The 45,915-nt window shown below is 39.5% G+C and carries 48 protein-coding genes (1 of these 48 running past the window's edge); 4 read left to right on the top strand and 44 right to left on the bottom strand.

Annotation, left to right across the window (positions count from 1 at the left end):
• The 6 genes from NY607_RS03780 to panB form a co-directional block, all read right to left on the bottom strand.
• Positions 1-575, bottom strand: the 5' portion of a protein-coding gene (locus NY607_RS03780) for an isocitrate lyase/PEP mutase family protein (RefSeq protein WP_259419176.1). It extends 193 nt beyond the left edge of the window; 575 of the gene's 768 nt are visible here — the first part of the coding sequence; the start codon lies at positions 573-575; its stop codon lies off the left edge, out of view.
• 701 nt (positions 576-1,276) lie between these two features.
• Positions 1,277-4,048 (bottom strand): ATP-dependent DNA helicase DinG, encoded by a 2,772-nt coding sequence (gene dinG, locus NY607_RS03785; RefSeq protein ID WP_048389865.1) that lies wholly within the window; start codon positions 4,046-4,048, stop codon positions 1,277-1,279.
• 178 nt (positions 4,049-4,226) lie between these two features.
• Positions 4,227-6,359, bottom strand: coding sequence for a 5'-nucleotidase C-terminal domain-containing protein (locus tag NY607_RS03790; RefSeq protein WP_237900069.1), 2,133 nt, complete (start codon positions 6,357-6,359; stop codon positions 4,227-4,229).
• 228 nt (positions 6,360-6,587) lie between these two features.
• Complete coding sequence (panD, locus tag NY607_RS03795; protein WP_009370842.1) at positions 6,588-6,971, bottom strand: aspartate 1-decarboxylase; 384 nt, start codon at positions 6,969-6,971, stop codon at positions 6,588-6,590.
• Between the two features lies 1 nt (position 6,972).
• Positions 6,973-7,827, bottom strand: coding sequence for a pantoate--beta-alanine ligase (gene panC / locus NY607_RS03800; protein WP_054550960.1), 855 nt, complete (start codon positions 7,825-7,827; stop codon positions 6,973-6,975).
• A complete protein-coding gene (panB, locus tag NY607_RS03805; RefSeq protein WP_131519681.1) occupies positions 7,827-8,663 on the bottom strand; it encodes a 3-methyl-2-oxobutanoate hydroxymethyltransferase in 837 nt (278 codons plus the stop codon). Before panB ends, panC begins: the two co-directional genes overlap by 1 nt.
• 427 nt (positions 8,664-9,090) lie before the next feature.
• Here panB and NY607_RS03810 point away from each other — a divergent pair, with 427 nt between their 5' ends.
• The 3 genes from NY607_RS03810 to NY607_RS03820 are packed head-to-tail and all read left to right on the top strand — an operon-like array spanning position 9,091 to position 10,846.
• Positions 9,091-9,411 carry a PadR family transcriptional regulator gene (locus tag NY607_RS03810; protein ID WP_131519680.1) on the top strand — a complete coding sequence of 107 codons (321 nt, stop codon included), beginning with the start codon at positions 9,091-9,093 and terminating at the stop codon, positions 9,409-9,411.
• Positions 9,404-10,009: a DUF1700 domain-containing protein gene (locus tag NY607_RS03815; RefSeq protein WP_259419177.1), complete on the top strand. Its 606-nt coding sequence runs from the start codon at positions 9,404-9,406 to the stop codon at positions 10,007-10,009. Before NY607_RS03810 ends, NY607_RS03815 begins: the two co-directional genes overlap by 8 nt.
• Complete coding sequence (locus NY607_RS03820; protein ID WP_259419178.1) at positions 10,010-10,846, top strand: DUF4097 domain-containing protein; 837 nt, start codon at positions 10,010-10,012, stop codon at positions 10,844-10,846.
• Between the two features lie 607 nt (positions 10,847-11,453).
• Here NY607_RS03820 and NY607_RS03825 read toward each other — a convergent pair.
• The 6 genes from NY607_RS03825 to NY607_RS03850 form a co-directional block, all read right to left on the bottom strand.
• Positions 11,454-12,437: a biotin--[acetyl-CoA-carboxylase] ligase gene (locus tag NY607_RS03825; protein ID WP_131519677.1), complete on the bottom strand. Its 984-nt coding sequence runs from the start codon at positions 12,435-12,437 to the stop codon at positions 11,454-11,456.
• Between the two features lie 155 nt (positions 12,438-12,592).
• Positions 12,593-13,765: a CCA tRNA nucleotidyltransferase gene (locus NY607_RS03830; RefSeq protein WP_259419179.1), complete on the bottom strand. Its 1,173-nt coding sequence runs from the start codon at positions 13,763-13,765 to the stop codon at positions 12,593-12,595.
• Positions 13,752-14,897 (bottom strand): N-acetyl-alpha-D-glucosaminyl L-malate synthase BshA, encoded by a 1,146-nt coding sequence (gene bshA / locus NY607_RS03835; protein ID WP_004232695.1) that lies wholly within the window; start codon positions 14,895-14,897, stop codon positions 13,752-13,754. Before bshA ends, NY607_RS03830 begins: the two co-directional genes overlap by 14 nt.
• Positions 14,898-14,930: 33 nt before the next feature.
• On the bottom strand, positions 14,931-15,335 hold the full coding sequence (gene mgsA / locus NY607_RS03840; protein ID WP_131519675.1) for a methylglyoxal synthase: 405 nt from the start codon (positions 15,333-15,335) through the stop codon (positions 14,931-14,933).
• A 19-nt stretch (positions 15,336-15,354) separates the two neighbouring features.
• Entirely contained in the window at positions 15,355-16,152 is a 798-nt protein-coding gene (dapB, locus tag NY607_RS03845) for a 4-hydroxy-tetrahydrodipicolinate reductase (RefSeq protein ID WP_131519674.1), read from the bottom strand.
• On the bottom strand, positions 16,152-16,487 hold the full coding sequence (locus NY607_RS03850; protein ID WP_054550714.1) for a nucleotide pyrophosphohydrolase: 336 nt from the start codon (positions 16,485-16,487) through the stop codon (positions 16,152-16,154). Before NY607_RS03850 ends, dapB begins: the two co-directional genes overlap by 1 nt.
• 115 nt (positions 16,488-16,602) lie before the next feature.
• On the opposite strand from NY607_RS03850, the gene NY607_RS03855 reads away from it, so the two are divergent.
• Positions 16,603-17,472, top strand: coding sequence for a YitT family protein (locus tag NY607_RS03855; RefSeq protein WP_131519673.1), 870 nt, complete (start codon positions 16,603-16,605; stop codon positions 17,470-17,472).
• Positions 17,473-17,528: 56 nt separating this feature from the next.
• On the opposite strand, the gene NY607_RS03860 is transcribed toward NY607_RS03855, so the two are convergent.
• From NY607_RS03860 to NY607_RS04015, 32 genes are all read right to left on the bottom strand, one after another.
• Positions 17,529-18,203 (bottom strand): zinc metallopeptidase, encoded by a 675-nt coding sequence (locus NY607_RS03860; protein WP_036077718.1) that lies wholly within the window; start codon positions 18,201-18,203, stop codon positions 17,529-17,531.
• Positions 18,204-18,263: 60 nt separating this feature from the next.
• Entirely contained in the window at positions 18,264-18,860 is a 597-nt protein-coding gene (lhaT, locus tag NY607_RS03865; protein WP_131519672.1) for a lipoprotein heptaprenylglyceryl N-acetyltransferase LhaT, read from the bottom strand.
• A gap of 263 nt (positions 18,861-19,123) precedes the next feature.
• A complete protein-coding gene (locus NY607_RS03870) occupies positions 19,124-19,891 on the bottom strand; it encodes a menaquinol-cytochrome c reductase cytochrome b/c subunit (protein ID WP_004232669.1) in 768 nt (255 codons plus the stop codon).
• A gap of 41 nt (positions 19,892-19,932) precedes the next feature.
• Positions 19,933-20,607, bottom strand: a complete 675-nt coding sequence (qcrB, locus tag NY607_RS03875; RefSeq protein WP_004232663.1) for a menaquinol-cytochrome c reductase cytochrome b subunit — start codon at positions 20,605-20,607, stop codon at positions 19,933-19,935.
• Positions 20,608-20,626: 19 nt separating this feature from the next.
• The gene (locus NY607_RS03880) at positions 20,627-21,133 is read right to left on the bottom strand and encodes a QcrA and Rieske domain-containing protein (RefSeq protein WP_004232660.1); all 507 of its coding nucleotides are present in this window, start codon (positions 21,131-21,133) and stop codon (positions 20,627-20,629) included.
• 154 nt (positions 21,134-21,287) lie between these two features.
• A complete protein-coding gene (locus NY607_RS03885; RefSeq protein WP_048389840.1) occupies positions 21,288-21,737 on the bottom strand; it encodes a DUF2487 family protein in 450 nt (149 codons plus the stop codon).
• 141 nt (positions 21,738-21,878) lie between these two features.
• Positions 21,879-22,436 carry a ReoY family proteolytic degradation factor gene (locus tag NY607_RS03890; RefSeq protein ID WP_048389838.1) on the bottom strand — a complete coding sequence of 186 codons (558 nt, stop codon included), beginning with the start codon at positions 22,434-22,436 and terminating at the stop codon, positions 21,879-21,881.
• Positions 22,437-22,450: 14 nt separating this feature from the next.
• Positions 22,451-23,719, bottom strand: a complete 1,269-nt coding sequence (locus tag NY607_RS03895; protein WP_004232654.1) for a tetratricopeptide repeat protein — start codon at positions 23,717-23,719, stop codon at positions 22,451-22,453.
• 96 nt (positions 23,720-23,815) lie between these two features.
• The gene (gene aroA, locus NY607_RS03900; RefSeq protein ID WP_131519670.1) at positions 23,816-25,102 is read right to left on the bottom strand and encodes a 3-phosphoshikimate 1-carboxyvinyltransferase; all 1,287 of its coding nucleotides are present in this window, start codon (positions 25,100-25,102) and stop codon (positions 23,816-23,818) included.
• 59 nt (positions 25,103-25,161) lie between these two features.
• Entirely contained in the window at positions 25,162-26,259 is a 1,098-nt protein-coding gene (locus NY607_RS03905; protein WP_131519669.1) for a prephenate dehydrogenase, read from the bottom strand.
• On the bottom strand, positions 26,256-27,356 hold the full coding sequence (gene hisC / locus NY607_RS03910) for a histidinol-phosphate transaminase (protein WP_259419180.1): 1,101 nt from the start codon (positions 27,354-27,356) through the stop codon (positions 26,256-26,258). The genes NY607_RS03905 and hisC overlap by 4 nt, the downstream gene beginning before the upstream one ends.
• An 18-nt stretch (positions 27,357-27,374) precedes the next feature.
• Complete coding sequence (gene aroH / locus NY607_RS03915) at positions 27,375-27,743, bottom strand: chorismate mutase (protein WP_004232646.1); 369 nt, start codon at positions 27,741-27,743, stop codon at positions 27,375-27,377.
• Positions 27,740-28,831: a 3-dehydroquinate synthase gene (gene aroB, locus NY607_RS03920; protein WP_259419182.1), complete on the bottom strand. Its 1,092-nt coding sequence runs from the start codon at positions 28,829-28,831 to the stop codon at positions 27,740-27,742. The genes aroH and aroB overlap by 4 nt, the downstream gene beginning before the upstream one ends.
• A 3-nt stretch (positions 28,832-28,834) precedes the next feature.
• Positions 28,835-30,016, bottom strand: a complete 1,182-nt coding sequence (gene aroC, locus NY607_RS03925; RefSeq protein ID WP_259419183.1) for a chorismate synthase — start codon at positions 30,014-30,016, stop codon at positions 28,835-28,837.
• A 281-nt stretch (positions 30,017-30,297) separates the two neighbouring features.
• Positions 30,298-31,071, bottom strand: coding sequence for a CheR family methyltransferase (locus NY607_RS03930; protein ID WP_131519665.1), 774 nt, complete (start codon positions 31,069-31,071; stop codon positions 30,298-30,300).
• Between the two features lie 84 nt (positions 31,072-31,155).
• The gene (locus NY607_RS03935; RefSeq protein WP_131519664.1) at positions 31,156-31,386 is read right to left on the bottom strand and encodes a hypothetical protein; all 231 of its coding nucleotides are present in this window, start codon (positions 31,384-31,386) and stop codon (positions 31,156-31,158) included.
• Between the two features lie 125 nt (positions 31,387-31,511).
• Positions 31,512-33,137 (bottom strand): long-chain fatty acid--CoA ligase, encoded by a 1,626-nt coding sequence (locus NY607_RS03940; protein ID WP_259419184.1) that lies wholly within the window; start codon positions 33,135-33,137, stop codon positions 31,512-31,514.
• Positions 33,138-33,207: 70 nt separating this feature from the next.
• Positions 33,208-33,975 (bottom strand): 3-hydroxyacyl-CoA dehydrogenase, encoded by a 768-nt coding sequence (locus NY607_RS03945; RefSeq protein WP_237900055.1) that lies wholly within the window; start codon positions 33,973-33,975, stop codon positions 33,208-33,210.
• Positions 33,976-33,990: 15 nt separating this feature from the next.
• Positions 33,991-35,139, bottom strand: coding sequence for a thiolase family protein (locus NY607_RS03950; RefSeq protein ID WP_131519661.1), 1,149 nt, complete (start codon positions 35,137-35,139; stop codon positions 33,991-33,993).
• A gap of 228 nt (positions 35,140-35,367) precedes the next feature.
• The gene (ndk, locus tag NY607_RS03955) at positions 35,368-35,784 is read right to left on the bottom strand and encodes a nucleoside-diphosphate kinase (protein WP_004232627.1); all 417 of its coding nucleotides are present in this window, start codon (positions 35,782-35,784) and stop codon (positions 35,368-35,370) included.
• Positions 35,785-35,870: 86 nt separating this feature from the next.
• The gene (gene hepT, locus NY607_RS03960) at positions 35,871-36,845 is read right to left on the bottom strand and encodes a heptaprenyl diphosphate synthase component II (protein ID WP_054550708.1); all 975 of its coding nucleotides are present in this window, start codon (positions 36,843-36,845) and stop codon (positions 35,871-35,873) included.
• A gap of 19 nt (positions 36,846-36,864) precedes the next feature.
• A complete protein-coding gene (locus NY607_RS03965; protein ID WP_004232623.1) occupies positions 36,865-37,569 on the bottom strand; it encodes a demethylmenaquinone methyltransferase in 705 nt (234 codons plus the stop codon).
• Positions 37,570-37,584: 15 nt separating this feature from the next.
• Positions 37,585-38,352, bottom strand: a complete 768-nt coding sequence (locus tag NY607_RS03970) for a heptaprenyl diphosphate synthase component 1 (protein WP_131519659.1) — start codon at positions 38,350-38,352, stop codon at positions 37,585-37,587.
• Between the two features lie 256 nt (positions 38,353-38,608).
• On the bottom strand, positions 38,609-38,827 hold the full coding sequence (gene mtrB / locus NY607_RS03975; RefSeq protein ID WP_004232621.1) for a trp RNA-binding attenuation protein MtrB: 219 nt from the start codon (positions 38,825-38,827) through the stop codon (positions 38,609-38,611).
• A gap of 62 nt (positions 38,828-38,889) precedes the next feature.
• Complete coding sequence (gene folE, locus NY607_RS03980; RefSeq protein ID WP_009370809.1) at positions 38,890-39,459, bottom strand: GTP cyclohydrolase I FolE; 570 nt, start codon at positions 39,457-39,459, stop codon at positions 38,890-38,892.
• A 219-nt stretch (positions 39,460-39,678) separates the two neighbouring features.
• Positions 39,679-39,951 (bottom strand): HU family DNA-binding protein, encoded by a 273-nt coding sequence (locus NY607_RS03985; protein ID WP_004232618.1) that lies wholly within the window; start codon positions 39,949-39,951, stop codon positions 39,679-39,681.
• Between the two features lie 198 nt (positions 39,952-40,149).
• Positions 40,150-41,628 carry a stage IV sporulation protein A gene (gene spoIVA, locus NY607_RS03990; protein ID WP_016993351.1) on the bottom strand — a complete coding sequence of 493 codons (1,479 nt, stop codon included), beginning with the start codon at positions 41,626-41,628 and terminating at the stop codon, positions 40,150-40,152.
• 92 nt (positions 41,629-41,720) lie between these two features.
• Positions 41,721-42,503 carry a hypothetical protein gene (locus NY607_RS03995; RefSeq protein WP_237900053.1) on the bottom strand — a complete coding sequence of 261 codons (783 nt, stop codon included), beginning with the start codon at positions 42,501-42,503 and terminating at the stop codon, positions 41,721-41,723.
• 22 nt (positions 42,504-42,525) lie between these two features.
• Positions 42,526-42,738, bottom strand: coding sequence for a DUF2768 domain-containing protein (locus NY607_RS04000; protein WP_004232605.1), 213 nt, complete (start codon positions 42,736-42,738; stop codon positions 42,526-42,528).
• A gap of 223 nt (positions 42,739-42,961) precedes the next feature.
• Positions 42,962-43,978: an NAD(P)H-dependent glycerol-3-phosphate dehydrogenase gene (locus tag NY607_RS04005; RefSeq protein ID WP_237900051.1), complete on the bottom strand. Its 1,017-nt coding sequence runs from the start codon at positions 43,976-43,978 to the stop codon at positions 42,962-42,964.
• A 109-nt stretch (positions 43,979-44,087) separates the two neighbouring features.
• Complete coding sequence (der, locus tag NY607_RS04010; RefSeq protein WP_004232601.1) at positions 44,088-45,398, bottom strand: ribosome biogenesis GTPase Der; 1,311 nt, start codon at positions 45,396-45,398, stop codon at positions 44,088-44,090.
• A gap of 205 nt (positions 45,399-45,603) precedes the next feature.
• Positions 45,604-45,915 (bottom strand): hypothetical protein (locus NY607_RS04015; protein ID WP_259419186.1); only part of this gene is annotated, 312 nt, incomplete at its 5' end.

Raw genomic sequence — 45,915 nt, forward strand, 5'->3', positions numbered from 1 at the left:
GCGCTGATTTCATTGGCATCTGTTAAGCCTGGGATAAATATACCACTTGCTCCGCTCTCAATATAAGCTTTTGATCTTGTTATTGTTTCTTCAAATGGTTGCTCTAATTGAAAATACGTATCTGTTCGAGCATTAATAAAGAAATCTTTATAGCCATGATTATCTAATTCTTTCCTCATGTTTGTTAATAAATAACAGTGTTCAATTATGCTCCTTAAGCCTGTTTGATGTTTAAGGGAATCTTCAATGTTAATCCCTGCTACTCCCACATCTGCCGTTCTCAAAACATTGTCGATAATACTTTGTTCATCATGACCATACCCCGCTTCTATATCTGCTGATACGGGAATCTTGACTTGCTCTGTAATGGATTGAATAATTGTTAGATGTCGTTGAAAATCGATTTGTTCACCGTCTGCATAGCCAAGTGAGTTCGCGATTCCCCAGCTTGTTGTGCCGATTGCTTGAAAGCCTGCCTTTTCTAATGTTAATGCTGATAAAACATCCCAAGCATTCCCAATAAATAATAGCTCTTGTGAAAAATGTAAATCATAGAATTGCTTAATTTTTGACATAATATAAGCCTCCATATGGTTTGTTAGACCTTATATTATCAGGAACTATCCTTTTATTTCGTCCTCAATCTTGCTGTTATGGTCTATAATAATGTTTTAGCAAATATCTTGTAATAGGCTATTCGATTGTTTACATATAATCTAGTAACTATAGAATAGGAGCTATGACCCTTACATGGAAAATACAATAGTCAGAAGAATAAATTTATTCACACTTATTATCCTAGTTATGTTCGCTCTCATCCCCCCCTGTTAGCGCAATAGCCCAACAGATAAGCTGCTAGATCCTATTGTGTTAGGACAGCATTTAATTCCAAAATGGTCTCCATCGAAGATATATTGAGTGATGTCCATGATCATTCTTTTGTGGCTAGTAATCAATCGTATTATAATGAAAGAAGATAATTGAAATTGTTATGCTATAATAAGTTTAAATTAGCTACAATAAGGTAAATATATACATTTAATTAATGCCAAGGTATGTTTACAAACCTATTGAATAATCGCAAAAGTTATGATGCCAAACAAGCAACGGCAATCACTATGAACTATATTACAGAAATCGTTCGTAATGCTAATCTTTTTGATGAGCAAACTAAAAACAAGCAACGAGAATCATACTAGTAAGATAACATTGCTATTCTTTAATGGCTTCAACAATACGTAAAAACCCCTTCTAGCAATGCTAAAAGGGGTTTCTGCTATTTTTGCCAATGATTTAGTTCCTTTAACAATTCGGGTAGCTGCAATTTCTTTACATCGATAGGTGGTAATGCCTTAATAAACTCTTTCCCATATGACTTACTAGTAATTCGTCGGTCTAGGACAATAAAAGCTCCTTTATCCTGCGAAGAACGTATTAATCGACCAAAGCCTTGCTTAAACCTCATGATCGCTTCTGGTAAGGAAAGCTCCGTAAAGGAATTGCGGCCTAGAGTAGTTAGATGCTTTGCCCTCGCCTTAAAAACAGGCTCTTCTGGTGAAGAAAATGGTAATCGTACGACAATAACAGAGGCAAGTGCATCTCCTGGAACATCTACCCCCTCCCAAAAACTGTTTGTGCCAAATAGAACGGCATGACTAAATTTTTGGAAGGATTTTAGAATGCGCATACGGCTACCGCCTGTAACACCTTGTGCAAATAGCATGTAATCATCTAATAGTTCACTATCTTGGATAAGCTCAACTGTTTTTCGTAGCATATCCTGTGCTGTAAAGAGTACAAAGCAACGCCCTTCTGTCATTCGAACAGTCCGCGTAATTGCATGGGCAACAGCCTCAATGTATTCTTCTTGGCTGACATGCTGAATATCTGGCATATCGGTGACGATAAATGCCTTAGCCCCAGCATAGTAGGCTGGTGGAGCTTGTAGTTTCAAGACTTCAACATTATCAGAAATGCCTAGCTGGCGTGTAACAAAGCGCTCATTGCCTGGTACCGTTAATGTGCCTGATGTCCAAACAATACTCGCTTGCTGACGTAAAGGTGCTAATACTTTTTCAATTATCGGCGTCACATTGACAGGCTTCTTAAAAACATGGAGACTGCCAGGGACACTCCGTACATCAAATTCTAACCAAACAGAATTGCCTTCCTGTGGTGACAGAAAAATATCGTCCCATTCAGCAATTTTTATCTTCACTTCTCGAATCCAATATTGCCATTCAGATAATACATATTGATCGTTTTTATCTAGCTGCTCAATCGCATTTTCGAACGACTGTGTAATGCTAGTAGCGAGATCCAGCCATTGCTGGGTTAGTTTGCTTACTTGTGCAAACGTTTCTTTCGCAAATGAAACATCCTCTAAAAACAAGGTGCATTTACTACCTGCTTGTTTCCCTTTCATTTGCTGTTGCAATTTTTGAATAGTTCTCTGGATTGTTTCATCAAATGTCCGCTGCAAACGTATGAATTGTGCATCAAGATGCTGTAAATTTTGCATGGCTACTCGCTGTTTTCTCTTCGCTGCCTGGCAAAACTGTTGAAATAAAGCCGTGTCCTCCATCGTACCAATTTGTCCAAAAATATACTTCCATTGTGTATAGGAGAAGACTACTTCATCCTGCTGCATAGCTGCCTGAATAAATTGATGCGCCTCGTCAATAATCCAGCCATCTATTTCTGTAAAAAGTGGTGTTTGACGCACTAAATCACTTAAAACCATGGCATGATTCGTTACAATACAGTCAGCAACTGCACTGTTCTTTAAAGCTTGCTCATAGAAATCAAAGCCCTTTGAAGGCTTGTCATTCGGTATTTTTCGGATTTTCTCTAAAAACAGTTGTCCGCCACCAGAAACATTGAGCTCGCTCAACACACCAGTCTCTGTTTTGGTCAACCACACAAGTATTTGTAAAATAGTAAATGTATCATCATAGGATTCATCAGCATATGCCATACATTGCTCAAAGCGATCGAGATCAATATAATGCTGCATTCCCTTCAGCACACACAAATTCACCTTTGTCCCAAGGATTTTTTCGATCTTTGGTAGCTCTTCTTCTACAAGCTGTTCTTGTAAATAGGAAGTATACGTACTGATGGCAATCTTTTTATTAACAGCACGGGCAAATAAGATGGCTGGAAGTAAATAGCCAGCAGTTTTACCAATACCCGTAGAAGCTTCAATCACGCACTCCTGTTGTTCATGTAATGCCCGCCAAATCGTGTCCATCATGTCAAATTGTGCAGGACGTTCCTCAAAATTTGGCAGTGCCTTTGACATTAAAGTTATTTTCTCATCTACTGATTGAGGGTAGGCAATCGTTTCTGTCACATGCTCATGCTTATTTCGGCCATTGCCAATCGCAAAATTACGGTAATAGTGTACATTTTCGCGGCCCGTCGTATGCTGGCGCTTAATTTGCAACGCCTCAAAAAAAAGCTGAGAAATATTTGATTTTAAGCGAAAGGAACGCTTATGCATCTGTTCAAGTGTAAGCTGTGGTAAACTTAGTAGCTCCTTCCAGCAATGCTTGAATAGCTCCGCTGTCGCGCGAGCATCGTCATCCGCTCGATGAGCATTTGCTAACTCAATATTTAAATCGGCCGCTAAATCCCCTAGCTTAAAACCAAGGGACATAGGGAACAAAATTTTAGCTAGCTCCACCGTATCCATTTTTTTACCTTGCCATTTCGGTAGTCCAGCACGTTTAAACTCTGCTTGTAAAAAGGATAAGTCAAAATCTGCATTATGTGCAACAAATACACAGTCAGCAAGTAGCTCATATATGTAATCCGCATGCGCTTCAAATGGGAAGGCATCCTTTACATCCTCATTCGTTATATGCGTTAAATCTTGAATGAAAGTGGGAATAGCTTTCCCTGGATTTATGAACTTCGTATAGGTACGCTCAATTTCCCAATCCTTCATAATAACAATGGCAATTTGAATCATCCGGTCCCCATTGGCTGGTGAATGACCAGTTGTCTCCAAATCTACAATTGCATATTTTTGACTTTCCATCATACATCTCAACTCACAGTTCACATTAGATAAGTTGAATTTTATCATATTATTGGCTCTGCGGCATCCTTTCTCCTCTTTGTTGAATCACCGCATCCATACAAAAAACGCAACCTTGGAGAAATCCCCTAAGGTTGCGTTGTGGAATCATTATGGAGTGCTTACTCAAACAACGTTAAGCTTATTGTTTTTTTGCTACATCAACAATACGACCCTCTGTTGTTGTTTTCACTTCTTTAAGTGATAGTAATTGCTCTTGAAGGTTTTCCCAATCAGATAAGCCTAAATCTGTAACACGACCTTCTTCATATGCTTTAGCAAACATATCTAGGCCATCTCCACCTTTAGCAGTATAGGCATTTGTAGCTACTGTGTAAGTTTTACCATCTTCAATAGCAACATATTTACCTGTTGCTTTATCTAAATATTCGATAGATACAACACGTGAGCCTACTTCTTTTGACGAATCATATTGTAATTTCGCTCCAGCAATGTGTAAGAAGCCACCATTTTCTTTAGGTGCATTTTTCAAGGACACTTCAAATGCTGCTTTTAGCTCAGCACCTGTTGTATCCATTAATGCTAATGTATTACCGAATGGTAATACTGTAATTACTTGACCAACTGTAATATTCCCAGCTGGAATTGCTTCTCGAATACCACCGCCATTTTGTAATGCCATTACAACCGTTTTATCAGTATATTTTTGTGCCTTTGCTAGCATACCGTCTGTAATGATATTACCTAGGGCTGTTTCATTACTACGCACACTTTCAAGACTTGTTTCACTTGCACGTGGGTTAGCTAAAGCTTCTTTTAATGTTACACCAATTTCTTTGTTGTTCACTTCATCTACTTTTGCTTTATAAGGTGCTAGTAATTTCACTAATGTTTCGTCTTCAGCTACCTTACCAAGGTCGATTAATTCGCCACCATATTCAGTAACTACACCATCTCCATCAAATGTTACATCAAGCGTACCTAAGTATTTTACATACTCATTGGCCTGTACAATTAATGTAGCATCCTTTGCTTCACCTACTGTATTTGTATCAACAACGAATGGTTCGTCTAATTTTGTATGATCATGTGCGCCAACAATGACATCAATGCCTGGTACATTTTTAGCAAGTAAAATATCATTATCAACATTCGGATTATCATTGTAGCCAATATGTGTTAAAGCGATAATTTTGTTGACACCCATTCCTTCAAAGGCTGCCACTGCTTTTTTCGCTTCCTCTATATAATTTGTAAATGTTACTTTATCAGGAGAAGCAATATCAGCCGTTTCCTCAGTCGTTAAGCCGAAAATACCTACTTTTTCTCCATCAATTTCTTTTACAATACCAGAATAAATTTTACCATTCTCAGGTTCACTTGAAATTAAATCAGTAAATAAGCCTGTGAATTTAGCATCTGCTGAGAAATCAGTATTAGCATCTACAAATGGGAATTTAGCCCCTTTAACAAAATCCGCTAATGCTTGATGACCTTCAGGAGAGGCACCTAAATCAAATTCATGGTTACCAAATACCATTGCATCAAAGCCAATTTCATTTAATAGCGCTAGATCTGCTTGTCCATGGAATTCATTGAAATATAATGTACCATTGAATGCATCGCCAGCATGTAATGTTAAAACATTTTTCTTTGCTTCCCTTTGTTCTTTTACAGCTGTCGCCAATTTAGGTAATTCATTTGCACGAGCATGTGTATCATTCACATGTAAAATCGATAATGAGAATGCATCTTCTGGTGTTTCAGGAGTCTCTGGAGTTTCTGGGTTTGATTTTGTTAGAGCCTCTGCAATGAATGTTGCCAGTTGTCCACGTGTAACTTTTTCACTAGCCTCATGATTTTTTGCACTTTCTAGCTCTGGTAATGTTGGAATAGATGCTAAAATTTTTGCTAAATCACCATGAGTAATTGTTTGGTTTGGACGGAAAGTATTATCTCCATAGCCTGTAATGACATTTAATCCTACAAGGGCTGCAATTGAGCCATAATAAGGATTTGATGCACTAATATCCGTAAATTTTGGATCCTCTACTTCTTTTGTATCCAATTTTAATGCGCCTGCAATCATTTTTGCCGCTTGTCCACGTGTGACATTTGTATCTGGTTTGAATGTACCATCTGGGTAACCACTAATAATCCCTGCTGCATAAAGTGTAGAAATGCCTTCAAAATCTGCATGACTTTCCTTTACATCCGAAAAAGGACTTGCTGCTGATGCTGGTACTACCGCTACCGCTGTTACAGCCAATGCTGCTGCAGTTACTGTTAAAAATTTGTTACGTTTATTTTCCATGACAAATGATACCTCCACTAGTAAAATGATGTACTAACAACTAAATTCTACATAAATATGACGCAAAATACTAGAACATTTGTAAAATTATAATTATGTTAACTAGTTTAATAGTAATAAAAGCAAATTTTTGCCAGTAACTTTTGGTATAAACGTAATCGCAAAAAAGGAGGATAGGCTATACTTTGCCATCCTCCTCTCTAGTATTAATTGATACTATTACTGAATTCACATCACAGTTGCTTCTGGCTCGTGTGCGATCATTTCCTTAATTGTATTGCCCTCTCCCATGATGGCTACAGTTGGTTGATGATCTTTTGCCTCATGATTATCCACATACACATAGGAAATAATAATGACAATATCACCACGCTGCACAAGTCTTGCTGCTGCGCCATTAACACAAATGACACCTGATCCTCGTTCACCAGCTATAATATATGTTTCAAAACGAGCGCCATTATTGTTATTAACAACATGTACTTTTTCGTTTGCCAGCATACCTACTGCATCTAAAATATCTTCATCTATTGTTATGGAGCCTACATAGTTTAAATCTGCCTGTGTCACTGTTGCACGGTGGATTTTACTATTCATCATCATACGTAACATACTATAGTCCCTCTTTCACAGTAAAAATACAATTATCGATTAAACGTGTTTTACCTATATAAACAGCTGCTGCCAACAGAACTTGCTGAGTTGCAGTTGTCACTGGTGTTAAATCTGGATATGTTAATAATTCAATATAATCAATGCGGCCATGTGTTCTTGCATGAATATGAGCTTTTGCTTTTGCAAGTGCTTTATCAGCATCACCATTCGCCAAAAAGCTATCGCGAGCCAACTGTAATGCTTCATTGATCGCCGGAGCCTCTTGTCGCTCTGACTCACTTAAATAGACATTACGAGAAGATTTCGCTAAACCGTCCTCCTCGCGTACAATTGGGACAACACGCATTTCTAAAGGGAAATTAAAATCACGTACCATTGTCGCAATAATCGCAACCTGCTGTGCATCTTTTTGACCGAAATAAGCTCTTGTTGGCAGTGTTAAATGAAATAATTTAGAGACAACCTGTAAAACACCATCAAAATGACCAGGACGACTTGCACCACAAAGAATGGTAGCCTGCTCACCTGCATGTAGACGAATCCCTCCATCTTGAGGATACATTTCTTCCACACTTGGTGCGAACACAATATCAACGCCCACAGATTCAGCTAATGCAGTATCTCTAGGCAAATCACGAGGATAACTTTCAAAATCCTCATTTGGCCCAAATTGTGTTGGGTTGACAAATATACTCATCACAACGACATCATTTTCTACACGAGCTGTTTGTGCTAATGTTAAATGACCTTCATGTAAATAGCCCATTGTCGGAACAAGTCCAATCGTTTTTTGAGCATGCTTAGCTGCTTGAATTTCTGTGGCTAATGCCTGTATGGTCGTGATGACTTTCATCATTTAACGCCTCCATATAGCTGATCTAATGCTTCCTCTTTCATTGTGAAGAAATGCTTTGGAGCTGGGAAAGTACCCGCTTTCACTGCTTCTACGTAACCCATCATCCCCGCGCTTGCTTCTTTGCCCATATCAGCAAATTGTTGAACAAATTTCGGTACATGGTGCGAACCGTAGCTTAGCATGTCATGATACACCAGCACTTGTCCATCAGCCTCAATACCAGCGCCTATGCCAATGGTTGGAATAACAAGACTAGCTGAAACAATTTCTGTCAGCTGATGAGGGATACATTCCAACACGACTGCACATGCTCCAGCCGCTTCGCATTGTTTTGCTTCTTCAAGCAGTGTAGCAGCCTGTTCAGCTGTTTTTCCTTGTACCTTATAACCACCAAGCACTCCCGCTGATTGAGGCAACAACCCTAAGTGAGCTACTACTGGAATACCAGCTGACGTTAATTTACGAATGACAGGTATAACTTCACCAGCCCCCTCAACCTTTACAGCATCTGCTCCTGTTTGTTGCATCATCCCAATGGCTGTTTTGAGTGTCTCATTGACATCGCCATGATAAGAACCAAAGGGCATATCAACGACTATAAACGTATCCTTTGCCCCTCGTCTTACTGCTTTTGCATGATGAACCATATCCGCTACAGTTACAGGCATTGTAGAATCATAGCCAAGCACGACCATTCCAAGTGAATCCCCGACTAGTATCATCTCAACGCCAGCTTCTTCCGCGAATTTAGCAGCTGGATAATCATAGGCCGTCACCATCACGATTTTCTCGCCTGCTGCTTTCATCTTTAAAAAATCTGTTGTCGTTTTCATTTTGTAGTCCTCCTTTTTTAAAGGAAGAAAACAGAAAAACCCTTCTGGCCGAAAACAGACAGAAGGGTAGTGTGTCGTTCAATGATAAAAAGACCCCTGAAAGAGGCAATAGCTTACAAAATGAAAGCTATATTTGAACGTATCGTTTTCTTCCGTCCCTGTCTAAAAGATCAAGGCAGATATTTGATAGTATAGTCTATTGCGTTTTTGAAGGTGCCGTTCACAATGGATACTGCCCTTCGCACATACTATAACAGATTTTCCTATTAATCTTCAAATATTATTTTCTTACAATATCTTCGTCTAACAACATTGGAAAAAATTTTCTTTTAGAATTGACAATCAATGTTATACGTCATATACTATCCACATACTATATGCCATATAATATAAAATGAAGTATAGGTATTACATGTGAGGTGAAAAGATGACATTTCAGCTTGGTTCAGCTTTACTTGATGCTTGTGTACTGGCTATTGTTGAGAAAGAGGACGCCTACGGTTATTCTTTAACACAGCAGGTACAATCAGTCATGGAGATTTCAGAGTCTACACTGTATCCTGTATTACGCCGCTTACAAAAAGCGCATTACTTAACAACGTACGATCAGCCTTATCAAGGTAGAAATAGACGCTATTATCAAATTACAGAGCAAGGACGTATACGATTATTAGAGCTATTAAAAGAATGGAAAATGTATAAGGAAAAGGTTGATTGTGTACTTTTAGGAGGGAATTTAGATGGATAGAGCAAGCTATTTGAAACAGCTACGAGGAAAATTACGTCGGCTTCCTGCGCATGAGTTAGACGCTGCGCTTGCCTATTATGAAGAATACTTTGAGGAAGCTGGAGAGGAAAATGAGCATCAGGTCATTTCACAACTTGGCTCTCCTTCACATGTCGCTTCACAAATATTAGCTGATTTCGCATTAAAGGATTTAGAAACCTCCTCGGCAAAATCAACAAAAAAGAATATGTCTGCCATTTGGCTCATTATTCTAGCTATACTGTCTGCGCCCCTTTCATTGCCATTACTTGCAACAGCCATTGCACTCATTTTTTCATTTGGCGCAGTCATTATCAGCTTAATCTTTGCTATTGTCGCAACTGTTATTAGTATATTTGCTGGTGGCGTTGTGGCGATCATTTCAGGTTTCTTAATTTTAACAGAGCATTGGCCGACCGCACTGCTCTTTATGGGTGTCGGGTTAATCGTCACGGGTTTGGGAATCCTACTGTTCCCAGTTGTTGCTCGTGTTATCAAGAAAACCGTTGTTGTCTCTGTTGAAACACTCGGCCGACTATTTCACAAAATGACAAAGAAACGTAAAAAGGGGGACTTCTAAATGACGTCAAAAAATACCCTTATTGCCATGACAATGATTGCATTAGGCATTCTACTCGCATTGATTGGCTATTTTTCAGGGGGGCGCTGGCTGATTCTAAAAGATTCAGAGGGTCTCTATGTCCCAAGTAATACTAAATTAGTAAGTCAGTCTTATGCTTTAGATGCATTCACAAGTATTAATATCGTAAATGATTATGGAGATGTGGAGATTGTTGCAAGTGATAGTGACTATAAATTAGACACAATGGTCCTTGAGCAAGAAGATGTAACATATCATATTGATAACGGAACTTTAACCATTGAAACAATGGCAAAGAAAAAGGATGGTTTTCAATTTGGCTTTGGTAACCTCTCTTCCCCTTCAATCAAACTCTATGTCCCAAAAGATACAAAAATAGAGGCGATTGTGATAGAAAGTAATTTTGGCGATACAGCCATTCATGGGCTTCAGTATCAGCAGCTTAATCTCATCCAGGATTATGGGGATATTACTTTCAACAGCACGACGGGTGACAAAACAGAGATTAGGCAGTCCTTTGGTGATTTGACGCTTCAGCAACTTACTAGTAACGGCTTCACTATTGAGAGCGAGCATGGAGATATCGATATAGATGGCACATTAAATGGGCAAACAACCATTACCTCTAGTTTTGGCGATACAACGCTTCACTTACAAAACAAACAAAGTGATGTAGGCTATGCTCTCAAAACAGACTTCGGTGATGTGACCATTAATGATGAAGAACAAAGTGGCACCGTGACTCAGGTAACGAAGGATGAGCACCAACTGAATGTTTCCTTATCACATGGTGATATAGATGTGTCACTAAAATAAAGAATAGACAGTAAAAGAAGCTGCAAGTATAGGACATTACTTGCAGATTCTCATATTGTTGAAAAACAAAACCATTAATAGAATTTTTGTGAAAGGTGAAAATGGTTTCCGTTGCAGGCTACTTGCTTTCCTGTGGGCGAGCGCCGATCCCACGGGAGTCAAGTAGCCTTCCACTTCAACCTACAAAAGTGTTACCTTTTAGCAAAGGTTTTCAAATAAAGTGAAGGTGTTCACGACTCTTTATGAAGAGGTGCTGTTACGCATGACTTCCCCACATTGAAAATAAGAGTCTATCGATTCTCTAATAATACAAATAATGGATTATTTTGTTCGCTACGGCCAGTATGAAAGATAAAGCAAAGACACTTTTGCAGATTGGTTGATTGGAGTGGAGCCAGCGTCACTCCTAGGGGATTTAGCGTCACAGATGAGACCCTGGAGCGAACGTAAGTGAGTGAAGCGGCTCATCGGACGCCCCCTGGAAAGGATGCTGACGGAACGGAAATCAACCCCTCACCTTGCAAAGTTGCTTTTTCTACCGTTGACATCATCTTTTTGCAACAACATGAGAAGCTGCAAGTACAGGACATTACTTGCAGCTTCTTTTTTATAATATTTTGATATCTCCTGCATAGATCGTTCGAACCGTTCCATCGTCCTGTGTCAGTTGCAGAACACCATCGTCTGTAATGCCACTGGCAACCCCTTCAAAACGTTCGCGTATCGTCGTTACCTCTATACGTTGACCAATTGTACAAGACATTTGCTGCCATAGTGTCTTTAGACTCGCAAAACCTTCTTTAACGTATAGTTCTGTAAATTGTTCTAAATAGTGTAAGATAGAGGCCACAAGTGCTGCACGATTGATTTCTTCTCCAGCTTCTAATCGTAATGAAGTGGCAATATCCGCAATATCAGGTGAAAAGTCAGCTGCTGCTTGGTTCGCATTTATGCCAATTCCAACAAGTAAAGCTTGCACAAGATCCGCCTCTGCTTGCATCTCGGTTAAAATCCCCGTACATTTTTTGCCATTAATCAATAAATCATTGGGCCATTTAATCGCTGGCTCTACATCTTTATATAAGGTTTTAATGGCCATTGTGACAGCTACTGCCACCACAAGTGTATAGGATGAGGCCTGTTGGGGCGTAACATCTGGCCGAACGATAACGGTCATCCAAATACCTGTCCCATGTGCAGACTCCCAAGGACGAGCCATACGACCACGCCCCGCTGTTTGCTCCTCACCAATAATAATTGTACCGTGTGGAGCTCCTTCCTGTGCAAGCTTATGCGCAATTGTTTGTGTTGAATCAACTACATCGTAATAATGGATCTCACGTCCAAAATGCTCTGTCTTTAAAAAAAGCTTAATCTGTGTGGGGCTCAAGCTATTTGGTACACCTGTCAATACATACCCCTTTTTCTTAATTGTATCAAATGTATACCCTTCCTCTTGTAATGTTTGCATATGCTTCCAAACAGCGGTTCTTGAGACACCAAGAGAATCTGCTAATTCCTGACCTGAAACCGCTTCTCCATCAGCAGCCAATATTCTTTTTAAAATTTCGTCCTTCATGGAAATTGTCATCTTCACATCAATCCTTTAGTTAACTGTACTCTTGTTATGTAACTTATTTTGTCTTAATCATACTGTAAATTAACGTAAATGACCACCAACGATAGGAATTTAATGAAGCCGTCTCCCTTTTCGGGAGACGGCTTTCACCTATCATGTATTCGGCTTTAAGTAAGATCCTGCTGCTCCAGCCAGCTTTTAATCTGTTGTCGTTCATTTTGAAGTTCATGATGAAGAATGGCTGTCAGCAGATCCTCCAATGCGGCTTTTACCCACGGTCCACCCTTTTTGCCAGACCATTTCAGTAAATCAGCCCCATTCACCACTAATTCTTGCTTATGTTGAATCGGTAGCTTTGCCTGTAATTCTCGGATAGATTGTTGAGGTATCGAAGCGTCTAATTGGCGAAGTTGGGCAAAATATTGTGCAGCCTCTAGTTCTTGCTCTGTGTAGTAAAAATAATGGCGATTTGTCCAACCATCTTTTAAAGCGTCATAAGCGGTTAAAACGGAATTAATAAACGCCATTTCCTTATTCGATAATCGATAATCGCGCACTACCTCACGCCATGCTGCTCCTTGTAGTAAGGCAAAGTATGCCCAGCCAAGAAGGGCATCTTTTGTTTGGAAATTATGCCATTGAGCAGTTTGAAAATCACCTGTTAAATAGGCCGTTAATCCACTGTCCTCTAGTTTTTGTATACCCCCAAAAACTGTTTGTCCTACCCAAAGCTTATCAAGCTCTGCTTTAATGCGTTCTTTTGCAATAAAGCCCAAATCAGCAGCCCTTTGCTGGATGGCTGCGAATGTATTCGCCTCGATCGTAAAATCAAGCTGTGCAGAGAAGCGAATCGCTCGCAGCATCCTTAAAGCATCTTCTGCAAACCGTTTTTCTGCCTCTCCTACCGCTCGTATAACGCGCTTTTCAATATCTTGTTGTCCACCATAATAATCTACAAAAGAGCCATCACGACGCATGGCAATGGCGTTCATTGTAAAATCTCGGCGTTGTAAATCCTCTTTTAGAGATCGAACGAAATGGACATTTTGTGGTCTTCGATGATCTGTATATTCCCCATCTGTCCGATAAGTGGTCACTTCCACAGGTCCAGCGGGTACGATAACAAGTACCGTCCCATGCTGAATCCCAATATCTACAGTCTTCTGAAACACAGTTTTTACTTCTTCAGGCAAGGCATTTGTAGCCACATCTACATCATGGGCAGGACGATCGAGTAAAGCATCTCTTACAGCTCCACCAACAATAACTGCTTCAAATCCTGCCTGTTCTAATTGTTCAATGACTGAATAGGCTGCTTGCCATTCTTTATTGTTTTGCATGATTTCTTTCCGCAACCTTCTCGTACAGATTTTCATATTGTTCCACAATTTTGGATGAGTGGAATTTTTCACTTACTGCACGGATGGCCGCTTCTCGGAAGCGCAGTAATTGTTCTTCATCTTGCAGTAAATGGGTTGCATACGCCGCAACTGCCTCTGTATCCCCTAATTCCACGATATAGCCGTCTACACCATGCTCAATGACTTCTGGAATACCACCTACATTTGTTCCAATACAAGGTACACCACAAGCCATTGCCTCTAATAACACCAGTCCAAACGATTCTTGCTGTGATAATAATAGCTTAAGGTCACTAATCGCATACAGTTCAGCTAAGTTTTCTTGTTTCCCTAAAAATAAAACATCCTTCATATACGGACTTCCTTTTACTTGGTCCATGACACGATGCTTTTCTGGGCCATCACCTACTAATAAGAGCTTTGCTTTCATGTTGGCACGGATTTTCATAAAGGCGTCTACAATGTGTGGAAGGTTCTTTATTTTACGGAAGTTTGATACATGAATGAGGACTTTTTCATCTTCTTGAATACCAAATTGCTCTTTTAAGTTTCCTGAATTTCGTGGGAAGTATTCGCGTTCGTCCACAAAGTTATAAATTGTTTCAATTGGTTTTACTGTATCAATCAGTTCATAGGTTTGTTCTTTTAATGCCTGTGACACGGTTGTCACAATGTCAGATTTATCAATCCCATACTTAATGGCCTGTGAGAGCGTGGAATCTTGCCCAAGCACCGATATATCTGTGCCATGAAGGGTTGTAACGATGCCAATATCTCGGCCGCTCATTTCACGTGCTAGCACCGCACATACTGCATGTGGGATGGCATAATGCACATGTAGCACATCCAACTCTTCATCCTTGATGACGTCTGCCATTTTACTCGCTAATGCAATATCGTATGGAGAATATTGAAATACTGAATAATTATTAACTTCGACTTCATGGAAAAAGACGGTTGGATAAATTTTATTCAATCGAAATGGTACGCTTGAGGTGATGAAATGAATTTCATGTCCTCTTTCTGCAAGCATTTTGCCTAATTCTGTTGCAATGACACCAGAGCCACCAACTGTAGGATAACAGGTAATGCCTATTTTTAGCTTTTTCATTCGATGATCATCCTTTCTGAATCACGTCTTTTGTTAATTGCGTCTTTCTTGTATCAGTCTCCAATCCACAAAGCCTTCCTGTAGGCCTTTTAGTAATATTTCTGCTGTTCCCATATTTGTTGCCAGTGGCACTTGGTAAACATCACAAAGACGGATTAGTGCAGAAACATCTGGCTCATGTGGTTGTGCTGTTAAAGGATCACGGAAAAATATCACCATGTCCATATCATTATTGGCAATCATTGCGCCAATTTGTTGATCGCCACCAAGTGGCCCTGAACGAAAACGTGTAACTTCCAAACCAGTAGCTTCGATGACACGTTGTCCTGTTGTGCCTGTAGCATATAGTGTGTGTTCTTTTAAAATATTTTGGTAAGCAATAGCAAACTGTACTAAATTATCTTTTTTACGATCATGTGCAATCAATGCGATTTTCATATAGCTTCCATCCCAATCTTTAGATGATGTTTTCTAAACCATAAACAAGCTGATCCATTTTCATAACCTCTTCTATGCAAAATGCAACACCCGACATAAAAGAATTACGGTTTAATGAATCATGGCGAATCGTTAGTAGCTGCCCATCCCCTCCAAATAATACTTGCTGGTGTGCCACTAAACCAGGTAAACGTACGGAGTGAATGCGCATACCGTCAAAATCTCCACCTCTTGCACCTTTAATGGTTTCTTGCTCTTCTAGATGTCCTTGTGCCTTTGGCGTACGGACCTCTTGTATTAACTGTGCCGTTTTCACCGCTGTCCCAGATGGTGCATCAAGCTTCTGATCATGGTGCATTTCTATAATCTCTACATCTGGTAAGTATTTGGCTGCTTCTTTTGCAAACTTCATCATTAGGATAGCACCAATCGCAAAGTTTGGTGCAATAATGCAACCTAACTCTTTTTCTTTGGCCATGGCTGATAATTCCTCTAGTTGTGCATCTGTAAATCCTGTTGTACCAATTACAGGTCGTACATTTAAATTCAGTGCTTCCTTTGTATGTTTGTAGACTGCATGTGGATTAGTTAAATCCACTAATACATCTGGTGCAGTTGCTTCTACAAGATCATGCATTTCTGTAAATATAGGCACTGTATAGCTTGCTGGAAACATATCTAAATCAGCTAAAGTTTTTCCTACTTCCTTATAATCTAGTACAGCTACTAATTCCATTTTGTCATGTTTCATGACCGTATGTACAGCCTCAGCTCCCATTTTTCCTCTTGCTCCCGCAATTGCTACACGAATCGACATCATTCTTCATCCTTTCTAGTCCAGCGATCCTTATCTCTAGTTTCAAATTTATGTATGACGCGTAAAAGTGCTTCATCTAGTTTAATACCTTGGGCATTTGCAAAACAGACTAGTACAAAGAAAAAGTCTCCTAATTCCTCTTCAATACTGTTTATATCCTCTGTACTCTTTTTCTTTTTCTGTCCATAGACATCCTGAACTTCGCGTGAAAGTTCGCCTAATTCTTCTGTTAGACGTGCAAGTAATTCAAATGGTGGAAAATAGCCTTCTTTAAATTGTCCTATATAGTCATCGACACGCTGTTGTAAAGCTTGCATTGTTAGTTGATCTGCCATAAAAATCACACTCCTATTTACCATCGTATAAAATTTACACCATTGTTGTCAAAACCAATAAAATGTCAGATAATAGATAACACTACTTCATTTGTTTGGAACTACAGGAGGTCAAATGCTAAAACAGATTAAAATACGTAATATTATCGCGATTATGCTCGGAGCAGCAGTTTTCAGCTTCGGCTTTGTTCACTTCAACATCCAAAATCAACTGGGTGAAGGTGGACTAAGTGGGATTACACTCATACTATATTTTACATTAGGATGGGACCCCGCCTTAATGAACCTGTTATTAAATATTCCCATGTTTATCATAGGTTATCGATTACTTGGAAAAAAATCATTTGTCTATACGCTTGTCGGCACTTTATCCGTATCTCTTTTTCTAAAGATTTTCCAAAAATATCAATTTACCATCCATTTAGAGGATGACATGTTACTTGTAGCACTTTTTGCTGGTGTCTTTGTTGGATTGGGACTTGGGATTGTCTTTCGTTTCGGTGGCACTACAGGTGGTGTCGATATTTTGGCACGACTAGGGCATAAATATTTTGGCTGGAGTATGGGGAAAACCATGTTTGTCTTCGATGCCATCGTCATCATTCTTTCTTGGCTGACGTTCTTGGATGCTCGTTCCATGATGTATACATTAGTAGCCGTATTTGTTGGAGCCCGTGTCATTGACTTTGTACAAGAAGGTGCTTATGCGGCTCGTGGTGCGCTTATCATATCAGAAAAGTCTGGAGACATTGCTGAAACAATCGCTCTTCGAATGGAGCGTGGTATCACCATTTTAGAAGGACATGGTCATTTTACGAAACAACCTAAAGAGGTGATTTATTGTGTAATTGGCCGCAATGAAGTTGTACGGTTAAAATCTATTGTGCATGAAGTTGATCCGCACGCATTTGTTTCCATCATTGAAGTACGAGATGTGGCAGGAGAAGGCTTCACACTAGACGATCAAAAGCAGCCCCTTCATTAAGCATACGAAGATAAAAAACTTGCTATAGTGGTGTACCACTATAACAAGTTTTTTTCTTAGTCGTCGCTACGCATATTGGTAAAAATTAAAATTAAACGCAATAACTCTAGTACAGCTACCGCTGCCGCTGCTACATATGTTAATGCTGCAGCACTTAATACTTTTCGTGCTGGGCGTTCTTCTTCATTTGTAATAATGCCAAGTGAATTCATTTGAACTAATGCTCGCTTTGAGGCATCAAACTCCACCGGAAGTGTCACTAATTGGAAAACAACACCTGCTGCTAATAATATGATACCTAATAGCAAGAAATTCGTACTACTCGCAAAAATACCAATCATGACAAAAATCCAAGACGCATTTGAAGAAATATTTGCCACTGGGACTAGCTTACTACGTAATGTAAGCATGGAATAAGCTTCTTTATGTTGGATGGCGTGACCTACCTCATGGGCAGCAACCGCAGCACCTGCAACACTTGCTTCATAAAAGTTACTTTCTGATAAAGCCACAGTTTTGGTTGCCGGATTATAATGATCAGACAACACACCTTGTGTTGGCACAACTCGTACATCATATAAGCCGTTTGCATCTAAAATCGCACGCGCTACCTCTGCACCAGTTTGCCCCTTCATTGTACGTTGCTTTGCAAATTTATTATACGTACCCTTTACCTTCATTTGAGCATAAAGTGGAAGCAGCATAATAATCACAAAATAAACAATATACATGCTCGTTGACAATTTTCTAACCCCTTTCTACCTCGATACTATAATTCTATAATTTATACCCTAATTCGGCAAATATTTGCGCCACCTAATTGAGAAAATGGCAAGTAAAATACATGCAATTGATAACCAGAATGTAAAGTAACCAATATAGTTTGTGTAATTGGCTAAATCTCGATACATAGGCATTTGCCCAAATACATAGTCAATGACATCATTATGCAATGTCCAAACAGCAGCTATTACAACATGCCAATAAGTGAAGACATATTTCTTCATATATAGTACAGCTTGTACGGCCATGGCAAAATGTGAACCAACTAACATCCACCCCTGCCAGCCAATAGAACCTGTTTCAATTAATGTCCAAATATTCATCACATCTGCCCATAAGCCATATTTCACCAACGTAACAAGGGCAAGTACTTCCATCAGTGGCCAGCTTTTCCCCATAATCCAAGCTATTAACACAAAACAAAAGAATAAACTGGCTGTCGGGCTATCTGGAACAAAAATATAAAAAATAGGCTCTGTGATAGCAAGCTGCCACCCATACCAATAATAGCCATAAATTGTACCTAGTAGATTAACAATTAGTAGTGCAATCAAGAATGATTTATGGGTCAGAAGGTACCAAATATTTGCTCTTGTTAGTTGCATGATGTTAACTCCTTCCGATAAAAACAATCCATTATTTATGTATGGTCTGAAATTCTAGAGTTTTACTCTACCTTTCAATTGTATCTCACCATCAATATGTGTTATTTTATTGTTTTAATTCGCTTACTTGTTTCAGGAATACATGTTTTTTCGACATCTTTCGCTAAAAATCCTTTATACAAGGGAACCTTTTTGTATGGCTTCCAGTCCCAATAGTATAACAAGGTAGAAAAAAAAGAGCCAGTTTCCTGACTCTTTTACTACTACTCTGCTTTTAAGCTTTCGATGAATTCAGCAAGTTTTTGAAGATCTTCATCTGAACCTGTCCATAATCCTGGTGGCATGTTACCGCGACCATTATGAGCAATGTCCTTAATCTCATCAGCTGTTAAACCTGTGTTCATTAGAGACGGCGCACCTGCTCCACCTTCTAAGCCTTCACCGTGACATGTAATACATGCAGAACCAGCGTATAGTTTATAACCTTCCGATTCTTTATCGAATTCAACTGTTTCTACGATTGCACCCATAGCTTTTTGAGCTTCCCAGTCATGGTTAACAACTGACTCCCAAGTTAGGTAGAACATAGCAGCTAAAGTTAATAACATAAACGCTGTTGGCAATGGACGTTTAGATGGACGACGTTCTGGACCCTTGTCTAAAAATGGCATTAATAATAGCGCTCCAAATGCAAGACCTGGAATTACAATAGCTCCGATTACATTGTATGGACCAGAAGCAAATGAGTATTTTAAAAGTTGATACATAAATAAGAAGTACCAGTCCGGTAGTGGTGTATATGCTCTAGTTGGATCTGCCGGCCCTTCAAGTGGTGACGGGTGAGCGACAGTTAATAATAAGTATCCAATTAAAAATACAGCACCTACCATCCATTCCTTCAGTAAGAAGTTCGGCCAGAAAGCTTCCGTCTTACCTGGATATTCGGAATAATCCTTTGGAACATTCGGCATTCTGTGATTCGCTTTAATACGAGAATCGCCGACAAATTTCATTCCTTTTCCGCGATGCATAGTGTCCCCTCCTTTTAAAGATCATCGAACCGTCAAGACAATTACAACGGTCCTGAAATTCCTTGACGACGAATCATGATAAAGTGCGCTGCAAGTAACCCAAACAATACTGCAGGTAAGAAGAATACATGAATCGCAAAGAATCGAGTTAACGTTTGAGCACCAAGAATCGTTGTGTCACCCGCTAATAATACTTTAATCATCCCACCGATAAACGGTACAGATGCTGCAATTTCGATACCTACTTTAGTAGCGAATAATGCTTTCATATCCCATGGTAATAAGTATCCTGTAAATCCAAGACCCATCATTACACCAAAAATACCTACACCAACCATCCAGTTTAACTCACGAGGTTTTTTATAAGAACCTGTGAAGAATACACGAAGTGTATGTAAGAACATCATTACGATAACTAATGAAGCTCCCCAGTGGTGCATACCGCGTACGATTTCACCAAATGCTACTTCGTTTTGTAAATAATAAACTGATTTCCAGGCATTCACAACGTCTGGTACATAGTACATTGTTAAGAACATACCAGATAGAATTTGAATTACTGTGATGAAGAATGTTAATCCACCAAAGCAGTAAACGAATGCTGAAAAATGATGTGCAGGGTTAACGTGCTCTGGCACTTCGTGGTCGGCAATATCACGCCAAATCGGTGTAATATCTAGGCGTTCATCGACCCAATCATAAATTTTATTTAGCACTGTTGTCGTACCCCCTTACTTATTTAACTAGAGAATTTGCTTTAGCTGGACCAATCATTAAATAGCCATCTTGTTCTTGTACTTCAAATTCATCCAACGGACCTAGAGGCGGTGTACCTGCAATGTTTTTCCCGTTTTTCTCATAACGTCCTGCGTGGCATGGACAGAAGAATTGACCTGGGTGTGCAGAATCTCCATTCCAGTCAACCATACATCCTAAATGCTTACAAACAGGTGAAAGGGCAATGATTTGATCGCCACTTTTATAAACCCAAGCTACATCTGTAACCTGTGATTTATACCATGCATCCACTTGTTCATATGAAAAGTCCACTTTTACAGGCTCTTCAGTCAAGTCAGCGATTTTATGCTCTGTTTTTACAAAATCCCCACCCTCATGCTTTTGTAGCACAGGATCAATTGCAAAGCGAAGCATTGGCATTAGCATACCTGCCGCCATAAATCCACCTACACCAGTAAGAGTATAACTTAGAAATTGACGACGTGAAACTCGATTATTACTCATTATTTTCCCCCCTCTAACTTAAAGGTCAGTCCAACGGACATACTTTTACAAATAGTAATACTAGGACATATATATGATATATCAAGTCCATAGCTTGGTCAATATAGCATTCTGTGGAAAGCTGGAGAATGTGAACATTTATTGAAACTAATTGTTAAATCTGTGCCCATTTAGTCGAAAGCATTGGAATCACTTGTCGCAATTGATCTTCTAGAATGGATTTTTTCACACTGGCATCCATACTTTCTAAAGGAATCGCTGGTAACCAAATCATATTGACTATCTCTCCACTCTTTGTCCAATAATGGTCACAAGTAATGAAGAACACATGCTTAAATCCAGCATTATGTAATTGTGCTTCTAATTGCTGTGGTAAATCATCGTTTTTTAAAGTTGTCATATAAGAAAATGGTGGCATGACTAGTAGTCGACCTTTAAACTGCTGCTCTATAAAAGAAGTTAAAGACATGACAAAATCTACCTCGGCACCACTTTGTTTCATTTTTTCAGAAGAGAGATCAATGGATACAAGTGGAACAACCGCGGTATCAATAAAATCTTTTTGTGCCATAAACGATGTTACATCGTTTGCATTAAAATACATTCAACAAACCTCCTTTTATCGCAAAATAAAAATGTCCTTTTCCACTCTTCAATAGGATACCCAATTAAAAGTGAAAACAATCATTCACTAGTAATGTTACCATATTGAAATGGATAAAGGACATTCAATTTTTACCTATAATTAACGTAAATTAGCCGTTTCCTTCAATGCTTGTAACAAATTAGACAATTCATAAAATCGCACTTCATCTCCCTGGTCGAGGGCTTCATCAATTTGTGCAAGTAATTTCTCTTCTTGGAATACGAGTAAGCTATTGGAAAGCAGCTCTTCTGCCAGTACACGATCTTTTTCACTGACGAGCAGTGTTTCTGGCATATAAGGGTTTTCTTCAAGAACTGCTAAGTATTGTGCACTTGGTGGTATATTAGGAAAATTCAATTGTATATACATATCTTCTTGTTCATGTAAGCGTAAATCATGGAAAGACTTCTCAGCATCTGCCGTCATCACATTGCCTTTATAGAAACGAAAAGGCACACCTGTTGAGTCTACTGTTGACATCACCATTGCCCTAGGACAATAGTGAGCTTCTTCCACAAAACGGATTCTTTTTAACAAGTCATCATTACTTAATAGGTAATTTAAAATCCATACACACTCACGACGTTTCAATTGATAATTTTTTAAAAACCATCGAACAAATGCTTTTTTATCAACAACTGATACAGAAGCAGTCATACCCACTCCCTCCTTTACTCAAATTCTAAGGTTTCTAACTTCTCCTGCCACTCTGGTTCACCCGGTTGAATGTTGATTAATTGTCCAAGAACCTCTTTTGCCTCTGAACGCTTTCCTTCTTCTAATAAGAAGTAAACATATTTTTCTAAAAATGTTGCGTCTTCCTTAAAATCATTATATGCCAAACGGTAAAATTCGTATGCACGGTCGTACAATTCTAAATTTTCATATGCCTCTGCCGCAAAAGGATATAAAGTGCTCCATTCAAAATCATTTTGCTGTAATGTCTCAAATAACTCGATTACATCCTCATGGCGCTCCTGTTGTCCAAACACTGAAATAAGTGCTAGTACCGCTTCCATATATTCAGGATCGAGCGCTATAGCTTCTCTCAGATGTTGCTCAGCTTCTTCTGGCAAACCATTTTTCAATGCCATTTTACCAGCGAATAAATAAAGCGATTTATCATATTCATCACGCTTTAACCCCTCTTGAATGGCAGCATAGGCTTTTTGATTATCCTCTGTCATTGCATAGCTTTCCGCAAGCAATAAATAGGCTGAGAAGTAATCAGGATCTAATTCTTTCAATTCCTCTAGTTGTTTAATAGCCATCTCGTATTTTTGTGACTGGAAGGCTGAATAAGCAGCTCCAAATAAAATATCGGGCTTTACTTCATCTTCAAGGGCTTTGACATAATAATCGAATGCCGTCTCATAGGCTGCACCTGCACGATAAACCTCCGCTAGTCGTTCAACAAGTTGAATACCAGCAAATTCATTTTGCTGCTCATATAAGTCCTCATACAGTCTTGCTGCCTCTAAAAAACGACCTGTTTCAAATAAAAGTTCTGCTTTCGCAAAATGTAATAATGGCTCGTCTGGTAAAATCGCTAATGCTTCATTTATACGCTTTTCTGCAACCTCAAATAACCCTTGCATTTGATAATAATCAGCTAATACCAATAATGCCTGTGGATATTCTGGTGAGGTTTCTTCAATTTCTAATAATAAATCTAATGCTTCATCTTCATTACCAAGCTCCATTAGGACATTGGCACGATCTATTTTTAACTGTGCTTCTTCTGGGAATAAAAATTGTAAATGCTCCAGCACACGGTCAGCTTCCTTCATGTACCCATACTGCATAAAAATCTCAGCAAGTGCATAGATCTCCTCGGGTAGCTCCTTCATTAAAAATGATTCTAGTAGCTGATCTATTAATGCTAAATCCCCTTGTTCAAGTGCTTGCATCATTTCAGTCATCGCATTGTTCACAGTCATTCACCTATTCTTTCGTTGATACCTTTATGCTACAAAACATTTACCTCTGAAACAAGAAAAAACTCCCCAAAAGCTTGGAGAGCCTCTCTTTAATTGTTACTTCACTGCCTCAATATGCTCAAAGAACGATGGGTAGGATACAGCAATGCATTGTGCATCATCTAGTGTAACAGCTCCGTCTGTTAGTAAAGCTGCAACAGCTCCCATCATGCCGATACGATGATCGCCATAGGTTTGAAGGTTTGCTCCTTTTAAAGGCGTTGGTCCCTCAATAATCATACCATCTTCTGTTGCTTCAATCTGGGCACCAAGTTTCTTCAATTCAGTCACAACAGCCGTGATACGGTCAGTCTCCTTCACCTTTAGCTCCTCGGCATCTTTAATGATCGTTTGACCATGTGCTTGCGTAGCGAGTAATGCAAGAATTGGAATTTCGTCAATTAAACGAGGAATAATATCTCCTTCAATTATTGTACCAGTTAAAGAAGATGTGGCGATTTGGATTGTTGCTGTTGGTTCAGCTTGATTATCATCATTTGGTGTTAGTGTCATCGTGGCACCCATTTTTTGCAGCACCTCAATAATGCCATCACGTGTTGGATTAATACCCACATTATTTAGTGTTAGCTGACTATTTTTGCAAATGGCTCCTGCCACTAAGAAAAAGGCAGCCGATGATATATCTCCTGGCACAGAAACATGCGTCCCATTGAGAGCTTGTCCTCCTTCTATCGATACTACGCCATTATCTACTTCTACATGTGCACCAAATTGACGCAGCATTCGCTCTGTATGATCTCTCGAAACATCCATTTCTCTAACAATAGTTGTTCCTTCAGCACGCAAGCCCGCTAGTAAAATAGCAGATTTCACCTGTGCACTTGCTACAGGCATCTTGTAATCAATGGCTTGTAATTTTGTACCTTGAATGGCTAGCGGTGTATATTGCCCGTCTGCACGCCCTGTAATTTGTGCACCCATCTGACGCAGTGGATCTATAACACGTCGCATTGGTCGCTTTCCGATGGATGCATCACCAGTCATGACTGAATGAACATTAGAACCAGCTAAAATGCCTAGCATTAAGCGTGTTGTAGTACCAGAGTTACCCGTATACAACACTTCTGTCGGCTCCAGCCAACCATTGATTCCTGGACTATGAATGGTTACATTTGTTCCTTCCACCTCAATTTGAACGCCAAGTTTCTGGAAGCAATCGATTGTGCTTAAACAATCTTCACCTAATAAAAAGCCCTCTACTGTCGTTGTCCCACTAGCAATGGCCCCAAACATCACGGAGCGATGAGATACAGATTTATCGCCTGGAATGGTTAAAGCGCCCTGTAAAGAAGGTTTGTTGTATTGCAATACTTTTTCACTCATGAACTTTATTCCCTCCAATATGAAGATAGAAAGCGCCGAAATACCGACGCTTTCTTATGCTAAGAAATATACGTTTCGAAATTTGCTCGTTTTTGAATACATGCTGCAGCACGTTCGCGATCATTTTCACTTTGGAAGCTAATGACTAGAATACCGAAAACATCTTCTCGTGATTCGACGATGCGTAGATTCGTAATACTAATTGCTTCATCTGCTAAAAAGCCTGTCACTTCTGAAATAACACCTGGATAGTCAGGAACATCAACATATAAGTCGAAGGGTGTATACATAGCCCCTGCACTAATCGGTAATTCATCTCTCAGTTCTTTGGCAACAGCAAAATAGTTTTCAATATCCTGTGAGGAACCATCTGTCAGCAGTTCCTTAATGCGTGTCATTTCTTTTTCCCAGCCATCTAATTGCGTGAGTAGCTCCTCGCGATTTTGCAGCGTAATATCTCGCCATAAAATGGGATTCGAAGAGGCGATTCGTGTCACATCACGGAAACCTCCTGCTGCAAGAGAACGTGTCATTGGGTACTCGCCATTCTCTCCACCTAATTGATGGACAAGTGAGGCAGCAATAACATGTGGGAAATGACTCACCACAGCAGTCATGTGATCATGTTCACTGGCAGATACACTGACTACTTTTGCATGTGTAAATTTTAGCAAACTTTCAAGCTGTGCCATATGAATAATTTCTTCTCCAGCAAGCGGTGTAAGCATGTAATATGCATTTTCAAAAAGATGCGCCTTTGCAGCCAGCACACCACTTTTATGAGACCCCGCCATTGGATGTCCACCAATAAACGTTATGCCAAGTTCTCGTAATTCGCTGGCTTTTTGCATAATTAATTTTTTTGTACTCCCTGTATCTGTTACAATGACTTTATTTTTCAATGGCCATGATTTTAATTGCTCCATCCAATCCAGTGTTGCATTAACGGGCGTCCCGAAGATAATAACATCAACATCAGCCGCAACAGCCAGTGGATCTGCGACAATCTCATGCACAATATTTAATGTTTTCGCATGCTCGCGTGTTTGAGCGTCCATGTCATAGCCAATAATTTTTGTTTCCGGTGCTTTTTGCAAAGCAAGGGCAATAGAACCTCCGATCAATCCTAGCCCTATCACGAGTACTTTGCGTGTCATGCAAATACCCCTTGTTGTTTTAACACTTCATCAAGTTGGCTAAGCAATGCTGCATTTTGAGCCTCTGTTCCAATTGTCACACGGATAAATCCTGGTAAGCCTAATGCATTACCACTGCGCACGATAAAGCCTCTTTTCATCAGCTCTTGGAAAACAACATCACTATCAGCATGGGTATCAAAGAAAATAAAGTTTGTATCAGATGGGAAGTATTTTAAATTATGCTTGTCACAAAATTCTACATATTGTTTTTTGCCTTTTTCATTGGCTTCACGGCAGGCTTCAATATAATCTTGGTCACTAAGCGCAATGGCAGCAACAGCTTGACTTAAGATTGTATTATTGAATGGTGCACGCACAGGATCAAGCTTAGCAATAACATCAGGTTGACCAATAGCATAGCCAACGCGGAACGAAGCTAAGCCATATGCTTTAGAGAATGTACGCAATAAAAGAACATTCGCATATTCATCAATGATTGGTAACGTATCCTTGTGGTCTGGATGTGTAACATATTCAATGTATGCCTCATCGAGCACGACAAGGACATCGCTTGGAACCTTTGCAAGAAAGGCACGCAATGCAACATCAGGAATGACAACTCCTGTAGGATTATTGGGACTACATACCCAAACAATAGAAGTTTGGTCATCAATTGCAGCCAACATTGCCTCTAGATCATGTGCTCCATCTTGACAAGGCACTTTACGTACTTCAGCACCTTCAATTTCAGCATTGTGCCAGTATTGAGAGAAGGAAGGGTCGGCCATAACCGTGTTTACCCCTGGATACAACAGAGCACGAGTAATAATAGCAATGATGTCATCAGAGCCGTTACCAAAAAGAAGCTGTGTCTCTTTCACACCTAGATGATTTGCCACAGCAGTACGTAGGTTTTGTGCATAGCCATCTGGATAAAGTGCATGATTCACTGCATTATTTTGTAAATAAGCTGTTACCTTAGGTGAGCACCCGAATGGATTTTCATTCGATGCCAATTTAATAACTTCCTTTAAGCCATATTCACGTTGCACTTCTTCAATTGGTTTACCTGGCTTATATGCTTGCATACCGTCCAATTGTTGTTTCCACTTCATCTAAAACATCTCCTCTACTTATTTAGCCTGAGCCAAATCTGGTCTTAATTTCACTGCATCATTGAGATACAAGTGCTTTACATCTTTTTGGGCTACCTCTACGTTTGCATGTATTAATACACGAATACATAATGGTAATGCTTCTGGCACATCCATTTCATGTGTACACATAACAGGGACATACTGCCAGCCATCCATCAAGCGTACTGCACGAGCAGGAAATGCTGAGGTAATATCTGGCGTTGTTGAAATGAGGATCGATGCGATATCATCAATGTCCACATTATTTGCTGCCACAACCTCACGCACTAATCTTGCTGTCTCATCCCATACAAGCTCTGGCTTGTCAGATTCAATTGTTATTGCTCCTCTAAGTCCACGAATCATACAAGCACCTCCGCTAATAACTGTCTATATTCAGCATCTATTTCTTGACATTCTTCTAAACAAATAGCTTTGACAAAAGGTTTTCCTATTTTTTCCAAAAGAACAAATTGCAAAATGCCATATTCCGCTTTTTTATCTTTCATTAGGTAGCTAGATAATTGTTCAAATGAATAATCACTCACAGCCTTAAAAGGATAGCCGTTTTTTATCGCAAACTGTAAAAAGGATTGGGTGAACGTTCGATCAATTTCTCCATATCGTTCACTCAATAGAAGACAATAGACGAGTCCAATCATAACCGCCTCACCATGAGCCACTTTGCCATAACCCGCAGCTGCCTCAATGGCATGTCCATATGTATGGCCTAGGTTTAAAAACTTTCGAACGGATTGCTCTGTTTCATCCTCAGCAACAATTTGTGCTTTCACTTCAATTCCTTTTTTTAGTTGCTTTGCTAGTTCATTTTGATTAAAATGGATCACCGAATCTCCTGTCATTAATTCCTCCAGCCAGTTCGGGTCAGAAATCATGGCATGCTTAATTAACTCTGCTGTTCCTGAACGTACCTCACGCTCTGATAAACTTTCTAAAAGAGCTGTATCATATATCACACCCTCTGGCTGATAAAATGCACCAATCATATTTTTTCCTAGTGGATGATTAATGGCCGTTTTTCCACCGACTGCCGAATCATGCGCTAGAATAGTTGTTGGAATTTGAATAAACGGAATCCCACGCATATAGGTTGCCGCAACAAAACCTGTTAAATCACCAACTGCTCCTCCTCCAAAAGCAAAAATGAAGGATTTTCGGGAGCATTTTTGCTCTAATAGAAATGTTTGAGCAGCGTTGTATTGATCAAAGGTTTTGCACGCTTCTCCACCTGGCAAAATAAAGACCTCAAAGTGGTACGGGAAATTTGCTTTGAAGTACTCTCCCTGTGCTGCCCAAACATTGACATCTGTAAACACAAAGAGCTTATCCGCTTTTTGAAGTTTATCAGCAAATGCCTCCACAGCTTCAGTTAGAAATTGATGCCCAAGAACAACTTCATATTGATGCGATTTTGTTGCTACTGGTACACGCATAACTTAGAACCCCTTTGTATATTGACGATGCTCGTCAATTTGAGCTTGTAATTGTGGTAGTTGATCACTATGGAATTGCTCTAAAATTGCATTCGCTATTTCCCAGGCAATAACATGTTCTGCAACTACAGACGCTGCTGGTACTGCACAGCTATCAGAGCGCTCAACACTCGCTTTAAACGGCTCTTTTGTTTCAATATCTACACTTTGTAATGGTTTATATAAAGTAGGAATTGGCTTCATCACACCACGTACAACAATTGGCATACCTGTTGACATACCGCCTTCTAAACCACCAAGTCGATTGGTTGCACGATTATAACCTTCTTCTTCAGACCAGATGATTTCATCGTGTACTTCAGAACCTTTTCGACGTGCCATTTCAAAGCCAAGTCCAAACTCTACTCCTTTAAATGCGTTAATAGATAGCATAGCAGCAGCAAGCTTTGCATCCAGCTTACGATCATAATGTACATAAGAACCTACACCTGCTGGCATGCCTTCTACAATGACTTCTACAACACCACCGATCGAATCGCCGGCCTTTTTCGCTTCATCAATTGCCTCAACCATTTTCGCAGAGGCGATTGGATCTACACAGTAGCAAGCATCCGCTTCGACAATTGCACGAATTTCTTCTGTTGTTTTTCCTTCTATTAAAGAAGTATCGGCTTTAATTCCCACTATCTCTGTAACATGCGCAACAATGGAAATGCCTAGTTCATTAAGTAACGCCTTTGCCACAGACCCAACTGCTACTCGTACAGTTGTTTCACGCGCAGAGGAGCGCTCTAATACATTCCTTAAATCGCGGTGACCATATTTCATGCCTCCAACTAAATCTGCATGACCTGGACGAGGACGTGAGATTTGACGCTTGATATCTTCAGGATTGATATCATCAGCTAATGGCTCTGCTCCCATAATTTTAGTCCAGTGCTTCCAGTCATCATTTGTGACAACGAGTGCAACAGGAGATCCAAGTGTCTGACCATGACGAACACCAGCTACAATCTCCACTGTATCTGTTTCGATTTGCATGCGGCGCCCACGTCCATGACCTCCTTGGCGACGTTTTAAATCGTGATTAATTTTTTCTGCTGTAATGGGTAAGAGTGACGGTAAACCCTCAATAATTGTCGTTAATTGGGGTCCATGAGACTCACCTGCTGTTAAGTAACGCATAAACACTTTCTCCCTTCAACTCGCTAAAGTATGTATTTTTCACTATAACATATATTCTTAAAAAAAACAGTCCTTTTACGAATGTCTTTTAAGTAGTTACCATTTTCATAGGTCTAAATGTGAATATTCTGAATGAAAGTTATAAAAAACACCTAGCTAAATTTTATAAAAAATACGCCTTTGCTTATGATAAGCGAAAAGCGTATGAATTATCTATGTTTAATGCTTGGTCAACTTTATGTACAATTGTATCTTTTGTACAAAGCTTTTCATCCATATTATTAATTATTTTTACGATAGAAGAACGTGTCTTCTACATCAAATTCATAACGAGCTGGATTAAAAATTTGCTCTGTCGATCCAACAAATAAAACGCCATCCTTGCGCAATGCTTTACTAAAATTAGTATAAATTTGATCTTTCGCTTCCTCTGTAAAATAAATCATGACATTGCGGCAAACAATTAAATCATAATTGCTGTCATAAGCATCATTCAATAAATTATGTTTCTTAAAGGTTACACAACGCTTAATCTCATCCTTCACGCGATAGAAGGAGCCTTCTTGTTCAAAATACTTTGCTTTAATATCACTTGGGACCTCGGCTAAAGAGCGTTCAGGGTAGACACCTAACTTCGCCTTTTGTATCACATTCTCATCTAAATCAGTGGCAATAATTTGAATTTGAGATAAAGGCACCAATTGAGATAATACCATTACTAAAGAATATGGTTCTTCTCCTGTCGAACAAGCCGCACTCCAAATTTTTAAACGCTTATTAGTTTGTAAAAGTTTCGGAAATATTTTCTTTTGTAATACTTCCCAGCGCTTTCCATTGCGATAAAATTCAGAAACATTGATCGTCATACGATCTAAGAATTCATTCATTAAATCACGATCTTGTTCGAGTGCCTTTAGAAAGTCTACAAAATTACGATAGCCCTTTTTCTCATAAAGAGAGGTTAATCGTCTTTTCATTTGCGCTTCTTTATATAACGCTAAATCTATTCCTGTTTTGCGCTTAATACCTTCTATAAACTGTTCATAATCAGACATATGGTCATCTTCCCCTCTAGCGTCGTATTACCATTATAGCGGAAAAGTCCCAATCCTGAAATAGTCTTTCTCATGTATGCAAATCTACTTTCTTACGTTTTGTTTTTCCTCTAAAAGTAATATTTTCGACTGTTCTAATTCAAGTCTCATTTTTTCTGTTTCAATCGTATAAGTTTCTAACCTAAGCTTTTCTAATTCTACTTCTTTTTCAACAGCCTTCAGTTTTATTTTTTGTTGTCTCGTACGAGCGTCTGTAAAAATTCCAGCTAGAGAAATAATGACGCCCCCAATTATCGCTACAATGGCAATTGACAATCCGTTCACTTCCTTTCGTTATTTTGATTATACGGCAAAATGGAAAAAATAGTTTCATTTTTCAGGAATTTATTCCAATAAAAAATGAAGGTAGTTTTTCACCACCCTCATTCTATCCATTATCGTTAGATTTGTATGCGATACTCTTTTAAATCTTCTCGTAATTTAGCCTTCAAGAATTTACCTACAGACGTTTTTGGTACCTCGTCAATGAAGACAATATCATCAGGAACCCATGATTTATGGAATTGGTGCTGTAGACTCTCTAGTAACTCTTCTTTTGTAATCGTACCCTTAAACTCTGGCTTTGCTACGACACAAGCTAATGGTCGCTCCAACCACTTTTCATGTGGAATGGCAATAACAGCCGCCTCAAAGACCTTTGGATGGGACATTAATGCATTTTCAAGCTCTACTGAAGAAATCCATTCGCCACCACTCTTAATTAAATCCTTTGTACGGTCGGTAATTTTAATATAGCCATCTGTTGTCATCACAGCAATATCACCTGTATAGAGCCAGCCGTCTTTAAAGGCCTCTTCCGTTCGTTCATCCTGATAATACTCATTAGCAATCCAAGGTCCTCTAATCGTAAGCTCTCCCATCGTTTTGCCATCCCAAGGCACTTCACCATTTTCATTGACAATCCTTGTATCAATAAGTGGCATCGTCATACCTTGTGTAATCCGAACATTCATTTTTTCATCAGCCGTGTAGTCCTGCATATGTGTTAAATACGTGGATAGGCTTACAAGAGGTGAGGTTTCCGTCATACCGTAACCTGTCATGTACGGGATATTAAGTTCTTGCTCAAAGCCTCGGACAAGACCAATTGGTGAAGCAGAACCTCCACAAACAATTAATCGCATAGACGATAGGTCACGAGGATTTTGACGCTGCTCCTGTAGAACGCCCAGCCATATAGTCGGTACACCTGCTGTCAATGTAACTTTATATACATCAAATAATTCTAGCAATAGCTGTGGTGTAAACATAGGTCCCGGTAAGACCTGTGTAGAACCAAATGCTACACTGGCAAATGGTAATCCCCATGCATTCGCATGGAACATTGGGACAACAGGTAACACCACATCCGACTCACAAATTGCAATACTGTCAGCGAGACCAGCTGTTAAACTATGAAGTACAATACTGCGATGTGTATAGACTACTCCCTTTGGCATGCCCGTCGTTGCACTTGTATAGCACATGCCTGCAGGTGTATTTTCATCTAAATCTTCTGGGAATGTGAAATGTTCATCTGCCTCCGCAAGTAGCGATTCATAGGAAAGAGCATTTGGAATCGGTAAAGTTTCTACTGCAACAGCATCACCCATAATGATATAATGCTTTACCGTTTTCAGCTGAGAGACGATAGGTGCAATTAGTGGCACCAGATTATCATCTATTAATAATATTTCATCCTCGGCATGATTGATGACATAGGCAATATGCTCAGGGGATAATCGAATATTAATCATATGCAATACTGCTCCTGCACATGGTACAGCAAAATAGGCTTCCAAATGGCGATGGTGATTCCAAGCAAATGTGCCCACCTTCATTCCTCGATCCATCCCTAGTTTCGTCAAAGCATCGGCTAATCGGCGAGTCCGTTTGACATATTCTTTATACGTAAATTCGTGAATAGTAGTGGCACTTGTTCGAGAATAGATTTTCTTTGAGTGAAAAAATCGTTCTGCACGATTCAAAAAACTTGTTAATAATAAAGGTGTATCCATCATATGCATGATACCGCTTCCCTTCATCTACGATTTTAGAAACAATCAAAACAAAAACTATTTGAACTAGATTTTGCCGTTACCTCGGTTGCATGCGAATGGCACCATCTAGTCGAATGACCTCTCCATTTAACAAGCCATTGTGGATAATACTTTCAACCAAAAGAGCATATTCCGAAGGTTTACCAAGTCGTTTAGGGAATGGTGTCATTTGAGCAAGAGCTGTTCGTGCAGGCTCAGGTAACGAAGCAAACATTGGTGTTTCAATTAATCCTGGCGCTATGGTCATCACTCGGACACCGATTTCCGCAAGCTCTCTTGCAATTGGCAACGTCATGGCTGCTACGCCACCTTTTGACGCGCTATAAGCAGCTTGTCCGATTTGCCCATCAAATGCAGCCACAGACGCGGTATTAATAATGACGCCACGCTGTCCATCCTCATTTGGCTCATTATGTTGCATTTTTTCTGCCACCAGACGGATGATATTAAACGTGCCAACTAAATTAACAGCAATCACTTTTTCAAATAACGCAAGGGCGTGTATACCACGCTTCGAAATAACTTTACTCGCATCTGCAATGCCAGCACAGTTCACTGCAACATTGATCTTGCCAAAAGCTGCAATAGCCTGCTCAAGGCCAGTCGCCACCTCCTCTTCCTTTGTGACGTCTACTCGTGCATAAAGGACATTTTGACCTAATTCTTCCACTAGAGCTTGTCCACGCTCATCATTGACATCAAAAATAATTGCTTTGCCACCCTGTCCTATTAATTTCCGAACGGTTGCCTCTCCTAAACCAGAGGCACCCCCTGTTACGACTGCCACCACTTCATGTTCCTTCATCAGACATATCCCCTTTTACATTTTTTCAATAATCGTGGCATTGGCCATTCCCATTCCCTCACAAATCGCCAACAAGCCGTAACGATAATTCTCTCGCTCCATTCGATAAAGCATAGTCGTTAACAATTTTGTACCTGTTGCCCCTAATGGATGTCCCAGTGCAATGGCTCCACCATCAGGATTGAGCTTCTGTGGGTCTCCTCCTATTTCATGCAGCCATACGAGCGGCACAGGTGCAAAGGCTTCATTTACCTCATATGTGTCGATATCCTCAATGTTGAGGCCTGACCGTTCTAATGCTTTTCTAGTAGCTTCTATTGGCCCTGTCAGCATTAATGTCGGATCAGAGCCCACGACCACTCTTGTCACAATTTTAGCGAGTGGTTGAATGCCTAGTTCTCTCGCTTTATCCAATGCCATTACGACTACAGCTGAGGCCCCATCACTCATTTGGCTCGCATTGCCCGCAGTAATCGCGCCATTCTCTTGAAAGACAGTTTTTAATCCATTTAAAATGTCAACGGTAGTTTCTGCACGAGGACCCTCATCTACCGCAAATGTTGTCACTGAGCCATCCTCTTGTGGAACTTGAATGGGTAGTATTTCAGCTTGGAAATGACCCGCTCTAATGGCGGAAATCGCCCGTTGATGGCTTTGATAAGCATAGCTATTTAGCTGTTCTTTCGATAAAGACCATTGGGAAGCGATTTTCTCTGCTGATAATCCTTGATGGATAATATCATATCTTTCCTGTAAGCGGTTACTAGCATGGGCATGTTGCATGTTTGAGCCCATTGGTACTCTTGACATACTTTCTACCCCACCAGCAATGACAATGTCCATATCCCCCGCTAAAATTGCCTGTGCTGCGAAGTGCACAGCTTGTTGGCTTGAACCACACTGACGATCAATGGTTACTCCTGGCACACTCTCTGGGAAACCAGCCATTAATAAAGAGGTCCTCGCAATATTTGCCCCTTGTTCAGCTGTTTGCGTCACACACCCCAAAATGACATCGTCTACTTGTTCCTTACCAATGCCTGCACGCTTTACAACCTCCTGTAATATATCAGCTGCTAACTCATCTGCTCGAACTTGACTTAATGCGCCCTTACTTCTTCCTATAGCAGTTCTCACAGCTGCTACAATCACCACTTCTCTCATGTCCATAACCCCTTTTCCTCGTCATCCTCTTAGTCTATTGACGAGTCTACTCAACTATTCCTCACTTAATTATCAGAATATTACATTATTTATTGTACATGACTAAGAAGTTTTTAACAATTCTATATGTTTCTAGTAAGAGATTATTCGTCGGAATGATCCCTCCCCTTTTTTTTGCGCAATAAAAAAGCAATCTCAAAAAATTGAGATTGCTTGATCTATTCGAAATTAAACTAAATCTTCACCGAAGAATAAGCCGATTTCGCGCTCTGCAGAAGCAAGAGAGTCAGAACCGTGGATGATGTTGTGAGATACTGTTGTAGCGTAGTCACCACGGATTGTACCTGGGTTAGATTCTTCAGGTTTCGTTGCACCCATCATTGTACGTGCAAGCTTGATTACGTTCTCGCCTTCCCATACCATAGCGAATACAGGACCAGAAGTGATGAAATCAACTAATTCACCAAAGAATGGACGCTCAGCATGCTCAGCATAGTGCTTTTCTGCTAATTCTTTAGGAATTACCATTAATTTAGCACCTTTCATTACAAAACCGCGACGTTCGAAACGATCAACGATATCTCCAATTACTTGACGTTCAACGCCGTCAGGCTTAACCATTAAAAAAGTTTGTTCAATTGCCATGTTTAAAACACTCCTTAAATTCGTCTAACAGGTTTTACACCTACCGATAAATATTAACAAAAAATGAGCTTTTGTACAACAAAAAGCTAGAATTTGCGCTTACCCATGAACAATGCTACATCACGTAATTTTTTCTTAACGGGATGTTTTGGTAAAGCATCAATTTCCTGTAAGGCTTTTTTCAAATATTTATCACTCATACGATTAGCTTGCTCAATTGCATGAGATTTACGCACATATTGCAACATATTTTGACGTTCCGATTCTGTTAATGTGCCTGCAAACACTTTAACTAAGTATGGTTGCATCTCCGGGTCATCTTTCAATAATAAAATCGGTAAAGTAATATTGCCCTGTAGTAAGTCACTACCTGCTGGCTTCCCTAGTTCTTTATCGGTTGCCATAATATCTAAAACATCATCAATAATTTGGAAGCTCATGCCTACAAAGTAGCCGAAGCGCTTTAAATGCCGAACTGTTTTAGCATCAACCCCCGCTGCCACAGCTCCTAGCTCACAGCTTGAGGAAATAAGTAATGCTGTTTTGCGTTTGATTCTTCTAAAATAATCTTTTAAACCTTGATCTAATCTAAATTTATCTTCAATTTGAATGACTTCACCGTTACAAATCTCCACCATCGTACGGGCTAAAATTTGATGAACAAGTGGGTCTTCTAACTTTGTTATATATTCCAGCGCACGTGCGAAAATAAAATCGCCTGTGTACATTGCTACCCTGTTATTCCACTGTGATTTGACAGTCGGGCGCCCTCTTCGCATATTGGAGTCGTCAATGACATCATCATGTACAAGCGATGCCATATGAATGAGTTCTAAAGGTACTGCTACATCCTTCATCTTCTCAATGTCATAATCACCAAATTTTGCGCCTAGTAACACAAAAATTGGTCTTATCCGTTTGCCACCAGCTTGTAATAAATGGAGAGAAGCATCGTTGATCAAATATGAAGACGAGTCCACCGCTTTTTCTAACTCTTGTTCAATGATTTCGATATCTGATTTCAAATCGGAATAGAGTAGTTTTAACTTCATCTTTTCCACGTGTGAAAACCTTCCCCCATTAACGTATCTTTTTAAAGCCCATATGCATTGCCGCAGCCCCGCCACTGTATGCTTTGTACGTTACTTTTTCTAATCCTGCCTGCTCAAACAATGCCGCTAACCTTTTCATACCTGGGAAATCATTCGCAGATTCCTGAAGCCAAGAATACTCCTTATAGCTTTTCGCAAATATTTTACCAAATATCGGCATTATATATTTAAAATAAAAACGGAACAGCTGACGATAACCAGGAATTTCAGATTGAGATGTTTCTAAACAAACCACCATTCCACCTGGTTTAACAACACGATGCATTTCCTTCAAAACTTGTAAATAATCAGGTACATTGCGAAGACCAAAGCCGATTGTCACATAATCAAACGTATCATCTGGAAAAGGCAACTCCATCGCATTTCCATGAACTAGTTCAATTTGTGGGTATGGCTCTACCTTTTTTTCGCCAACTTTCAGCATGTTTTGACTAAAGTCTAGCCCTTTTACTTCTCCACTTTCACCAACAGCCTCTGCCAATGCAATTGTCCAGTCTGCAGTGCCGCAGCATACATCAAGTGCTTTTGATCCAGGTTTTACAGCCATGTGCTTCATCGTATCGTTACGCCAGCCAACATGCATCTGGAAACTAATTACACCATTCATTTTATCGTAGTTTTCCGAAATACTTTCAAATACTTCGTGAACGTGCTCTTCTTTCGTTTTAGCCATTTTGAAAAACCTCTCTTATCCGTTAGTAGAAGCAATGGATGCCTCTACATGTGCATGTAAAGCTTGTTTGATATCACTTTGTAAAAAGGATGCCTGATTAATGAGCTGTGATAGCTCTGTTTTTAAATGCACAATTTTCCCTTGGATGACGCTATTAAAGGTTGCGCCATTACGTCTGACACTTTCTTCTAGTGCCTTACCCATTAAAGACATTTGCCCACGTTGATAAGCTGTCCATTCTTTTTCTAAACGTAAGATTAATAAGCTTTTTTCTATAAGTGGTATATATTCACCGAAAGAATAAAGATCAAAAAATTGAGCAATTAACCCGGATTCTATCGTACTCATCGACGTATACCACTGTTCCATTGTTCGTTGTTTATTTTCATAAACCTTAATTTGGTTTTCACATCGTGCCACAATACCTTGTGACAAATTTCGAATCAATGCAACATTTCCTGACATTGCTAATATTTCATAATAACGACCACTATAAAAATCCCCAGCTAAAACGGTAAGCTGCTGTTCTTTTGATGTTGCGTCTAATTCTTTTATATGATCGTGAGCCGCTAATGCTGCGTATACTATGCCAACAGTAATTGCAGCCTCTTGTTGCTCTTGTTGCCATTCTTCACCATTCAAAAACGGGATTAACAAATAAAACAGTTGATTTTCATCTAGCACAGGTACACCTGTGTATTTTTGCAAAGTTCTATGACGAACATCCATGAAAATCTCTGTTTTTAACTGTGCAATTGAATTTTGAATGTATGTTGCATTCATAGACCTTACTCCATTTCACTTTCAGATACGTCAGCCTTTACAAGGCCAAACGCTTGCTTACTGAGTCATTATAGCATACGCAACGATGCGGAATAAAAAAAATTTGCTTTCTTCATAGCACAGGCAGTAAAGCTCTCCCATAATTGAATGTTGGAATGCTAACTGCCCATAGACCTTATACTAAGTTTTTCACATCTAGTGTTTTTATATGTGCTGTTGAACGCTAAACAGCATTAAAACCTAGAAACAAAATTTCTTATTTTTTCGCTTCGCTATTGATCACGCCATGTGCTGTATGAATTTGCGCTTTACCGCGTATTTTCATGGCAGATGTGTGTTCTGTAAATTGAGCAATCATTACTTCGCCGGCATCTAATTTCTCTGAATGATGGAATTTCGTATCAGTTCCACGTGTTAATCCAATGACATGTACACCATCTTCTTCTGCTTGAATAACAATATAATCTTGTGACATCTTTGTACACTCCTTAAATCCGACAAATTCTTAGTTCATCATAACATAATTAGACACGCAATTTAAGACATTTGAATAAATGATAGTACTTCTCTACGTTTCACTTCATCTTCCTCATAAATACCGCGTGCAACAGATGTCACCGTTTTAGAACCAGGTTTTTTTAATCCACGCATTGTCATACACATATGCTCAGCCTCGATCACAACATAGACACCTTTTGGCGAAAGCATCTCCATAATTGTGTCTGCTACTGAAGAGGTAATACGCTCTTGTAGTTGTGGCCTGCGGGCAATCGTCTCCACTGCACGGCCTAACTTACTCAGTCCAGCAACAACGCCGTCATTTGGTATGTATGCAACATGTGCTTTGCCATAGAAAGGTACTAGATGATGCTCACACATCGAATAAAAAGGTATATCTTTGACAAGCACTAGTTCTTCATGATCCTCATGAAATACCGTTTTAAAATAATCTTTAGCATCCTCATGCAAGCCGCTGAACATTTCGGCATACATTTTTGCTACACGCTTCGGCGTATCCAATAAACCTTCACGATTTACATCTTCACCTACTGCTTCTAAAATCATTTTTACCGCTTCTTCTATTTTTAATAAATCAATATTCGACATCAAAAAACCCTCCTGCATATCAAAACATTACACATTTCCCTATGCATCGTAGCACATCCAAAAGGTAAGCGCAAAATGACTTACCTGATTCATCAGAAATTCGCTTCTAGATAAGCAAATCACTGTATATTATTATGTAAAATTCAAATTTGAAGTTAAAAAGAGCAGCCTTCATGTTCGTTAACATGAAGACTGCTCTATGTAACTACTAGACGTGTATTATTTTACCGCGTCTTTAAGCGCTTTACCTGGTTTGAAAGCAGGCACCTTGCTAGCAGCGATTTCGATTTCTTTACCAGTTTGTGGGTTACGACCTTTACGAGCCGCACGTTCACGTACTTCAAAGTTACCAAAACCAATTAATTGTACTTTGTCACCCTTTGCAAGAGCATCTTGAATTGTATCAAATACAGCTTCAACTGCTTTAGAAGCGTCTTTTTTAGAAAGACCTGCAGCTTCAGCAACAGAGTTTACTAATTCTGTTTTATTCACACCATTCACCTCCTCTCAAAGGGTCATGAACCAATTCTGTAAAAAGAGTAACACATAGAAAACCGCTACGCAACTGTATTCATACATGATTATAACCAAAAAATCAGTTTTTCACCCAAAAAACAAAAATAAAAGGACTTTTCGCATAAAAACGAAAAGCCCTGCGTATATTTTTTGCATTTTTTCTGAATTTTATCACTATAAAATAAATGTTACTAAACCACGATCTCCTTCGTTAACCATACGTTCAATCGTCTGACGCATACGTTTTTTGGCAGTAGGTGGAACTGCATCCATTTTATAGCGAATACCCTCTTTTAATACTTCATGCAATGGTGTACCAAATAATTGTGTATTCCATAAGGCATCACGATCATGTAAATAAGCATGATTTAAATCTTTTAGAAGTTGCTGACTATGGAACTCTGAGCCAATTAACGGTGCAAATTCTGACTCCATATCCACTCGGATAATATGATAGGATGGCGCTTTTGCCTTCATTCGTACGCCGAAGAAATTATTCTGTTTAATGAGCTCTGGGGCTGTTGGCTCAAATTCCTGCATCATTGGCAATGTCACGCCATAGCCTGTCGTATCAGCATCGTGAATAGCACTTTTAAATCGCTTTTGGGCCTCTTTTGCCTCTGCCGCCTCTTTGATAAAGAGTAACCAATCTTTTTTCGTTTCAATTGGTTCTTCTAGCCATTCATTACAAACTGATTTATACAATTCACCCTGTAGGGATACCCGAATTACAGCTGTTCCTACACCTGCATCTACATGAACAACTTCACTTTGGTCAATAAAGTCAATGGCTTTAAAGGCATCTGACGCCTGTTGCACATCTCGAATTTTCATCACAGAAGAAAGGACTTCCTCCATCGAATCAATCAATGCAACATTTAATGGATGTGTAGCATCTAATACATCCAGCCAGTCTGGTTTTTCTACCTCAATGGTACGAATTGGGAATTCAAATAACGCCTCTTGTAAAATATATTGAATATCCGTTTCTCTCATTTGATCAATGGACATCGCAATAACAGGGACATTGTAACGTTCAAACAATTCATTGCGAAGCTGAACCGTTTCTTCTCTCGCAGGCATTTGGCAATTGAGTAAGATGACAAATGGTTTGCCGATGTCTTTTAATTGCTCTACAATTTCCTCTTCTGCCTTCTCTGCTGCTCGTCGACTGATTCCGTTCACTGTACCATCAGTCGTTACGACAATACCAATATTCGCATGATCGCGAATCACCTTATCTGTGCCAATTTTAGCGGCTTCCTGAAATGGAATTGGCTCCGTATGCCAAGGCGTATGAACAAATTTTGGTCCATTTTCATCCTCATAGCCTTTTGTCCCATCGATAATATAACCAACACAATCTGCTAATCGAATTTGGAATGGCATTTCATCTTCACCGACCACAATACGGGTTGCTTGGGCAGGCACAAACTTCGGCTCAGCAGTCATAATGACTGGCCCCGGAGAACTTTGTGGCAACTCATCTTGTGCTCGCATTCTTTCCGTTTCATCCACAATGTTTGGTAACACGACTGATTCCATTACCTTTTTTACAAATGTTGATTTACCTACACGTACTGGACCGACAACACCAATATAAACATCGCCATTTGTGCGCTCTGCAATTTCTCTAAATACTGCTTCACTCAAGGTTTCTGCCTCCTTTATCTACGCTTTTTCACTATATGCGAGCCTGTAGACAAATATGAAAAAGCCCCTCACAAATGTAAGGAGCTTGTTTGCTATTTCTCTTTTTTCTCGGCGGCTTCTGCCTCTTGTTTTTGTAATTCTTTCGCTTTTTTGACATCCGCATTATACGTTTTCATATCATAGACAGGCTCTCCATTCTCGTCCACTGTATAGGGAATAGAATAGGCAGGCACAACTGGAAATTTGTCGACAAGCAGTTGGCGAATATCATCACCTGGCTTTACATTCGGCTTATCCTCTTTTAAAAGCTGGCCTAAATCCACAGCATAGTCTACATGTAATTCACCATCACCAGTCATGAAAAGCGGTAACTCGACGCCAGAATAGGGACTTTTTACAGTTACCTCTGTTTTATACCCCAAATCTTTATAGTTGATCTGATAAACATTATCTGAAATTGACCCTTTTATTGGTAAATACTGTGTAGATAGTTTACGAATACCTATTTCACGTATACGCTCTGCCGCGTTTAAATCTACTAATTTGACCGATGCCTCATTTTCAGGGTCCCAAATGATATATTGATATATACCACCTTTTTCATAGGCATTTCCAGGAATTGTCGTCAAATACTTCGGCATAAGTTTTTCAAAATCGATTAAATATTTGATATAGATATCCGTATCTAACTCGCTATTTTTAATTGGTACTAGTCCACCTGTTGCTTCACGGTATTCATCCACAGCACGTTGAACTGCCGCTAGTTGATCGACATCAGGCGTGACCTTAGCCCTTTTTTCTTCTTCTGGGTACGCACATCCTACTAACAGTATGGCGGTTGCAAATACCAACAGCAAAGCACTTAGTTTTTTCATGTTACTGACACCTCATTATTATTTATGCTGGCCAAGTGGCAACTACAAGTACCATTAAAAATGTGCCAAGTCCAAACAGTATGTATGCACATAAATTTACGACTGTTCGTAAAAATACATTTGAAATCTTATTTCGCGCTAAATAAATTAAGCCGACTGATATAATCATAAATGCGATGCAATAAAACGACACCCACATTACATCAAGCGCAGGCATATGAGCTAACGGGCCCATTTCAAAAAACCACCTTTCTTTGAATGTCAAGACACAATCAAAGTATATTATACTATGTGCTTTTGCTAAAAAGAAATAGTTGTCCCATAACTATCAAGAAATGGACAACTCTTTAAGCTTGTATTTCTATTCAACTAGTGGCACACAATAAGGCGTCTCAACAGATTGGTTGAGACACCTTATTTATGTCCATTTAATGACAAGTCTAATCAAAAAATTAATATTAATGCTTCATATCGTCTATTTCTCGTTTTTTCATACGCATCATTAAGGCATCTACTGCCACTTTCGGTTCAACATCATTAAATAGCACACTATAGAGCTCTGTGGAAATCGGCATGGCGACATCATATTTCTCTGCTAATTGATAGGCTGCCTTCGTGGTACGGACACCTTCTACGACCATGCCCATTTGATCCAGCACTTCTTGTAGCTTCATACCTTGCCCTAACATATTACCTGCACGCCAGTTTCGCGAGTGGACACTTGTACAGGTTACAATTAAGTCCCCCATACCTGTAAGTCCTGAGAACGTAAATGGATTACCACCCATTTTTACACCTAACCGTGAAATTTCTGCAAGACCTCGCGTAATAAGTGCCGCTTTCGCATTGTCTCCATAATTTAAGCCATCAGTAATACCTGCCGCTAAAGCGATAACGTTTTTCAACGCTCCTCCTATTTCCACACCAATGATATCCTCATTTGTATAGACGCGGAAGAACTGATTCATAAATAAATCCTGTACCTTTTCAGCAGCATCAATGTTGGCACAAGCTGCAGTAACCGTTGTAGGATGATGCAGCACCACTTCTTCTGCATGACTTGGCCCAGAAAGAACAACAATTTCTTCCACATACATAGCTGGTAAGCTCTCTGCTAAAATTTCAGATATTCGTTTTAATGAGTCAGGCTCAATTCCTTTTGAAACATGGACAAACAACACTTTTTTGGTTAATTCAGCCGTTAGTTTCTCGCATACTTCACGAATCGCTTTTGTTGGAACAGCCACAACAATGGTTTCTGCATGAGTAGCTACCTTCGCCATATCACTCGTCGCATGTAAATTTACAGGTAGAATGGTTTCTGGTAAATATTTTTTATTCGTATGCAGTTGATTGATTTCTTCTGCCTGCTCAGCTCTATGTGTCCATACAAGCGTATCATGTCCATTTTCCGCTAGTACCATTGCCAGTGCAGTACCCCATGAGCCTGCCCCTAACACACAAACTTTTTCCATAACAAAATCCTCCCTTTGTTGGGTTGTCTATAAATAAGTTCTTTCTTGTAAAAAGACGCCACCCTACAATAATGTCGGGTTGGCGTATTGTATGTCTATAGCTATTGCCTTAAGCACGCGCACGTGTAATTAAACGAATTGGCGTCCCTTCAAAGTCAAATGTTTCGCGAATGCGATTTTCTAAGAAGCGTTCGTATGAGAAATGCATAAGCTCAGGTTCATTCACAAAAATAACGAATGTTGGTGGCTTAATTGCTACCTGAGTAGCATAGTAAATACGTAAACGACGACCTTTATCTGTCGGTGCAGGATTACGAGCCACTGAGTCCTCAATCACTTCATTTAAAATAGAGGACTGAATACGCATCGCATGATTCTCGCTGACACGTTGGATAATCGGTAAAATTTGATGCACACGCTGTTTTGTATTCGCTGACACAAAAATAATTGGGGCATAATCCAAAAATAGGAAATGCTCTCGAATTTGCTGTGTAAAGACATTCATTGTTTTTTCATCTTTTTCAATGGCATCCCATTTATTCACAACAATGATCACAGCTTTTCCAGCCTCATGTGCATAGCCAGCGATTTTTTTATCTTGCTCCTGAATACCCTCTTCTGCATTCAGCACTACTAAAACAACGTCTGAGCGTTCAATAGCACGTAGCGCACGTAGCACAGAATATTTCTCGGTTGTTTCATAGATCTTTCCTTTTTTACGCATACCCGCCGTATCAATAATGACATATTCCTGTCCATCATATGCATAAGGCGTATCAATCGCATCACGTGTTGTCCCTGCAATATTACTAACAATAACACGTTCCTGCCCTAGGAAAGCATTCACTAAAGAGGATTTTCCAACATTCGGTCGACCAATTAAAGAGAATTTAATGACATCATCACCGTATTGTTCTTCATCTTCTTTCGGGAAATGTTTCGCACATTCGTCCAATAAATCCCCTAAACCTAAACCGTGGGAACCTGAAATAGGCCAAGGTTCACCGAAGCCAAGTGCATAAAAATCATAAATCATTTCACGCATATCAGGATTATCAATTTTATTGACCGCTAATACAACTGGTTTTTTTGTTTTGTATAGAATTTTAGCAACTTGCTCATCTGCTGCCGTTACTCCTTCACGACCATTTGTCATGAAAATAATTACGTCCGCTTCATCAATGGCAATTTCAGCTTGTTGACGAATTTGTTCTAAAAACGGCTCGTCTCCAATTTCAATGCCACCTGTATCAATAATATTAAAATCGTGTGTTAACCACTCTGCCGAACTATAAATACGGTCACGTGTTACGCCTGGGATATCCTCCACAATCGAAACGCGTTCTCCAACGATACGATTAAAAATCGTCGACTTACCTACGTTCGGACGACCTACGATGGCTACTACTGGTTTCGTCATCTGTACTTCATCCTTCCAACTTCTTGTCTTTCGCTATTATACACGAAAAATGCCATTATATCATATCATATCCATAATGTAGAACGCTATGTATGGCTATTAAAGGTGTTACCCCTTTTTTTGAGAGTTCTATTAGGTGTTTTGAAGGTTTTATCCGCTACTTTTAGAGGTACTATCCTTCAATTTAAGTGTTCTATCTTTTACTTTAATTTGTATCCTTCACTTTTAGAATTCTATCCGCTACTTTAAAGGTTCTATCCTCTACTTTTAGAGTTGTATCCTTCAATTCAAAGTTTTTATCCACTTCTTTATTGTTATCCTTCACTTTTAGAATCCTATCCGCCACTTTAAAAGTTTTATCCGCTACTTTTAGAGTTGTATCCTTCGATTCTAAGTTTTTATCCGCTTCTTTATTGCTATCCTTCACTTTTAGAATCCTATCCGCCACTTTAAAGGTTTTATCCGCTACTTTTAGAGTTGTATCCTTCGATTCTAAGTTTTTATCCGCTTCTTCATT

The sequence above is a fragment of the Lysinibacillus sp. A4 genome, assembly GCF_024919535.1.
Classification (GTDB): domain Bacteria; phylum Bacillota; class Bacilli; order Bacillales_A; family Planococcaceae; genus Lysinibacillus; species Lysinibacillus capsici.

Excerpts from the sequence above, each read along its gene's own strand:
- dinG (WP_048389865.1), bottom strand. The coding sequence starts at position 4,048 with ATGATGGAAAGTCAAAAATATGCAATTGTAGATTTGGAGACAACTGGT.
- NY607_RS03790 (WP_237900069.1), bottom strand. The coding sequence starts at position 6,359 with ATGGAAAATAAACGTAACAAATTTTTAACAGTAACTGCAGCAGCATTG.
- panD (WP_009370842.1), bottom strand. The coding sequence starts at position 6,971 with ATGTTACGTATGATGATGAATAGTAAAATCCACCGTGCAACAGTGACA.
- panC (WP_054550960.1), bottom strand. The coding sequence starts at position 7,827 with ATGAAAGTCATCACGACCATACAGGCATTAGCCACAGAAATTCAAGCA.
- panB (WP_131519681.1), bottom strand. The coding sequence starts at position 8,663 with ATGAAAACGACAACAGATTTTTTAAAGATGAAAGCAGCAGGCGAGAAA.
- NY607_RS03810 (WP_131519680.1), top strand. The coding sequence starts at position 9,091 with ATGACATTTCAGCTTGGTTCAGCTTTACTTGATGCTTGTGTACTGGCT.
- NY607_RS03815 (WP_259419177.1), top strand. The coding sequence starts at position 9,404 with ATGGATAGAGCAAGCTATTTGAAACAGCTACGAGGAAAATTACGTCGG.
- NY607_RS03820 (WP_259419178.1), top strand. The coding sequence starts at position 10,010 with ATGACGTCAAAAAATACCCTTATTGCCATGACAATGATTGCATTAGGC.
- NY607_RS03825 (WP_131519677.1), bottom strand. The coding sequence starts at position 12,437 with ATGACAATTTCCATGAAGGACGAAATTTTAAAAAGAATATTGGCTGCT.
- NY607_RS03830 (WP_259419179.1), bottom strand. The coding sequence starts at position 13,765 with ATGCAAAACAATAAAGAATGGCAAGCAGCCTATTCAGTCATTGAACAA.
- bshA (WP_004232695.1), bottom strand. The coding sequence starts at position 14,897 with ATGAAAAAGCTAAAAATAGGCATTACCTGTTATCCTACAGTTGGTGGC.
- mgsA (WP_131519675.1), bottom strand. The coding sequence starts at position 15,335 with ATGAAAATCGCATTGATTGCACATGATCGTAAAAAAGATAATTTAGTA.
- dapB (WP_131519674.1), bottom strand. The coding sequence starts at position 16,152 with ATGTCGATTCGTGTAGCAATTGCGGGAGCAAGAGGAAAAATGGGAGCT.
- NY607_RS03850 (WP_054550714.1), bottom strand. The coding sequence starts at position 16,487 with ATGGCAGATCAACTAACAATGCAAGCTTTACAACAGCGTGTCGATGAC.
- NY607_RS03855 (WP_131519673.1), top strand. The coding sequence starts at position 16,603 with ATGCTAAAACAGATTAAAATACGTAATATTATCGCGATTATGCTCGGA.
- NY607_RS03860 (WP_036077718.1), bottom strand. The coding sequence starts at position 18,203 with ATGTATATTGTTTATTTTGTGATTATTATGCTGCTTCCACTTTATGCT.
- lhaT (WP_131519672.1), bottom strand. The coding sequence starts at position 18,860 with ATGCAACTAACAAGAGCAAATATTTGGTACCTTCTGACCCATAAATCA.
- NY607_RS03870 (WP_004232669.1), bottom strand. The coding sequence starts at position 19,891 with ATGCATCGCGGAAAAGGAATGAAATTTGTCGGCGATTCTCGTATTAAA.
- NY607_RS03880 (WP_004232660.1), bottom strand. The coding sequence starts at position 21,133 with ATGAGTAATAATCGAGTTTCACGTCGTCAATTTCTAAGTTATACTCTT.
- NY607_RS03885 (WP_048389840.1), bottom strand. The coding sequence starts at position 21,737 with ATGTATTTTAATGCAAACGATGTAACATCGTTTATGGCACAAAAAGAT.
- NY607_RS03890 (WP_048389838.1), bottom strand. The coding sequence starts at position 22,436 with ATGACTGCTTCTGTATCAGTTGTTGATAAAAAAGCATTTGTTCGATGG.
- NY607_RS03895 (WP_004232654.1), bottom strand. The coding sequence starts at position 23,719 with ATGACTGTGAACAATGCGATGACTGAAATGATGCAAGCACTTGAACAA.
- aroA (WP_131519670.1), bottom strand. The coding sequence starts at position 25,102 with ATGAGTGAAAAAGTATTGCAATACAACAAACCTTCTTTACAGGGCGCT.
- NY607_RS03905 (WP_131519669.1), bottom strand. The coding sequence starts at position 26,259 with ATGACACGCAAAGTACTCGTGATAGGGCTAGGATTGATCGGAGGTTCT.
- hisC (WP_259419180.1), bottom strand. The coding sequence starts at position 27,356 with ATGAAGTGGAAACAACAATTGGACGGTATGCAAGCATATAAGCCAGGT.
- aroH (WP_004232646.1), bottom strand. The coding sequence starts at position 27,743 with ATGATTCGTGGACTTAGAGGAGCAATAACAATTGAATCTGACAAGCCA.
- aroB (WP_259419182.1), bottom strand. The coding sequence starts at position 28,831 with ATGCGTGTACCAGTAGCAACAAAATCGCATCAATATGAAGTTGTTCTT.
- aroC (WP_259419183.1), bottom strand. The coding sequence starts at position 30,016 with ATGCGTTACTTAACAGCAGGTGAGTCTCATGGACCCCAATTAACGACA.
- NY607_RS03930 (WP_131519665.1), bottom strand. The coding sequence starts at position 31,071 with ATGTCTGATTATGAACAGTTTATAGAAGGTATTAAGCGCAAAACAGGA.
- NY607_RS03940 (WP_259419184.1), bottom strand. The coding sequence starts at position 33,137 with ATGCATATGATGGATACACCTTTATTATTAACAAGTTTTTTGAATCGT.
- NY607_RS03945 (WP_237900055.1), bottom strand. The coding sequence starts at position 33,975 with ATGAAGGAACATGAAGTGGTGGCAGTCGTAACAGGGGGTGCCTCTGGT.
- NY607_RS03950 (WP_131519661.1), bottom strand. The coding sequence starts at position 35,139 with ATGAGAGAAGTGGTGATTGTAGCAGCTGTGAGAACTGCTATAGGAAGA.
- ndk (WP_004232627.1), bottom strand. The coding sequence starts at position 35,784 with ATGGCAATTGAACAAACTTTTTTAATGGTTAAGCCTGACGGCGTTGAA.
- NY607_RS03965 (WP_004232623.1), bottom strand. The coding sequence starts at position 37,569 with ATGGCTAAAACGAAAGAAGAGCACGTTCACGAAGTATTTGAAAGTATT.
- NY607_RS03970 (WP_131519659.1), bottom strand. The coding sequence starts at position 38,352 with ATGAATGCAACATACATTCAAAATTCAATTGCACAGTTAAAAACAGAG.
- mtrB (WP_004232621.1), bottom strand. The coding sequence starts at position 38,827 with ATGTCACAAGATTATATTGTTATTCAAGCAGAAGAAGATGGTGTACAT.
- folE (WP_009370809.1), bottom strand. The coding sequence starts at position 39,459 with ATGTCGAATATTGATTTATTAAAAATAGAAGAAGCGGTAAAAATGATT.
- NY607_RS03995 (WP_237900053.1), bottom strand. The coding sequence starts at position 42,503 with ATGAAAAAACTAAGTGCTTTGCTGTTGGTATTTGCAACCGCCATACTG.
- NY607_RS04000 (WP_004232605.1), bottom strand. The coding sequence starts at position 42,738 with ATGGGCCCGTTAGCTCATATGCCTGCGCTTGATGTAATGTGGGTGTCG.
- NY607_RS04005 (WP_237900051.1), bottom strand. The coding sequence starts at position 43,978 with ATGGAAAAAGTTTGTGTGTTAGGGGCAGGCTCATGGGGTACTGCACTG.
- der (WP_004232601.1), bottom strand. The coding sequence starts at position 45,398 with ATGACGAAACCAGTAGTAGCCATCGTAGGTCGTCCGAACGTAGGTAAG.